This window comes from Coleofasciculus sp. FACHB-1120 (assembly GCF_014698845.1).
In the GTDB taxonomy this organism is placed as follows: Bacteria; Cyanobacteriota; Cyanobacteriia; order Cyanobacteriales; family FACHB-T130; genus FACHB-T130.
The window spans coordinates 1-57,671 of sequence record NZ_JACJTV010000002.1; the positions used below are offsets into that span (position 1 = coordinate 1).

At 46.5% G+C, this 57,671-nt stretch carries 52 protein-coding genes, 1 tRNA gene and 1 pseudogene (1 of these 54 running past the window's edge); 29 read left to right on the forward strand and 25 right to left on the reverse strand.

The window, feature by feature from the left end:
• From H6H02_RS02220 to H6H02_RS02235, 4 genes are all read right to left on the reverse strand, one after another.
• The coding region (locus H6H02_RS02220; RefSeq protein WP_190814256.1) for a transposase at window positions 1-305 on the reverse strand (305 nt) is incomplete at its 3' end.
• 195 nt (window positions 306-500) lie between these two features.
• The gene (locus H6H02_RS02225) at window positions 501-1,280 is read right to left on the reverse strand and encodes a photosystem II S4 domain protein (RefSeq protein ID WP_190814258.1); all 780 of its coding nucleotides are present in this window, start codon (window positions 1,278-1,280) and stop codon (window positions 501-503) included.
• Window positions 1,281-1,423: 143 nt separating this feature from the next.
• On the reverse strand, window positions 1,424-2,437 hold the full coding sequence (locus H6H02_RS02230) for an ion channel (RefSeq protein WP_190814260.1): 1,014 nt from the start codon (window positions 2,435-2,437) through the stop codon (window positions 1,424-1,426).
• Window positions 2,438-2,561: 124 nt separating this feature from the next.
• Window positions 2,562-3,077, reverse strand: coding sequence for a hypothetical protein (locus H6H02_RS02235; RefSeq protein WP_190814262.1), 516 nt, complete (start codon window positions 3,075-3,077; stop codon window positions 2,562-2,564).
• Window positions 3,078-3,342: 265 nt separating this feature from the next.
• Between H6H02_RS02235 and H6H02_RS27500 the strand changes: the two genes are divergently transcribed.
• The 3 genes from H6H02_RS27500 to prmA all read left to right on the forward strand — a co-directional run bounded on the left by H6H02_RS27500 (window position 3,343) and on the right by prmA (window position 6,064).
• Window positions 3,343-3,465 (forward strand): hypothetical protein, encoded by a 123-nt coding sequence (locus H6H02_RS27500; protein ID WP_277922504.1) that lies wholly within the window; start codon window positions 3,343-3,345, stop codon window positions 3,463-3,465.
• Between the two features lie 61 nt (window positions 3,466-3,526).
• Window positions 3,527-5,107 (forward strand): phosphoglycerate dehydrogenase, encoded by a 1,581-nt coding sequence (gene serA / locus H6H02_RS02240; protein ID WP_190814264.1) that lies wholly within the window; start codon window positions 3,527-3,529, stop codon window positions 5,105-5,107.
• A gap of 66 nt (window positions 5,108-5,173) precedes the next feature.
• Window positions 5,174-6,064, forward strand: a complete 891-nt coding sequence (gene prmA, locus H6H02_RS02245) for a 50S ribosomal protein L11 methyltransferase (protein WP_190814266.1) — start codon at window positions 5,174-5,176, stop codon at window positions 6,062-6,064.
• 37 nt (window positions 6,065-6,101) lie between these two features.
• Here the strand turns inward: prmA and cobA are convergent, their stop codons facing one another.
• The 5 genes from cobA to H6H02_RS02270 form a co-directional block, all read right to left on the reverse strand.
• Window positions 6,102-6,914 (reverse strand): uroporphyrinogen-III C-methyltransferase, encoded by an 813-nt coding sequence (gene cobA, locus H6H02_RS02250; RefSeq protein ID WP_190814268.1) that lies wholly within the window; start codon window positions 6,912-6,914, stop codon window positions 6,102-6,104.
• The gene (locus tag H6H02_RS02255) at window positions 6,911-7,777 is read right to left on the reverse strand and encodes a sirohydrochlorin chelatase (RefSeq protein WP_190814818.1); all 867 of its coding nucleotides are present in this window, start codon (window positions 7,775-7,777) and stop codon (window positions 6,911-6,913) included. The genes cobA and H6H02_RS02255 overlap by 4 nt, the downstream gene beginning before the upstream one ends.
• A 245-nt stretch (window positions 7,778-8,022) precedes the next feature.
• Window positions 8,023-8,709, reverse strand: coding sequence for a manganese catalase family protein (locus H6H02_RS02260; RefSeq protein WP_190814271.1), 687 nt, complete (start codon window positions 8,707-8,709; stop codon window positions 8,023-8,025).
• A 291-nt stretch (window positions 8,710-9,000) separates the two neighbouring features.
• Window positions 9,001-10,452, reverse strand: a complete 1,452-nt coding sequence (locus H6H02_RS02265) for a serine/threonine-protein kinase (RefSeq protein WP_347342559.1) — start codon at window positions 10,450-10,452, stop codon at window positions 9,001-9,003.
• 155 nt (window positions 10,453-10,607) lie between these two features.
• Window positions 10,608-10,988 (reverse strand): DUF4359 domain-containing protein, encoded by a 381-nt coding sequence (locus H6H02_RS02270; RefSeq protein WP_190814273.1) that lies wholly within the window; start codon window positions 10,986-10,988, stop codon window positions 10,608-10,610.
• Window positions 10,989-11,109: 121 nt separating this feature from the next.
• On the opposite strand from H6H02_RS02270, the gene H6H02_RS02275 reads away from it, so the two are divergent.
• Window positions 11,110-11,182 (forward strand) — tRNA-His (locus H6H02_RS02275).
• A 157-nt stretch (window positions 11,183-11,339) separates the two neighbouring features.
• Here the strand turns inward: H6H02_RS02275 and H6H02_RS02280 are convergent.
• Window positions 11,340-11,657 (reverse strand): YkvA family protein, encoded by a 318-nt coding sequence (locus tag H6H02_RS02280; RefSeq protein WP_190814275.1) that lies wholly within the window; start codon window positions 11,655-11,657, stop codon window positions 11,340-11,342.
• 214 nt (window positions 11,658-11,871) lie between these two features.
• On the opposite strand from H6H02_RS02280, the gene H6H02_RS02285 reads away from it, so the two are divergent.
• From H6H02_RS02285 to H6H02_RS02295, 3 genes are all read left to right on the forward strand, one after another.
• Window positions 11,872-12,555 carry a MotA/TolQ/ExbB proton channel family protein gene (locus H6H02_RS02285; RefSeq protein ID WP_190814277.1) on the forward strand — a complete coding sequence of 228 codons (684 nt, stop codon included), beginning with the start codon at window positions 11,872-11,874 and terminating at the stop codon, window positions 12,553-12,555.
• A gap of 102 nt (window positions 12,556-12,657) precedes the next feature.
• The gene (locus tag H6H02_RS02290) at window positions 12,658-13,323 is read left to right on the forward strand and encodes a biopolymer transporter ExbD (RefSeq protein ID WP_190814279.1); all 666 of its coding nucleotides are present in this window, start codon (window positions 12,658-12,660) and stop codon (window positions 13,321-13,323) included.
• 106 nt (window positions 13,324-13,429) lie between these two features.
• On the forward strand, window positions 13,430-13,825 hold the full coding sequence (locus H6H02_RS02295; protein WP_190814281.1) for a phage holin family protein: 396 nt from the start codon (window positions 13,430-13,432) through the stop codon (window positions 13,823-13,825).
• Window positions 13,826-13,989: 164 nt separating this feature from the next.
• Here the strand turns inward: H6H02_RS02295 and H6H02_RS02300 are convergent, their stop codons facing one another.
• The gene (locus H6H02_RS02300) at window positions 13,990-15,855 is read right to left on the reverse strand and encodes an aspartate kinase (protein ID WP_190814285.1); all 1,866 of its coding nucleotides are present in this window, start codon (window positions 15,853-15,855) and stop codon (window positions 13,990-13,992) included.
• Window positions 15,856-16,185: 330 nt separating this feature from the next.
• Between H6H02_RS02300 and H6H02_RS27835 the strand changes: the two are divergent.
• From H6H02_RS27835 to H6H02_RS02320, 4 genes and pseudogenes are all read left to right on the forward strand, one after another.
• Window positions 16,186-16,287 (forward strand): annotated as a pseudogene (locus tag H6H02_RS27835) (Uma2 family endonuclease); the annotation flags it as partial.
• Between the two features lie 77 nt (window positions 16,288-16,364).
• Window positions 16,365-17,714 (forward strand): HNH endonuclease, encoded by a 1,350-nt coding sequence (locus tag H6H02_RS02310; RefSeq protein ID WP_190814289.1) that lies wholly within the window; start codon window positions 16,365-16,367, stop codon window positions 17,712-17,714.
• A 350-nt stretch (window positions 17,715-18,064) separates the two neighbouring features.
• The gene (locus H6H02_RS02315; protein ID WP_190814291.1) at window positions 18,065-18,619 is read left to right on the forward strand and encodes a GNAT family protein; all 555 of its coding nucleotides are present in this window, start codon (window positions 18,065-18,067) and stop codon (window positions 18,617-18,619) included.
• A 91-nt stretch (window positions 18,620-18,710) separates the two neighbouring features.
• A complete protein-coding gene (locus H6H02_RS02320; protein WP_190814294.1) occupies window positions 18,711-19,301 on the forward strand; it encodes a TetR/AcrR family transcriptional regulator in 591 nt (196 codons plus the stop codon).
• A 175-nt stretch (window positions 19,302-19,476) separates the two neighbouring features.
• Here H6H02_RS02320 and H6H02_RS02325 read toward each other — a convergent pair whose 3' ends face one another.
• Complete coding sequence (locus H6H02_RS02325; protein ID WP_190814297.1) at window positions 19,477-20,115, reverse strand: Uma2 family endonuclease; 639 nt, start codon at window positions 20,113-20,115, stop codon at window positions 19,477-19,479.
• Window positions 20,116-20,737: 622 nt separating this feature from the next.
• Between H6H02_RS02325 and H6H02_RS02330 the strand changes: the two genes are divergently transcribed.
• Window positions 20,738-22,099 carry an NAD(P)/FAD-dependent oxidoreductase gene (locus H6H02_RS02330; RefSeq protein WP_190814299.1) on the forward strand — a complete coding sequence of 454 codons (1,362 nt, stop codon included), beginning with the start codon at window positions 20,738-20,740 and terminating at the stop codon, window positions 22,097-22,099.
• Between the two features lie 125 nt (window positions 22,100-22,224).
• On the opposite strand, the gene H6H02_RS02335 is transcribed toward H6H02_RS02330, so the two are convergent.
• Window positions 22,225-22,998 (reverse strand): SDR family oxidoreductase, encoded by a 774-nt coding sequence (locus tag H6H02_RS02335; protein ID WP_190814301.1) that lies wholly within the window; start codon window positions 22,996-22,998, stop codon window positions 22,225-22,227.
• A 179-nt stretch (window positions 22,999-23,177) separates the two neighbouring features.
• Complete coding sequence (locus H6H02_RS02340; protein ID WP_190814303.1) at window positions 23,178-24,005, reverse strand: nuclear transport factor 2 family protein; 828 nt, start codon at window positions 24,003-24,005, stop codon at window positions 23,178-23,180.
• A 147-nt stretch (window positions 24,006-24,152) separates the two neighbouring features.
• Here H6H02_RS02340 and murG point away from each other — a divergent pair, with 147 nt between their 5' ends.
• The 13 genes from murG (at window position 24,153) to H6H02_RS02405 (ending at window position 34,976) form a co-directional block, all read left to right on the forward strand.
• Window positions 24,153-25,211 carry an undecaprenyldiphospho-muramoylpentapeptide beta-N-acetylglucosaminyltransferase gene (murG, locus tag H6H02_RS02345; protein ID WP_190814305.1) on the forward strand — a complete coding sequence of 353 codons (1,059 nt, stop codon included), beginning with the start codon at window positions 24,153-24,155 and terminating at the stop codon, window positions 25,209-25,211.
• A 144-nt stretch (window positions 25,212-25,355) separates the two neighbouring features.
• Window positions 25,356-25,706 carry an S-layer protein gene (locus tag H6H02_RS02350; protein WP_190814307.1) on the forward strand — a complete coding sequence of 117 codons (351 nt, stop codon included), beginning with the start codon at window positions 25,356-25,358 and terminating at the stop codon, window positions 25,704-25,706.
• Between the two features lie 138 nt (window positions 25,707-25,844).
• Entirely contained in the window at window positions 25,845-26,360 is a 516-nt protein-coding gene (locus H6H02_RS02355; protein ID WP_190814309.1) for a DUF29 family protein, read from the forward strand.
• 29 nt (window positions 26,361-26,389) lie between these two features.
• Window positions 26,390-27,478, forward strand: a complete 1,089-nt coding sequence (locus tag H6H02_RS02360; RefSeq protein WP_190814311.1) for an RluA family pseudouridine synthase — start codon at window positions 26,390-26,392, stop codon at window positions 27,476-27,478.
• A gap of 556 nt (window positions 27,479-28,034) precedes the next feature.
• Entirely contained in the window at window positions 28,035-28,553 is a 519-nt protein-coding gene (locus H6H02_RS02365) for a phycocyanin subunit beta (protein ID WP_190411798.1), read from the forward strand.
• Between the two features lie 92 nt (window positions 28,554-28,645).
• Window positions 28,646-29,134, forward strand: a complete 489-nt coding sequence (cpcA, locus tag H6H02_RS02370; RefSeq protein ID WP_190814313.1) for a phycocyanin subunit alpha — start codon at window positions 28,646-28,648, stop codon at window positions 29,132-29,134.
• Between the two features lie 134 nt (window positions 29,135-29,268).
• On the forward strand, window positions 29,269-30,144 hold the full coding sequence (locus tag H6H02_RS02375; protein ID WP_190814315.1) for a phycobilisome linker polypeptide: 876 nt from the start codon (window positions 29,269-29,271) through the stop codon (window positions 30,142-30,144).
• Window positions 30,145-30,283: 139 nt separating this feature from the next.
• Complete coding sequence (locus H6H02_RS02380; RefSeq protein WP_190814317.1) at window positions 30,284-30,586, forward strand: phycobilisome linker polypeptide; 303 nt, start codon at window positions 30,284-30,286, stop codon at window positions 30,584-30,586.
• 68 nt (window positions 30,587-30,654) lie between these two features.
• Window positions 30,655-31,527, forward strand: a complete 873-nt coding sequence (locus H6H02_RS02385; protein WP_190814319.1) for a HEAT repeat domain-containing protein — start codon at window positions 30,655-30,657, stop codon at window positions 31,525-31,527.
• A 252-nt stretch (window positions 31,528-31,779) separates the two neighbouring features.
• The gene (locus H6H02_RS02390; RefSeq protein ID WP_190814321.1) at window positions 31,780-32,403 is read left to right on the forward strand and encodes a HEAT repeat domain-containing protein; all 624 of its coding nucleotides are present in this window, start codon (window positions 31,780-31,782) and stop codon (window positions 32,401-32,403) included.
• Window positions 32,404-32,475: 72 nt separating this feature from the next.
• A complete protein-coding gene (locus tag H6H02_RS02395) occupies window positions 32,476-33,309 on the forward strand; it encodes a phycobilisome rod-core linker polypeptide (protein ID WP_190814323.1) in 834 nt (277 codons plus the stop codon).
• Window positions 33,310-33,387: 78 nt separating this feature from the next.
• Window positions 33,388-34,134: a phycobilisome rod-core linker polypeptide gene (locus H6H02_RS02400; RefSeq protein ID WP_190814325.1), complete on the forward strand. Its 747-nt coding sequence runs from the start codon at window positions 33,388-33,390 to the stop codon at window positions 34,132-34,134.
• A gap of 80 nt (window positions 34,135-34,214) precedes the next feature.
• Window positions 34,215-34,976: a phycobilisome rod-core linker polypeptide gene (locus tag H6H02_RS02405; RefSeq protein WP_190814327.1), complete on the forward strand. Its 762-nt coding sequence runs from the start codon at window positions 34,215-34,217 to the stop codon at window positions 34,974-34,976.
• Window positions 34,977-35,233: 257 nt separating this feature from the next.
• Here H6H02_RS02405 and H6H02_RS02410 read toward each other — a convergent pair whose 3' ends face one another.
• From H6H02_RS02410 to H6H02_RS02420, 3 genes are all read right to left on the reverse strand, one after another.
• Entirely contained in the window at window positions 35,234-35,680 is a 447-nt protein-coding gene (locus H6H02_RS02410; RefSeq protein ID WP_190814329.1) for an NADAR family protein, read from the reverse strand.
• A gap of 76 nt (window positions 35,681-35,756) precedes the next feature.
• Entirely contained in the window at window positions 35,757-37,346 is a 1,590-nt protein-coding gene (locus tag H6H02_RS02415; protein WP_190814331.1) for an ADP-ribosylation family protein, read from the reverse strand.
• 484 nt (window positions 37,347-37,830) lie between these two features.
• Window positions 37,831-39,717, reverse strand: a complete 1,887-nt coding sequence (locus tag H6H02_RS02420) for a response regulator (RefSeq protein ID WP_190814333.1) — start codon at window positions 39,715-39,717, stop codon at window positions 37,831-37,833.
• 270 nt (window positions 39,718-39,987) lie between these two features.
• Between H6H02_RS02420 and H6H02_RS02425 the strand changes: the two genes are divergently transcribed.
• Window positions 39,988-44,772 carry a PAS domain S-box protein gene (locus H6H02_RS02425; protein WP_190814335.1) on the forward strand — a complete coding sequence of 1,595 codons (4,785 nt, stop codon included), beginning with the start codon at window positions 39,988-39,990 and terminating at the stop codon, window positions 44,770-44,772.
• A gap of 60 nt (window positions 44,773-44,832) precedes the next feature.
• On the opposite strand, the gene H6H02_RS02430 is transcribed toward H6H02_RS02425, so the two are convergent.
• A complete protein-coding gene (locus H6H02_RS02430; RefSeq protein ID WP_190814337.1) occupies window positions 44,833-46,659 on the reverse strand; it encodes a PAS domain S-box protein in 1,827 nt (608 codons plus the stop codon).
• A gap of 709 nt (window positions 46,660-47,368) precedes the next feature.
• Window positions 47,369-48,070, reverse strand: a complete 702-nt coding sequence (locus tag H6H02_RS02435) for an iron-containing redox enzyme family protein (RefSeq protein WP_190814339.1) — start codon at window positions 48,068-48,070, stop codon at window positions 47,369-47,371.
• 226 nt (window positions 48,071-48,296) lie between these two features.
• Here H6H02_RS02435 and H6H02_RS02440 point away from each other — a divergent pair, with 226 nt between their 5' ends.
• Window positions 48,297-48,515: an Hpt domain-containing protein gene (locus tag H6H02_RS02440; protein ID WP_190814341.1), complete on the forward strand. Its 219-nt coding sequence runs from the start codon at window positions 48,297-48,299 to the stop codon at window positions 48,513-48,515.
• Window positions 48,516-48,523: 8 nt separating this feature from the next.
• On the opposite strand, the gene H6H02_RS02445 is transcribed toward H6H02_RS02440, so the two are convergent.
• The 6 genes from H6H02_RS02445 to H6H02_RS02470 all read right to left on the reverse strand — a co-directional run bounded on the left by H6H02_RS02445 (window position 48,524) and on the right by H6H02_RS02470 (window position 54,959).
• A complete protein-coding gene (locus H6H02_RS02445; protein ID WP_190814343.1) occupies window positions 48,524-49,639 on the reverse strand; it encodes an AI-2E family transporter in 1,116 nt (371 codons plus the stop codon).
• A 369-nt stretch (window positions 49,640-50,008) separates the two neighbouring features.
• Window positions 50,009-51,814 carry an ATP-binding protein gene (locus tag H6H02_RS02450; protein WP_242040529.1) on the reverse strand — a complete coding sequence of 602 codons (1,806 nt, stop codon included), beginning with the start codon at window positions 51,812-51,814 and terminating at the stop codon, window positions 50,009-50,011.
• 172 nt (window positions 51,815-51,986) lie between these two features.
• The gene (locus H6H02_RS02455; protein ID WP_190814347.1) at window positions 51,987-52,877 is read right to left on the reverse strand and encodes a PhnD/SsuA/transferrin family substrate-binding protein; all 891 of its coding nucleotides are present in this window, start codon (window positions 52,875-52,877) and stop codon (window positions 51,987-51,989) included.
• 380 nt (window positions 52,878-53,257) lie between these two features.
• The gene (locus H6H02_RS02460) at window positions 53,258-53,581 is read right to left on the reverse strand and encodes a hypothetical protein (RefSeq protein ID WP_190814349.1); all 324 of its coding nucleotides are present in this window, start codon (window positions 53,579-53,581) and stop codon (window positions 53,258-53,260) included.
• A 228-nt stretch (window positions 53,582-53,809) separates the two neighbouring features.
• Window positions 53,810-54,247 carry a DUF4079 family protein gene (locus H6H02_RS02465; protein WP_190814351.1) on the reverse strand — a complete coding sequence of 146 codons (438 nt, stop codon included), beginning with the start codon at window positions 54,245-54,247 and terminating at the stop codon, window positions 53,810-53,812.
• 316 nt (window positions 54,248-54,563) lie between these two features.
• The gene (locus H6H02_RS02470) at window positions 54,564-54,959 is read right to left on the reverse strand and encodes a DUF1830 domain-containing protein (protein WP_190814353.1); all 396 of its coding nucleotides are present in this window, start codon (window positions 54,957-54,959) and stop codon (window positions 54,564-54,566) included.
• A gap of 669 nt (window positions 54,960-55,628) precedes the next feature.
• Here H6H02_RS02470 and H6H02_RS02475 point away from each other — a divergent pair.
• Both H6H02_RS02475 and H6H02_RS02480 read left to right on the forward strand, forming a co-directional pair.
• On the forward strand, window positions 55,629-57,200 hold the full coding sequence (locus H6H02_RS02475) for a photosystem II high light acclimation radical SAM protein (RefSeq protein ID WP_190814355.1): 1,572 nt from the start codon (window positions 55,629-55,631) through the stop codon (window positions 57,198-57,200).
• Between the two features lie 91 nt (window positions 57,201-57,291).
• Window positions 57,292-57,671 carry the 5' portion of a DICT sensory domain-containing protein gene (locus tag H6H02_RS02480; protein ID WP_190814357.1) on the forward strand. The gene runs 1,033 nt beyond the window's last position, so the window shows 380 of its 1,413 coding nt (coding positions 1-380); it begins with the start codon at window positions 57,292-57,294; its stop codon lies off the right edge, out of view.

Sequence of the window (57,671 nt, forward strand, 5' to 3'; positions counted from 1 at the left end):
ACGATTAACGTGAATCCTCTACTTATTCGGGTTTGGCTGCACTGATTCATCACCAGCAATCGCCGCTCGTTTACCTCTTGCGATGACCAAGGCGCTTCCGTCAAAAAATGATGTAATCGGTGATAAGTCACTCCGACAGCGTTATTCGCAATTTGAGACAGATTTTTTCGTTCACTTTCCCCTAATAATCCCCCAATATAGTTCCTAAACTCCCTTTTTTGGGCTTGATGTGAAAAGAGATCATCAAAGCGTTTACACCATCTATCGAAGCAAGGAGGCATGGCGGCGGGAGTTGTCTCTTTCATCAATCAAGCTTTAATGTGAAATGTCTGATATACCTGAATTATACCTTTATTGCTTGTTGATTTTCGTTTAAGTGCCGTTAGAGAAGTTGGGCATCTGAACCGATAGCATCTCACCAGTAGAACACTCTTCGTTCAACTAATATCTTGCCTATCGCAAATATAATTCTTGTTATTGAAGATTCAAGATTGAAGTTTTTACATAAATCTTGTTAGCTGCACGCGGTAACGTTCTTTTTTAGTAACAGCAATTTCCCCAACCTCTAACCGTCCTTTGCCGCGAATCGCAATTAAGTCTCCAGACTTTAGAAGATGACTTGGCTGAGTGACTTCTTTCCAATTCAATCGCACATCACCGCCGTCAATAAAATCAACCATTTTGCTGCGAGACATCCCAAAGCCAGCGGAAGCGATCGCATCCAGCCTCAATGAAGCTTCCACCGTTGTCAATTCTTTCTTTTTCGGTTCCCGAATTTTTAACTCGCTTAATTCAATTTGCCGAGTTTTTACTGGGACAGAACGCACCTGATTGAGATGCATTCCCAAAAATTCCACCATTTCTGGAACAACAATCGCCTGCGCTCCTTGCTCTCCCAACACAATCACGTCGCCAGTCTTTTCGCGGACGATCCCACACCCCAACATTGCGCCGAGGAAGTCTCGGTGGGTAGCTTGGTCGAACAAGAAATTACCGGCAATATCGATAGCAGCAATCGAAACTTGTGAGGCATCGAGGGGCAATTCTGCACGCGCGATCGCAATCCGCTGTCGTTCAGCTTGCGGATAACCTCCCCAAGCAACCAGTTGGACTTCTGTTAACCGATTAAACGCTTGCTGGATTTCAGCCAGTTCTGGGGGAGACAGAAAATCTGTAAAGACCACTTCCCACGTTTTAATCGCTTGATCCGCTAGATCGATAACACGAGCTACAGTCTCTCGATTTTCAACTCCTTTGAGGAGTTCTTCCCTTGGCAACATACAGCAGACGCTAGATTGAGGTGAACCTTTCTTGATTCTATCGTTGGGAGCGAAACCTGACGGACAGTGCGATAAGTGCGATCGCTTTCGCGTATGCCGCTCCTAGCGGCTCCTCTCGCTTGGCTAAACTGAATCATTCCCATTTACCCAAACCGATTCCCGACCTCTTTCCACGACCACCCATCATTTCTCACTAAGGCGAGGAGCAAACGTCGTCGTTTCGTCAAGTTGCTGACTTCTGATGCAAAGGCTTCATCGCTGACAGTGGGAATCCCATACGCTCGTAACTCATCTAGCACTGCCAGGGGTGGCACGTCTGAGGCTGGCTTAATGTAAGCAGAAGTCAGGGTTTCTAGAAAGACTGACAGGGTTTGTCTCACTGGGTACAGCGCCACCGAATCGGGTCGATGTTCCGGCTTGATGCCAAATTCAAGCAAGGTCAGCGCCTCGTCCAAGACAGCCATGTTAACTTCCGCTGCCGTCTCCCGCCTAGTGCTATGAAAGTAATGAAGTACTGGATAAGCGAAATGACTTTGCCCGTATAAGGCTAGCATGGGTGCGATCGCTACCAAGTGCTGAGACAGCATTCCAAAATCTTTACCGTTCCAAGCTTTGGTGACGATTTCGGTGGGAGTATAGCCAAGAGACGAAATGTAGGTTGCTAGCTGTCGCTTTTGAGTCCCAGCTGATACCACAGAAAGCAGATAGGTAATCGACAAAGTAATTAGGAAAAACCCATTCGCGGCTGCTGTGGCTGTTGCTAATTGCCAGATTTTTCCTTGGGGCTGGTAGTCTCCGAGACCGAGCGTTACTAACGTGTAACCTGTGAAGTAAATTCTCTCCCAGATGTCGGCAGGCTGCTTTGTATCCGCAGAAATCAACGAGCGATCGCTCGTGCTAAAAATTAAGACCCATCCTGCCCAAGTAGCCAAAATCCACAGCAGCGTAGAAATGCCAATGGTGCTATAGCCTGCAACGGAAAGCATCTGATGAGAGGGAGAGGAGCGATGTCGATGGAGGAGCAATTTCCACAAGCAGTTGGACACTCTAGATGTAATCGGCCCACCACCACCGCCGACGGCGATCGTTGTCCAAAGCACATCAACTACGATTGAGACGACGAGCGCAACTCCCAAACAAGTTAGCAATATTTGCATCGATACCAACTCCCAGTGGCTTGCGCTCAGGCTGGTAGTTAAAGTAACAATGTTGTGTTTATTACTTCCTCTGTCCGTGGATGGAAGCCCCAGCCAGATGGAAAGGTTGGACGGGACTTATTTTCTAGACTCCCTCTGAGTCAACGTAGCCTTGGATATTTTCGGGTTCAAACTGACGGAGAATCCGAGTCGCTTGGCGAGTGATTGTTTCGGAAGCTTTCACGACAATCAGATACTTTCCCGCATTAAGGCGATTTCGGTAAGGCAAGGCGTCACCACTTCCCAGCGCCAAGCCTACCCCACCCCCCGCAAACACGCTACCCATTGCACCAGAGGCAGCCCCTAAAAGTCCAGCAATCAGGTAATTGCCAATTGGTCCTGCCCAGGCAAAGGTGTCTAAACCCGTGGTGATGTTGAAAGCGATTCCAGCGAAAAATCCAAAGGGGATGAGCCAATAAGCCATCAGCTTTGATTGCTTTTTCGCTTGCTCATTGGGGTCAATTAAGCCAAATTCATCAGCGCTTTTGTATCCTCTGCCCAGGATACTAACTTTATTCATCGGTAAGCCTTCTTTCTCTAAAGCGGAGTAGGCGGCTTCTGCCTGGATGCGGTCGGGCAGGACGGCAACGAGATAATTCATACGATTCGTTAAATGCTGAGATAGCCTTAGTTAAAGCCTAGCAGTGCAGGGACAGCAAATCTTCTACCGTAATTAGGATGCACGTGTGCGAAGCGCGATGCTGACGCCTCGGCTGTGTTTTGTTTCCTTCCGCCATCGGCAAGAAGCACTTCGCCTACGCGAATGAAAGTTAAAAACTTTCAGCCAACCAGCCGTACAAAGACACCTGATACAGTTAAAATGACCTTCTGCCTGTGTTGTTCGTGGTGGCGAGTGATTAGACGCGATGCCTAAGCCAACTCCCATCAAGCAAGCTTGCTCCCAAGGTTTTACCGGCACGCGATCGCGTAATGCAAGGGAGCTATCCTGGCGAAGTGTATGCAGCGCAACGCGCGACTTGCGGTTTTGACCTTTTAGAAGTCGTGCGTGCGTGTCGTAATGGAATTTTTATTTAGACTCACCTGCCGATCATGTCCAAGGTTCTTGTTTCCGATCCCATAGACCAAGTTGGAATAGACATCCTCTCCCAGGTTGCTCAAGTTGACATTAAAACAGGTCTTTCTCCAGAAGAACTGGTGCGAATTATGCCAGAGTATGACGCTCTGATGATTCGTTCTGGAACCCAAGTCACCAAAGAGATTATTGAAGCTGGAACCCAGCTAAAAATCATTGGTCGTGCTGGAGTTGGCGTCGATAATGTCGATGTTCCAGCCGCCACCCGACAAGGTATTGTCGTCGTCAATTCCCCCGAAGGGAACACCATTGCAGCGGCAGAACACGCTTTGGCAATGATGCTATCGCTCTCCCGTTATATCCCCGAAGCCAATCAGTCGGTGAAAAGCAGTCAGTGGGATCGCAAGAGTTTTATCGGGGCTGAAGTTTACAAGAAAACGCTGGGTGTTGTCGGTTTGGGGAAAATTGGTTCTCATGTCGCCAGCGTTGGGAAAGCGATGGGGATGAAACTGCTGGCTTACGATCCCTTCATCTCGGTAGAACGGGCAGATGAACTGGGTTGTCGTCTGGTTGAACTGGATTTGCTATTTCAGGAATCAGACTACATTACCCTGCACATCCCCAAAACTCCAGAAACGACTCACCTGATTAACGCCGAAGCGATCGCTAAAATGAAACCCACGACTCGAATTATCAATTGTGCCCGTGGCGGCATTATTGATGAGACAGCCTTGGCGGAGGCATTGAAAGCTGGCAAAATTGCTGGGGCGGCGTTGGACGTTTTCGAGACAGAACCACTCGGCGAGTCAGACTTGCGATCGCTGGGGAAAAATCTCATCCTCACTCCCCACTTGGGAGCCTCTACAGCAGAAGCGCAGGTAAATGTCGCAATCGATGTTGCCGAGCAGATTCGGGACGTTCTGCTGGGGCTACCAGCGCGTTCAGCCGTGAATATTCCTGGACTGCGTCCTGACGTATTGGAAAAACTCAGACCTTATCTCCTCTTGGCGGAAACGCTGGGTCATTTGGTTGGGCAACTGGCTGGAGGACGCATTGAGTTGTTGAATATCAGCTTGCAGGGAGAATTGGCAACCAATCAAAGTCAGCCCCTCATCGTAGCAGCACTGAAAGGGCTGCTCTCTCAAGCGCTGAGAGAGCGAGTGAACTACGTGAATGCCAGTATTGAGGCAAAGGAGCGGGGAATTCGCGTGATTGAAACGCGGGATGCCTCGATTCGAGATTATTCGGGTTCGCTGCAACTGGCGGCTCGGGGTTCGTTAGGAGAACACTCGGTTACTGGCGCTCTGTTGGGCGATAACGAAATTCGGATCACCAGCATTGATGATTTTCCCATCAACGTCCCCCCCACCTCTAATATGCTGTTTACCCTGCACCGCGATATGCCCGGAATTATCGGGAATATTGGTTCCCTATTGGGCAGCTTTAATGTCAATATTGCCAGTATGCAGGTGGGTCGTAAAATCGTGCGCGGCGATGCAGTGATGGTGTTGAGCCTAGACGATCCCCTACCTGAGGGAATTTTGGCGGAAATTCTCAAGATTCCCGGCATTCGAGATGCCTATACGGTAACTTTATAAGTGCTGATGACGGAGGAATGAGGATTCAGTCCTCAGCCCTCCGCCCTCAGTCCTCAGTCCTGATGTATGGCAAACACCTGGTGGGAAATTCAAGTTCTCTGCGACCCAGCTTTAGAAGATTTAATCTTCTGGCGACTGGAAAAATTTGGCTGTCGCGGTACATCCATTGAGGTCAAAGGACACTCGTACCTGGTATGTGGTTACTTATCAACACTCCAAGCACAGTTATTGGATTTGGCGGCGCTGTCTCTATGGCTGCGCCAAGATGCGCTGAATGTGGGAATGCCGATGCCGGTGATGGATTGGCATTTAATTGATGAGGAGGATTGGGCGAGTAGCTGGAAGCAATACTGGCAACCTCAAGAAGTTGGCGATCGCTTATTAATCTATCCCGCCTGGTTGCCCCCTCCAGCGCAGTCGGAACGGCTTACCCTCCGCCTCGATCCCGGAGCCGCTTTTGGCACTGGAACCCATCAGACCACTCAGCTGTGTCTGGAAGCATTGGAAATGCGATTGGGTATGGGTACCCCTGATATCGTCGTGGCAGATATTGGCTGTGGTTCTGGAATTCTCTCTATTGCCGCAATGCTGTTAGGTGCCGACAAGGTTTATGCCGCAGATATCGATCCGATGGCGGTGCGAGCGACTCACAGCAACCGAGAACTCAACAAAATTAGCCCCGATCAGTTGATTGTGGAGCAAGGCAGTATCGATCGCTTGATGCAACTATTACATGAGCCGGTCGATGGCATTCTTTGCAATATTCTGGCGGAAGTAATTATCGACTTGATCCCGCAGATGACACAAATGGCTAAACCTAGCACTTGGGGGATTATTAGCGGCGTTCTGCTGGAACAAGCGAAACCCATTGCCGATACTTTAGAGCAACACGATTGGATTGTTGCCACCCTCTGGCGGCGTCAAGAGTGGTGCTGCTTTAATATCCGACGCTCCTAAATTAGGACTGAGGGGTCAGTCCTCAGTCCTACAGTCCTCAGCCCTCAATCTTCAAGCTGAGTGGACGACAGCCTGACAGAATCTGGTGCATATTCACAACTGCGCCAATAATCGCGATCGCGGGTGCCCCAAATTCAGTCGCCTCGACTTGCGCCACAATCGTGTTCAAGGTGCCGATCAGTTCTTCTTGTTCCGGTCGAGTTCCCCAGCGCACCAATGCTACCGGCGTCTCTGGGCTTAAGCCTGCTGTCTGAAGTTGTTCTGTAATGTAGGGTAAGTTGTGAACGCCCATGTAGATGACAATCGTTTCCGAACCGTGGGCGATCGCTTGCCAGTTCACTGCGGGTCGATACTTGCCGACGGATTCGTGTCCAGTAACAAATGTCACCGAGGAGCTATAAGCACGGTGAGTTAAAGGGATTCCGGCATAAGCAGGAGCGGCAATCCCAGATGTTACCCCCGGTACGACTTCCACTGGCACTCCTGCATTCACTAAGTCTTCCATCTCCTCACCGCCCCGACCAAACACAAAGGGATCGCCACCTTTGAGGCGCACCACGATTGCCGCAGTTTGGGCTTTTTCAATTAACAGTTGAGTCGTGTCTTCCTGCAACAGGGAATGACGCCCCATCCGCTTTCCCGCGTCAATTTTTTCGGCTTGGGGATTAATCATTGCCAAAATTTGGGGACTGACCAGAGCGTCGTAAACTACGACATCGGCACACTCCAACAGCCCTTTCCCTTTGAGGGTTAACAAACCAGGATCTCCCGGCCCTGCACCCACTAGATATACTTTACCCAAACACGTTCTCCTGTTTACCTGTGTGTTCTCTGTAAGTGTGAGGTTCATTGACTTCTCAAATCCCAAATTAAATCCGCTAATTCCGCGCTAGCGCCGATTGATTCAGCCATCTGGAGTTTTGCCGATGGAAACTGCTGGGATAATCGCTCAACTGTTTGAGCGATCGCATCCGTAATTCCCCCAGCAAATAGAAAATAAGGCAGGATAGCGATTTTTTCCTTGCCCGCCTCCACCAACGCTTTCACCCTGTCCTCTAGACTGGGTGGCACCGACCAGTAAGCTGGCACCGCGTCCAAAGTCCGTGCAATGGTCTCTACTGACTGATTTCCCCCAGCACGGCGGCTTCCGTGAGCTAAGAGAATCCGAGCGTCTGCGGTTATCGAAGCGAATTGACTGGCTAACAGACGGCTCAAGCCAAGGTGACTGCCTAAGTGAGGACGAATGTCAATTTTTAATTGAGAGCCAAACGCTGCTTGAGCGATCGCGACTTCCTCTGGGATATCCTCCATTACATGAACTCCCGCCAGGAGAAACAGCGGTAATATCTGAAGGCAGGGGTACTCAGATTGGTACTCAGATGCAACAGCACGATTCTGCTGCATAGACGCCACGCGATTCTGCTTCGCAGACGCTACGCGAACGCCAAATTGCCGGATTTGCTCGTGCAACGGTTGGGTTGCCAATTCTAGCACTGCTGTACCCACCAGTGGCTCTTGTAAAGACGTAAAATTTCGCGTCTCTAGCATCGGCGGTGCAGCCAAGCGGCGAACGGGTTGGGATGCCTGCATCCAGGCAATATCTGACCTCCACGCCTTCTCGGAGATCAGGGTTGCCAGCTGTTCTACAGCAGCTTGGGGGCGAGGGTCGCGGCTTCCGTGAGAGACCAGTAGATAGGCAGATGACTTGGGCAAGAGTGTAACTAAAAGCTTTTGAGCAGTTTCTTTATTCAATTTGATATCGTTTCCAGCAACAATTTCTGTATCAATCGTTTCCAATTGACAATTTATCCCGGTAGTTTACCCATTTGGGCACCGCTAATGGTTAAAGGATTTCTAATATTATTAATAACTTATTCATAAGAATAGAGCCACTGGGTTACACCTCCCAGTGACTCTATTGGTTCTAATTGATTTTTATCGCTGACTGTTAGAGCTTACTATTTAACTTCAGCAGCGGGATCGGCGACATACTTGAAATCTGGCTCCGAGTTCCAAGGACCGCGCTCATCTTTACCATTTGTAGACAAGTTAAAGTAAAGATTGACCGTTTCATCCGGCTGGATATTGCCAAAGAAAGGATCGGTCAATTTACCCAGCGAAGAAAGCGCATTCATGAACATCTTCGTATGGGAAATTTCGCGAGTTAGCAAATGTACCAAGGTGTCTTTCGTACCTTGATCGGGAGCCATTTTAATTAACTCCTCGTAGGTTTGACGTGCCCCAGCTTCAGCGGCAATATCTGCCCGCAGATCGCGCACAACATCTCCACCTTCATTGATATAGTTGGCTGTCCAAGCGCTTCCCTGGCTATCTAAAAAGTGTGGACCCATGCCGCGTACAGCAAAGAGCGTACTCCGGTAAGCTTCTGTTTGATCGACATTCTTGGTATGTGATTCAATCAGCTTGCCTACCATTTCTAGGTGGCTGAACTCTTCGATGGCAATATCTTGGAGCATATCCCGAATCCCAGGATTTTCGCAGTGGAATGACTGCACCCAATACTGTAAAGCAGCTGTTAATTCACCCGTTGCTCCTCCAAACTGCTCTAGCAGCAGTTGGGCATAACGTGGGTTAGGCTCTGTGATATTAACAGTATGAATCGTTTCTTTTTTATGGAAAAACACGAATGAATTCCTCCCCTCTATTTGCCGGATCGTTGAGTATTTACCGATTTTCCTTGTAAAGGAACTTTAAAAACCGATTGTTTTACCTTTACAAATCAAGGTATATGTCCATACTTTAGATCGGGTATCACATCTATTCCTGCCTCATCAGGTAGACTTAATTCGGGAATTTCTCTATAACCAGAGGAGGACACAAAAAACAAGATTTAAATTTAAGTTGAGCTAAGCTTTTAGCGAAAACCGTTCTAATGGCTCAACCGAGGATGAAAATAGCTGAGCGGGTAGCAAAAGCTAAGCGATGCTGCACTGTTCTAGTTTCCCAGCCATTGCGCTAGCATGACGCCACCATTCATAACCGCCTACCCACCGCCGCGATGGTAGGTGTCCGATGGGTGCCTTGTCGCTAAATTTCAAACCAGAGTCAGGGATATACGGGTTGTGGGTAGGCCAGCCAACGCGATCGCAAAAACTGCTATATTCTCCCCCAACCTGTTGCAAAATTTGCTTTTGTACACTGAAGCCAAAGCGCCCCTGGCTGTACTTTACCCATAACTGGTCAATTGTCCATAAATCCTCGCAAGGAAACTTTTGAATATCGCTGTTGAAGAGATAGCTATTGCTTGACTTGCCGACTACCGAACACATAAGTGCCCAGGTTTCCCCGTCAGCTTCTTTCCATTTCTTTTTGGCGAGTAAATCTCGCAATTTTTTATAGTCAACTCCGACCTCGGAATTCAAAGTAATACCACCACCCAATCGTTGAAATTGAGTTGAAATCCGGGGTGTAGGACTGGGTTTTAAATTCTGTTGTACTGCTTGCAAGGCAGAGGCACCGTCTGGGTAGCGATCTTTAATGTTATTTTCCAGCAGCTTATCTAAAATTTGACCCAGGCGATCGCTGACCTTTCTGTCCTTGGGCAAAAAATTGCGCCACGCCCACCCGTTATTCACAATGTCATACATATTCAGAGGCGGAACGCCAGTCAGCAAGTAAATACAAGTGACGCCCAGGCTGTAGAGGTCGCTGGAGGGCAGGGCTTTGCCCCGCGTTTGTTCGGGTGCCATATAATCGGGACTACCGATAATCGTGCCAGTGTGTAACAAAGCCGTATCTGTAAATAGCTTGGCAATCCCAAAATCGATCAAGATCAACTGACCTTCCCTTTCTCCTACGGAAGAGGAAGTTGAGGGGGTGCGGCGGATAATATTCGCTGGCTTAATATCTCGGTGAATCACCCGATGTTCGTGGATATATTGCAAAACTGGCAACAAATCCTGTAAAAATCCCCAAATCTCCGTTTCATTATAAATGTCCCCTCGCTGCAATTCCTGCGCTAGAGTGTGTCCGGAAATCAACTCCTGCACTAAATACAGCTGCTGTTGCTGTTCAAAGTGGGCGAATAGGGTGGGGATTTGCGGATGTTTCCCCAGTTCATTGAGGTGTAACGCTTCCTGACGAAATAAGGAAACGACCTTTCTAAAACTGGTTGGATCTTCCTGTGAGAAGCAGAGTTGCTTGACGACACAATTGGGTTTGGAGGGAATATGTTCATCCACCGCCAAAAAAGTTCTTCCCATACCGCCTTTGCCAATGGGTTTGACTGGGCGATAACGGTCTTTAAGCAATAACGCTTGCCCACAACACAGGCAAAATCTTTGGTCAGAAGGATTTTGGGGTCTTTGACATCCAGAGCTAACACAGTAGATCATGGCAGCAGCGATCGCCCTCCCTGTTGATTTCATCTCCAAGATATCCTCAATTGGAGAGATGACCCTAGGGCGTATCTATATATAGTGCTGAATAAACTTGTCAACTGACGGTGTTACCCGTTTCTCAGCACTCTTTCTCAGCACTAAGATGTGCGATCGCGCGACGTAAATATTCGCCGCCAACCAAATTATTGCTTCTGTGCTTGGTAAATATAGACATTGTCGAAGGCTCCCACCGACTCAAAATGATAAGAAGGCAAGAACGAACTAACCGACAAATCAGTGCGGTAAATGCTAAAGAAGATAAAATTTTGCCGCTCTGTCGTTTCAGCAATCAGCTTCTTCACTTGCGGGCTTCCTGTCTCGACTAATAAACTGCATTGACGCTTCAAAAAATTCTCGAAATTCTCTGGGGCTTTTTCACAAACATTGTCTTTGATGTACACCGTTAGTTGCTGTAAGGCAAATTCTTCGTACTCTTCCTGAGTGGGATTTGTCAGCGCCATCGCTACGCCCAGTCCAGCTAAGGCGATTCCGGCAATCGTTGTAATAATCTGTAAACCCTTCATGGGATGTTAAAACCATTCTTGTGTAGCCTTTGACTACGGCGATCGCCGTCTGAGTTCCAGGTTAATTGATGAAAGACTGGATCAACTGGCAAACAGAATGCTATATTAAAAATCTGAAATGGCGAGCGTAGCCAAGTGGTTAAGGCAGTGGATTGTGATTCCACCACTCGGGGGTTCAAGTCCCCTCGTTCGCCCTGGCTCTTGTATAGACGTAAATCATCCGTCTCTCAAAAGTCATGACTTTTGGGTGCGACTACTACAAACAAAAACCCCTCACCAGCAGCAGCCACCGAATCCGGCTGTAACTCTGGGAGGGGTTATTAATATTGTTGTGGATGATTGTGGCGCACACTACTTGAGGGAAACAGCCTTTACATCAACTGTGTCTGAATTGGAAGTTGACCCAACACCTGCAACATCCGCTTCAGAGACCACTTGCTCATCACGAGACTTGAGGCGCTGAGATAGCATTTGGGAAACTTCAGCAACCAGCAGCGTCAAAATCACACCATCGTCAATCCATCCGATGATGGGTATGAAATCCGGGGCAATATCAATCGGGCTGAAAAGATAAAGTAATGACCCTAGAATCACCCACCAACGATACTTGGGATTACGGATCGAGTTGCGATACCAGTTGTAAATTGATTGGATTGAAAAATTATTCATTATTGAATCCTCTAGCTATTTTTAATATTGACAAATCTACCAGCATTATGTAGGTGTGGATATCCACCCGAAGTTTGACTAGAAGATTCGACAATAGCGAGAGAACCTCGTACTTTAGTTCAGTCTGAATGACAATGCTTGTCTAAAATTGGAATGGCTTCAAGTTGTTAAAGAAAATTAAAAGCTTGGGGAGTGTAGGAGGAAACAATCGACCGTGACTTTTCCAGAACTGATTGAGAAGGGTGGGCCTGTAATGTGGCCTCTGCTAGCTTTATCGCTGCTGTCTTTGGGCACTATTTTTGAGCGCTTGTGGTTTTGGGCAAGAATCTTGACCAAAGAAAGAGAAACTGTAAATCGCGTGCTGGAAGCAGCAACTCGCAACTGGGAAGTTGCCACTGAGATTGCTCACCAATCTAGAAAACAGCCGATAGGGCGTTATCTGTATGCTCCCTTACGACTCTCTAATGCCGATCCAGAATTGTTTAGGCTGGCACTGGAGGCAGCCGCAGACGAAGAATTAGCTTCGATGCGCCAAGGCGACAAAATTTTAGAAGCAGTGATTGCCCTCGGTCCTCTACTAGGATTGTTGGGAACCGTGTTGGGATTGATCAGATCCCTGAGTGGGATTCGCCTCGGCGATCTCGGAACGTCTTCAACCGCTGGAGTGACTTTAGGGATTAGCGAATCTCTGATCAGTACGGCGGCTGGGCTGATAGTAGCAATTACCAGCCTTGTCTTCTATCGGCTGTTTCAAGGTTTTTTGTTTAACCAAGTCAAAATTTTCCGTAAAGCGGGAAATGAGCTGGAGTTAATGTACCGGCAGGAATGGCCCAAACTTGGTATCGATCGTCATCCGCTGAAGGCGAAAGTAGAAACTTCAGATACGGCTGAATCCTAGAAGCCATTCGTGATTGGTCATTCGTCATGGGTTATTAGTCAGGAGCGAAGAATTAGGGACTAAGGACTCATGACTTTTTAAATTCCCCTGTTGTTTAAACTTATGAAGATTAACTTGGATACTCCGGGTGATGACGCCCGAATTGAGATTATTCCCCTGATTGATGTCATCTTCTGTATCCTGACGTTCTTTCTGTTGGCAGCTTTGCAACTCACTCGTCAGCAAGCAATCAGTGTGGATTTGCCCAAAGCTAGTAGCGGCACTCCGCAGATGCGAGAGATGTTGATGGTGAGTTTGGATGATTTTGGTCAAATTTACGTGGAGCAACAGCAGATTAATTCAAAAGATCAGCTGACTCAATCTTTGCAGAATTACCGCTCGACAAATCCAAATGGATTGATGGTGCTGTATGCTTCTCGGACTGCAAGTTACAACGATGTCATCCAGGTTTTGGATTTGCTGCGAGATGTGGGAGGCGATCGCGTATCTTTAGCGACTCTACCCGGTTCTGGTGCGGCGGCTGGCTCTAATACGCAGGTTCCTACGGCTCCTACTCCCGGTTTAGCTCCCTATTCCGGCAATGCTCCTATCCAACCATATAATCCTTATGCGCCACCCAGTCCATCAGCCAACCCATACAATTTGGGTCAGCCGCAATTGCCGGTGACTCCAGGACAACCAGAGATTAATCCCACGATTCCCGGTACGATACCCGCAACACCGGCTGTTCCTGCTCCCCAAAGGACTGATTCTGCTCCCAAGAGGTAGAGATGATTCTGCCAATTTACAGAGGTCGAGGCGCGATTGTTCGTTTAATGTGAGATCGTCAAAAGATTTTTTCACGCCTCAACTTCTGGATAGGGGGTTTATAAATATGGATTTAATTGATGTGCTGATTACCTGGTTGGTAACAGCTGCTAGTTTGTTGATTATTAGCAAGTTACCACTCGGAGTTGAAATTGATAACCCAGGAATAGGCTATATTTCGGCAGCCGTTTTTGGTGTTTTAAATGCAGCGATTAGCTTTGTATTTTTTACCTTGCCGAATACATTAACGTTTGGCATCTACGGATTTTTTGCAAAGCTCCTGACTTTGGGTTTATTCTCTTTTACCCTCAATGTCATTGCACTGACATTAGCCGCTAGATTAATTACTGGTTTTCGTTTGGAAAAAGGGATTTGGAGTGCTGTTATCGGTGCGATCGCTCTCGCCGCTGTCAGCAGCTTTATTACCAGTGTCGTGATTGGTCAGCCAACAGCAATTGCGTAAAGAGTCGATCGAGGTGTAGGCATCAATTAGCGTAAAATAACCTTAAAATAACCTTAAAAGCCCGTTTTCTGATAGAAAACGGGCTTTTTGCTTGCTCAGTTTTTCGGCTGGAGATCCCTCATCGCTCCCTTGTTCCAGGGAGCGATGAAAAAGTTGCAAGAACTTTAAGCGGGAACTTGAATTTTTTGGCTACCGGCAAGTCCAAAAGCGGCGTGGATAGCTTGTAAGGCGGTGACGCCCTGATTTTCTGCTACAACGCAGCTGATTTTTATTTCAGAAGTTGTAATCATCTGAATATTGATTTGGTGTTGGGAGAGCGCTTCAAACATTTGGGCGGCGATACCGGGTTGCCCGACCATACCGGAACCGACGATACTTACTTTAGCGATCGCTGTATCCACCAAAACTTCGCCGCAGCCTAAAGATGGTGCGAGTTTTTCGAGTGCTGATTTCGCTTCTGCTGCATCTGCTTGGGCGACGGTGAAGGCAATATCGCGGGTCGCGATCCCATTCACCACGCGACAGCGTTGGGATTGGATAATCATATCCACGCTGACATTTTTCTCAGCTAAGAGTCCAAACACTTGAGCTGCCATCCCTGGACGATCGGGGATATGACGAATGGCGAGACGCGCTTGATTGAAATCGAGGGCAACACCCCGCACTGGGGGAGCGGAGTGCTGAGGATGGAGAACTGAGGACTGAGTAGAAATTCGGCTTTGTTCTGCCAAACTACTTTCGATGATTCTGTTTTGGTGGAGAGGGGAATTGTTCACCTCAAAGGTTTGACACAACAGAGCGATCGCGCGATCGCAATCATCCGCATCAATGACGCAACTAACTTTCACCTCCGAGGTGGAAATCATCTGAATATTGATTCCAGCACTAGAAAGGGTGGCGAACATCTGCGCCGCCACACCCGGACGCCCAATCATTCCCGCACCCGCGATGGAAACTTTGGCAATTTGCCTGTCTACCATCACCTCGGCTTCTCCCTGTTCCGGGTTATTTTGGTTGCGGAGGGCGGGCGCGATCGCTGCGGCTACAGCTTCCGCCCGATTGATGACGTTTTTGCTAACTGTAAATGCAATATCGTTCGTATTGCCTTCGTGAATCGACTGGATAATTAGGTCGATATCTAAGGCTTGATGGGCAATTTCACCAAATAGCCGCGCCGCCACGCCGGGGCGATCGGGTACCCGCAGCAGCGCTATTTTCGCTTGGTCGGTGTCAAATTCTACCCCATCCACAGGACGGGCAATTTCTAAATCTTGGAGCGATCGCGGCTTGGGCATTGGAGAAATGACCCTAGTCCCCGGATCGTCCGTCCAGCTAGAACGCACCACCAACTCTACGCCATAATTCCGGGCAATTTCCACCGCGCGAGGATGCAGCACCTTTGCCCCTAAGCTGGCTAACTCAAGCATCTCATCAGAGGTAATCTCCCCCATCAGCTGGGCTTCTGGCACTAACCGGGGATCGGTCGTAAAAATTCCTGGCACATCGGTGTAGATTTCGCAACAGCTTGCTCGTAAAGCTGCCGCCAGTGCTACCGCCGAAGTATCGGAACCGCCGCGTCCCAAGGTGGTAATTTCCAAATCTTCGGTGCTGGTGATGCCTTGGAAACCCGCCACCACAACCACCTTACCAGCGTCTAAGTGACGTTCCACCCGATGTGTCTGGATATGCAGAATCCGGGCGCGGGTGTGTTCGGCTTCGGTAACAATTCCGACCTGTGCCCCGGTGAGAGACACCGCTGGCTGTCCCAATTCCTGCAATGCCATACTCAGCAAGGCGATTGAGACTTGCTCGCCAGTCGAGAGCAGCATATCCATTTCCCGACGAGAGGGATTTGTAGAGATTTGGTTGGCTAATTTCACCAATCCATCAGTCGTCTTCCCCATTGCCGAAACTACGACAACCAGCGAGTTGCCCATCTGGGCTGTTTTTAAAACCCGCTGAGCGACTGCCTGAATGCGTTCCACCGAACCAACTGAAGTGCCACCGTATTTCTGGACTATTAGTGCCATAATTCTCTCACCAATCCTGCCTAGGGATATACCCACATTGCCTTAGCCTGTGGCTACACAAACCAAGCCTGCCTAAGCTCGTAACCGCACTAAAGGTGCGACAGGCTGACACGGCAAGGCATTTTATCTTCTTTTAACCTAATTAAATTATCAGACTTGCCGGGACAAAACCGGCTGACTTTAGGTTGTGTTGATTGATTATCGTCAAACATCTATCGCAGGTAGTGTGGGGATAGAGCGAAGGGCTTGCGGATTTTCAAGAATGATGCGATCGCTAACTCCTCCCTGACAAAGCTAAGATCCAAACAGCGAATGCCACAGAAAGTCACCATGCTAGACTACAACCCGTTGGATAAACTGCCGTCTAGTGCAGAATTGCCTGACTCTGACGATACCCCTGTGGACAATGAAATACAAACTATCATTCTCAATTAACCAGACACCAGTTACCATTGATTGTAGTGCATATGTAGTACAATATAATTTTGGTGATAATTAAAGTAAATTTAATGTTTACTCGTTTTGAAAAATTGCCCATACGGGTATCAGAGTTGAAAACTTGCTTCTACTGTGGAGATTCGCTACCAGCCACAGAAAAAGAACATATTTTTAATTCATCTTGGGGTGGCTCACACAAAACGGGAGACTTGATATGTAATGAGTGTAATAATAGCTTTTCAAGACAAATAGACTCAGCTTTTTCTGTTTATGTAGAGGCTGTAATGAATGCTTGGTCATTTAAAGGGGAACGTCATAAAGATGTACCAAAAATTATCTTAGGAGGAGATTATTTTTTAGATAAAGGAGCGATACTTAAGCTTCAAAAGGCAATCATTGAAGATGAACTTCAGCCCGATGGAACGATTGAGAAATATTTCGTTTTTAACTCTAAAAGTCAAGCCAAACGTTGGATAGAAGAAGGCGGTATGGCTAGTTGGCTAGGAAGATTACCATCAGTAGAGGAACAGAAATATTTCAAGGAATTAATAAAGCAGGCAACTCCAAATGTCTTAGATGCTAAGCCTCAGAAATTTTCTGCTGGGCTGAATTTTCGGGAACAGTATCGTTCATCTGCTCATACAATTTTCAAGTGCCTAAAATTCTATTTACCAGAGTGGATTTCTAGTGATTTGACTAAACCTGTTCAACAATTTGCACGATATGACCAAGGTGATTGGAGGTTTTTTGCAGTCAATGTTGAGCAAATTATTTCTATAGCTGAACAGGCGGCAAGCATCTTTAAATTAGGTGTTTACCATAACTCAGTAGAGGTTTACTGGTGTTCTCATTTAAAGATGGTCATTGGTGTGCTAACTATCCTTCATCGAGTCAGAAGGACAGTTATCATTGCTCAAAACTATTGTGGGCCAGATGCCATATTATATGTTGCTGAAGATACATATGGTTCTAAAAAACCTCCTCAAGCACTGTTTGCTGAATTTGACTCAAAGAAATTCTCTCTACCATTATTAGGCGTGCAATATTTTGCATCTCTCCCTAAAATGGAGCAGTTCTTTGATAATGAGCTTAGAGTTCTTATGACACGTTATTATCCGATTGACGCTATTACGGCTCGTTTAATTGAAGGAATCAAAGCACTTAACGATAAAACTCCTCGAATCAATGAAACAGCGATTGAAGAGTATGTGAACTTGTTTGTGGAATTTATCTCGAATTTAAGCAAAATTTTAGGAGTGCCTATAGATTCAGATAGGGCACGTACCAAGCTTTTTGAATATGGTTTTTCAAGTTTAGCAAATCAGTATATAGGTAGGGCTTGTACAGATTTGGATGTTACTGATCTGATGGTAAAAGCGCTTGACCATGTTATGAAAGATTGCAACTTAGATACGCCCTAAGAAAGTGCGATCGCTATTTAGAAATAGTTATCCCAATTTTAGAAAATCGAACGATTCTTTTAGCGCCTACTAGCGATCGCGCTTGTTTGGTCGTTGTCATTGTTTCCTCTTGGCTCCACAACAACTGGACAGCAATTAATATCGATACGATTAGACATCGTAATTGCAATAGGGAGTGTCAAGAGGAGCTGCCTTAGGGTGGCAGGACATTTTAGACAGAGCGACAGCTTTTAAAATTCACCAGGCTATTCCCAACTCCCAACTTGTTTTCTTCTTTTGTATGAATCATTACCGCCTTCTGACAGACTTGATATGAATGAATACGTACCTAAAATCGAGGACAATTAGCGATGTTAAAGGGTGAACGAGTAACGCTACGGGGTATACGGCGGGACGATCTGCCGAAACTGTGCGAGTTTAACAATGATTTAGCCGTTGAATTGGCGGGTGGAGGCGATCCGCCGATCCCCCAATCCCTGGAACGGCTACAAGCAGAGTTCGATCAAAATGCCGCTAAAGGTGGACGAGATGGCACCTGGTTTGCGATCGAGGCAGATGGCAAGTTCATTGGACAGTGCGGCTTAGTTGGTTTTGATATATTTCAGGGGGTGGCGCGTGTCTGCGAATTAGGCATTGCAATTGGGGATAAGGAATATTGGGGACGTGGCTACGGTCGTGAAGCGATCGCATTGCTGCTGAATTATGCGTTTCGATACTGGAATCTACATCGAGTTTGGTTAAGGACAAACTCAAGGAATGAACGCGCGATTCGCTGTTATCAATCCTGTGGATTTGTAGAAGAAGGTCGTCTCCGGGGTCACGAGTGGTATGACGGCAGCTACATTGATACGCTGTGCATGGGAATATTGCGCGAGGAGTGGGAGCAGATTAAGAAACAAGACTGATTGCATCTAACGCAACTCCCCATTTGACAATTCTTTGAAAACGCTTGCAGCAAATTGCCCTTGAGAACGTTGCTTGGGCGAAGATAGGTTTATGAGTAAACCTATCAAAAGCCCGCCTGGACGCCCACGTAGCGAAAAATCTCATCAAGCAATTCTACAAGCAACTCTTGAGCTGCTAGCAGAAATGGGATATCAAGCTATGAGCATCGAAGCGATCGCTACACGCGCTAAAGTGGGCAAAACTACCATTTATCGGCGGTACAGTTCTAAAGAAGAATTGGTTGCAGACGCGATTGAAAGCCTCAGAGAGGAAATATTGATACTAGACACAGGCAGCCTCTGGGGAGATATTGATATCCTCATTGAGAATGCAGCGAAAATGGTACTCAGCCCATTAGGTCGTCAAACTGTTGCCCTAATTATTAGTACAGCGTCTAGCAGTCCGACTTTTGCCCAGGTCTACTGGAAAAAATATCTACAACCGCGACGCCAAGCCTTTGGAGCTGTGCTGGAACGTGCTAAGGCTAGAAATGAAATCCACACAGATATAGAACCCGATTTAGTCTTCGACCTGATGAGCGGAGCAATGTTATATGCGATGGTCTTTCAACCCACTGATGAGACATTTGAGGCATATATTCGTCGTGCTTTGGAGCTTTGTCTCAAAGGTAATACTGTCTAAAATCGCATCGAGGCAGGTGTTCTGTATCGGTTAAGCTTTTCTGGAAGTTGCTCGACTTGCCTGGTATCTCTACGACACCAACCATAGATTGACCACAAGAGCCACTGATTTTAATAAATCTGCTCGCTACGATTTCCGATTGCGATCGCATTATAATCTTCTGTATTTTTCGGATTTAATTCTCGCTTGCTAATTTTTGTCGTAACTCCCGAATCGCAACGCTAGTACTGCGCTCGGAGGCAATTCGGAAACACTCGGTGATGAGTGCTAAAACATTCATATTGGGGAAATAGCGGCTGCTGGTTGCAACAGTGTAGCGATCGCTTTCCAAGCTGTAAATCTTAAGCTGGTTCTTTTTATATAACCAAACTTCCGGCACTCGATAGGGGAGGTAGTCGTTTACATCCGTGTAGCTGGTTACATCTATCTCAATGACTAAATCGGGGGATGGCTCTATTTCCCAATTGATGCGGTCTTTGCCTGCAACTGCTGCCCAGTTATCGATATAGAAGCAGTAATCGGGTTCAATGCCGCTAATCTCTGGAAGTTCCATCGTAATCGGGGTAAATGCCTCGTAGTCCCGCCCCAAATGATCCAATAAAACTTTGACCACATCAGCAATCACATTTGCTTCTCGTCCGTGTCGGGGTAGCGGTGACATTAACAGAATCTCTCCGGGTCGATACTTGATGCGCGGTATTGAGCGATCGCCTAGTTGCTGAGTTAGTGCTTGATAGTCTTGCCAACTACCGGGTAGCCGCACCACAGATCCTGGGGGTAGCTGGATTTTTTCGGGTGTGATAATTGCAAACATTAAACTTACACCTCCACCTACACTGTAATCCTTGTCTTGCACCGCATCAGCCTGTTACAGCATCACAAAAAATTTCTGCCCCAAAAAAAGTATGGCGTTCTGATTAAAAGGCTGATTAATCCTTTCCTAAACTCATAAACAGGACTTACGCAGTTGATATCCCCGAACCCCCTTAAAAAGGAGGCTATATAGTTCCCCCCTTTTTAAGGGGATCAAGGTTTCAGGCTTCAAGTGCGTAAGTCCTGATAAAAATTGATGTGGGGAAATTTTTGGAAAACGCTCTGGAAGCAATGAATCGGTAATTTAGGCAATGTGAATATTCGAGTTTAGAGTAACAAGGCAAGTCAAAAGGGCGATCGCGTCTTTTTTCATCCTCAACGCGAACTGACAAGTCAGCGCTTCGCTATCGCGCCATTCCCAAGCATCGGCTTAAACGTGTGCTGAATACCTCTTATGGCTGACTTTCCAGGCACAACAATCTACCTGTAGCCGTCGCTACGCCTGTTTCGATCCTGGCACACTAAGCTAATATGAACATCTGTAACGGAAGCATCGGCAGTTGGTAAAGAAATGTTAGTTCAACCGTAGCCACGGGCAACATAAAACAAAGGATGTCAATTTTATGGTAGAAGCAGTGGAAAATCAGTCTCCTCACCATGTTGTGATTGTCGGTGGCGGCTTTGGCGGACTTTATGCTGCCAAAGCATTGAGCGGCGCACCTGTCCATGTAACCCTGGTTGATAAACGTAACTTTCATTTGTTCCAGCCACTCCTTTACCAAGTCGCCACTGGAACGCTATCCCCAGCAGATATTTCATCACCTCTGCGTGCGGTACTCAGCGAAAGCAAAAATACCAAAGTGCTGATGGGAGAGGTGAAGGATCTCGATCCACAACAGCGAAAAGTTATCCTCGCTGGTGAAGAACTGATCTACGACACATTAATCGTTGCTACAGGTGTGAGCCATTTTTACTTTGGCAATGACCAATGGGAAACTGTAGCACCCGGATTGAAAACCGTTGAAGATGCGCTAGAAATGCGGCGTCGTATTTTTATGGCGTTTGAAGCAGCAGAAAAGGAAACCGATCCCGAAAAACGGCGTGCCTGGTTAACCTTTGTTATCGTTGGCGGAGGGCCGACGGGGGTAGAATTAGCGGGAGCGATCGCAGAACTCGCTTACAGCACCCTCAAGCGAGATTTCCGTAACATTGACACCGCTGAAGCCAAAATTTTGTTGCTGGAAGGGATGGATCGCATCCTACCTCCCTACACACCAGAGTTATCTGCAAAAGCAGAAGCCTCTCTTCAACGCTTAGGCGTCACTGTGCAGACAAAGACGCTGGTGACAAATATTGCAGAGAATATTATCACTACAAAACAAGGCGATAAAATCGAACAAATTCCAGCGAGAACAACCTTATGGGCAGCTGGAATCAAAGCTTCACCAATGGGAAAAGTTCTGGCAGAACGCACTGGCGCTGCAATCGACAGGGTGGGGCGGGTTGTCGTGGAATCTGACCTGAGTATATCAGGTCATCCTAATATCTTTGTGGTAGGTGACTTAGCAAGTTTTTCTCATCAAAATGAGAAACCATTACCGGGTGTTGCACCCGTGGCAATGCAGGAAGGGGAATATGTTGCCAACCTGATCAAACAGCGGATTGCCGGTTACAGTATGGCACCCTTCCAGTATCTTGACCGAGGAAGTATGGCTGTTATCGGGCGGAATGCTGCGGTAGTAGATTTGGGCTATGTGAAGTTTTCCGGTTTGCTCGCTTGGCTTACCTGGGTATTTGTTCACATCTACTTCTTAATTGAGTTTGATAATAAACTTATCGTCATGCTCCAGTGGGGTTGGAACTATTGGACTCGCAAACGTGGGGCAAGATTGATTACCGGCGACGAGGTAATTGGAAAGGTAGGAGTTGATGCTAACGGCGATTATTACGTGCCGCTGAAGAGTAAAGAAACGGTGGAAGTGTAGCTGAAAAAGTTTAAACGCAAAAGAACGCAGAGGAAATCGCAAAGGTTCGCCAAGACGTATCTTTCCTCTGCAAACCTTTGCATAAGTCTTAGTGTATCTTTGCGTTTAAAAAGACGAAATTAACTTTAAATTCGTCGATGAACTTGGGTAGCAGTGGCTTGGTCGGTGGGTACTAAAAGTATTTGACTGATATTAACGTGAGCGGGTCTAGTGACGCAGAAAAATATGACATCCGCAATATCTTCTGGTGTTAAAGGCGTTAAACCTTGGTAAACTTTTTGAGCGCGATCGCTATCCCCATGAAATCGCACTTGACTAAATTCCGTTTCAACTAGCCCTGGATCGACTGAAGTGACTCGCACGGGCGTTCCCAACAGGTCTTGCTTTAAACCTTCAGAAATCGATTTTACGGCGGCTTTAGAAGCACAGTAGACGTTACCACCGGGATAGGTTTGATGACCGGCAATGGAGCCAAGATTCACTACATGACCTTTATCCCGCTTTACCATTCCTGGCACTAGAAACCGGGTGCAATAAAGTAAGCCTTTGATATTAGTATCAAGCATTTCTTCCCAGTCTTGAATATTGCCTTCGTGGAGTTTATTTAACCCACGACTAAGACCGGCATTGTTAATTAAAATATCTACATCCGACCAAGCATCTGGCAGAGAAGAAAAGGCGGATTCAACAGAAGCGCGATCGCGTACATCTAGTGCTAACAGATGCAACTGGCAAGAAAATTCCTTTCTGAGTTCATCTGCGAGTTCCTGCAACCGCTCTTGGCGTCGAGCCACTAAAATCAGTTTGGCACCCGCTTGGGCAAATAGCTTGGCACAAGCAGCGCCAATTCCACTACTTGCGCCAGTAATTACAACAATTTTGTCTTTGATAGAAATCATTCGTTTTAACTAATTTTATAGCAATTCTAAGTAATTCGTAAAACCCTATTCTTTTTTTATTCGCGTTCTTTATGCCCTGTAAAAATCTTCCTTGCAAATCAAACAAGATTTCTAAAAATTCCGAAGATTGAGTTTTGAATTTTCAATTTAGTAAAAAACTCAAAACTCAAAACTCAAAACTATTTGGAAGGGCGACCGCCTTCTACAACCCGCAGGCGCTGAGTAACGGTTGTCATGCCTTGTTCGCGGATTACAACCGTTGATACCCAATAATTCCCTTTTGTTAGGGGGGCACGACCTACCTTAAAAATTCCACCCGATGACAGTAACTCCAGATCCACCGGGGCGGGTTTGGCAAAGCGATCGCCCCGCACGGGTTCTTCCACTGCTGCTCCCAACATTAAATCGTCGCCTAGGGGTTCTTGGACGACCGCATCAAGGCTATAGGATTGACCAATACGAACCTCTTCCGGTAACTGCATGTCCACCGTGGGAGGCTTTACACCTGCGGTCGTCTGAGTGCGTTCTCCCAGAATCTCCTGCTGGACAATTTTTTGACTTTGAAAGCGCTGACGCGATCGCAAAGCGGACTCAAACTTCATATCTTTGCCATCGATTCGCTGGGTGCCAGTAATCTGAGTCACCGTCTCCGCAACCAGAGCATCGCCTTCCTTTTCCCAAGATTTGAGTTCTGTACGATAACTCAGATTTGGGTAGCGCTTCCAGAGTTGAGTTAAAGCCTGTTGCAGACTCTGACGATTTAAGCCATCAGAGTGGGTAAAATTCTGGCTATAGAACTGCATCACCGTATTGACATCCTGACGATTGGCCGCCGCATCAATTTGCGTGAGAGAATTTTTTAGCTCGGCGGGTGCTGTTTCTGGACTCGCTGCCCGAACAGTGTTTGGATGAAGCAGGGACGTAAGAATTATAAAGGCAAAAATTTTCGACTTTTGCTTGATGAGAGACTGGAACAAGCTGATAGACGGAGTTATCTGGTTACGCATCACAGACGTGTTTGAATAATTGGATAAAGGAAACCGTGTCGAGCAACAGACGTGCTAAAGAGTAGAAATCCTGGATGCTCTATTGGCTAATTTATAACTGATTTTTAATCTTATCCGAGCCAGGACAGCCAGTAGGAGATAGAAACTTTGGCAAATGAACCGAAACGATTGTTAATTGCGGCGAGTGGTACTGGGGGACATTTATTTCCCGCGATCGCGCTAGCAGAGAAACTGCCAGACTATGAAATTGAGTGGCTAGGTGTCCCGAATCGCCTGGAAACTAAGTTGGTACCGGCTCAATATCCCCTCAACACCGTTGAGGTGGAAGGATTTCAACAAGGGTTTGGGCTGGGGACATTGGGCATTTTGCTGCGACTGACGGGTTCCATCCGGCAGGTACGCCAGCTACTTAAAGACAAGAATTTTCAGGGTGTATTCAGCACTGGGGGTTACATTGCCGCACCGACGATTATTGCCGCGCGGTCAATTGGAATCCCCGTGATTATGCACGAATCCAACGCCCTCCCCGGCAAAGTGACTCGCTGGTTGAGTCCGTGGTGTAATACCGTGGCGCTGGGGTTTGAATATGGAGCGCATTACCTACCCCGCGCTGGAACCGCCTACACTGGCACTCCAGTTCGCGCTCAGTTTCGCACCTCCCAAAAGCTGGAGTTGCCGATTCCTGAAGATGTCCCCTTGATTGCAGTCGTCGGTGGCTCTCAGGGCGCTGTTGCCGTTAATCAAATCGTCCGCGAGTGCGCCCCAGCCTGGTTGAATGCTGGTGCCTGGATTGTCCATCTGACGGGTGATAATGACCCTGATGCCCAAAGTTTCCAGCATCCTCAGTATTTTTCCATGCCGTTTTATGACAATATGGCGGCACTTTTGCAACGGACGAACCTGGCAATTAGCCGTGCTGGTGCTGGGACATTAACCGAACTTGCGGTTACGCAAACTCCAGCGATTCTCATTCCCTATCCCTTCGCCGCTGAAGATCATCAAGTCTACAATGGGGCAATATTTAACTCAGCGGGTGCTGGTTTGGTATTCCGGCAGTCAGAACTGACGCCTCAGTTACTAGAAAGTAAGGTATTGAATTTATTGCAGTCGCCCGAACAGCTACAACAAATGGCTCAAAAAGCTGCTACGCTAGCAGTTCCTGACAGTGCCGAACGTTTAGCCGATCTCGTGCGCCGAACGCTGTAGCCAAAAGGCTTTCAGTCACAAAGCCTTCGGATGAAAAATGAGGGTTTATCCACAAATTGGAACAGCCAATGTAACGCCAGTAATTGTTAGTTTTGAGGAGGGGCAACTTTAAGAGATTGCCCGTACAGTTGTTCCTCACAAACCATGAAACTCAAAATCGCAACAGCTATACTCCTTGCCACCATTGGCTTTGTGGCTCCGGCTAAAGCGCAAGATCCTGAACCGATCACCCCAACAACACCCTCATCTCCAGCGCAACCAACTTCAGAGCCAGTTTTGGAAGCCTGCGCCCAAGACCAAGCCGATACTTTACCCAATCCTTTCTCCGATGTGCCATCGAATCACTGGGCTTTCAAAGCGGTTCTAAGTATGTATTATTGTGGCGCTTATCGAGGGTCAAGTTCACCTGAGAGGGTTAAACCATTTCTGCAACAACAGATTCCTGAACAAAGTAGCAACCCGCCTGAAACCAGAGTAGACGTTCCTCGGACTTAGGAGGATTTTGTGTAGAAGTAAGGATGCGATCACTCTCAGAAAAGCGCCGAGAGCGATCGCATCCTTCCGATAGTCAATAACCTAGTCTATACCCGCCTGCAACATAATTTTGCGATGTACAAGTGAGGTCAGTTGACAATGACTCAAGAACTCACCGACTTAAGAGCTTCCATTCTGGAAGGAAGATACGAAGATGCTTTGTCCCTCGTGGATGATTTGGAAGGGATGAGTAAAAAAGCTATCTTGCAGAATATCGAGAATTTTCTCAGTAGAATGCTGGTTCACTTGATAAAAAATCAAATTGAGCAGCGTTTAACTAATTCTTGGGCAGCTTCTATTCGAGATTCGCTTCTTAAGATTCAAGCTTTGAATATTAAAGAAAATAAAACTTCTTTCTATATTAATCGGGATGAATGGGAATCTTATCTGGAAACCTCTTTTGAAGATGCTATGTTCGCGGCAAGCGTGGAAGTTTTAAATGGGAGTTATACCCCATTCCAACTGCAAGAAATGGTAGACGGAACAGAGATAATTGTCTCAGCAAATAAACTTCTGGGTTTGACCTATTCCCATTCAGCCAAGGCACTGCGCGACGTTATTAGTGAGGAATTGAGTAAATTACCAGGCGGGGAAGAGTGGAAATTAGGAAGATAAAGTAAGTTTGTTTCGGTTAGGATGCAGTAATGACACTGCTATCTTTAAGAAACAAGTCTTGCCACTGGCGCAAGAATGCGATCGCGCCATCCTCACTAACCTTTTTTCGCTTTCTCCTTCGTCCTCTACAGTTTGTTTCCAAGTTAAACCGTGAATTCGTGAATTCTCCCCATTCAATCTCTCTCGAAGTTCAAGAAACAGGCAGTCGTATTGACCGCTATCTTTCCCAACAACTACCAGATTTATCCCGTTCGCGCGTCCAGAAACTAATTGAAGAAGGAAACGTGCTGCTGAACGGCACCGTCTGCACGTCCAAGAAAGCAACCATGCAAATGGGCGATCGCCTATCTTTAACGATTCCAGAAGTGCGATCGCTAGACCTGCAACCAGAAGAAATCCCTTTAGATGTTCTTTATGAAGATGATTCCCTGATTATCATCAACAAACCGGCGGGTTTAGTCGTTCACCCAGCCGCAGGACACGAAGCAGGCACTCTCGTCAACGCTCTTTTAGCCCACTGTCCTCTCGCGGAAATTGGCGGGGTGCAACGTCCGGGAATTGTCCATCGGCTTGACAAAGATACGACGGGGGCAATGGTTGTTGCTAAAACCGACCAAGCCCATCAACACTTGCAAGCTCAACTAAAAGCTAAAACCGCACGCCGGGAATATCTGGGCGTCGTCTACGGTTCTCCCCGCGCTGACAGCGGCACGATTGACCAGCCTATCGGTCGTCATTTGGGCGATCGCAAAAAAATGGCTGTCGTACCTGTAGAGAAGGGGGGACGAGCGGCAATGACTCACTGGCGGGTGCAGGAACGCCTGGGAAACCACACGTTGATGCTTTTTCAACTCGAAACAGGTCGCACCCACCAAATTCGCGTTCACAGCGCCTACATCGGTTATCCGATTGTGGGAGATCCCGTTTACAGTTCCGGTCACTCTGTCGGCGTCAATCTTCCCGGTCAAGCGCTCCATGCTTGGCGACTCCGGTTGCAGCATCCGGTAACTGGGGAGTTAATAGAAGCGATCGCATCCCCACCCCCGGCATTTGTAACGCTTCTCGATGTGCTGCGACGACGAATTGCTGCCACTAATCCCCAATCGATAGACCGATAAGGCTTTATATATTTACATAAAAATACATAGTTACATTTAGCTCTAAAAAATCCCCAACCCTTGCTTAGAAGCTTTTTAAGCGAATATTAAGAGATTGTAAAGACAAAAATCTAGGCTTCTTTAAGTATAAATACTTGGAGAATTGTAACGAAGTATGTGGGAAATAAAATCCAAGACCTTTGGAAGGGTAAGGATTTGAGCTTTTATTCATGGCTCTTGAGATTGCTTAATAAATCTTAAAAAACAAAGCCGCGAAGGCGTTGTATAAAAATAACCGGAGGGATCAATAACAGACAAAAGTTAAACAAGACACGGATTTATCAAGGTTGCAAATCTCTCATAAAAGCACGGACTTTTCTCATATTTCTGTGAAAACCAGTTTGTTGCAGGTAAAGTAGCAGAAGGGATGGGAGAGCGACTTAAAAAGCGTGTTGGACTAATGTCTGGGCTTGACCAATCCAAGAGCTGATTCAATAGATTGAAGTAGCTCTGCTTGACAAATATCGACGTTTTAAAAAACCACACTCATCCAAATCAGTAGTAGGAGATTGAGTTCATGTTAGATGCATTCGCCAAGGTTGTTTCTCAGGCTGATGCCCGGGGTGAATTCTTGAGCACCGAGCAGCTCGATGCCCTGACCAATGTTGTCAAGGATGGCAGCAAGCGTTTGGATACCGTTAACCGCATCACCAGCAATGCTTCCAGCATCGTTGCCAATGCCGCTCGTGCTTTGTTTGAAGAGCAGCCTCAACTGATTCAACCAGGTGGAAACGCATACACCAACCGTCGCATGGCAGCTTGCCTCCGCGACATGGAAATCATCCTGCGCTACGTTACCTACGCCACAATCGCAGGTGATTCTAGCGTGTTGGATGACCGCTGCTTGAACGGTCTGCGCGAAACCTACCAAGCTCTAGGCGTTCCTGGTGGTTCTGTTGCTGCTGGCGTCCAAAAGATGAAAGAAGCTGCCGTCAAAATCGCTAACGATCCCAATGGCATCACCAAGGGTGACTGTAGCCAACTGATGTCTGAAGTAGCTAGCTACTTCGATCGTGCTTCATCTGCGGTTGCTTAAGAACAACTAGCAAGCTTGCTGTTGGATAGGCGCGAACATGCGCGTTGTTTAGTCGAAAACTTTGCAAACACTTTTAGGGAGATACCTCAACAATGAAGACCCCGATTACTGAAGCCATCGGTGCAGCCGATACCCAAGGTCGTTTCTTAGGCAACACCGAACTGACTGCTGTTAACGGTCGCTTTGAGCGTGCCGCTGCCAGCATGGAAGCTGCCCGCGCATTGACCCAAAAGGCTCAGCAACTGATTGATGGTGCTGCTCAAGCCGTGTACCAAAAGTTCCCATACACCACCCAAATGCAGGGACCTCAGTATGCTGCTGACTCTCGCGGCAAATCCAAGTGTGCCCGTGACATCGGCCACTACCTGCGGATGGTTACTTACTGTCTAGTTGCTGGTGGTACAGGTCCAATGGACGAGTACCTGATTGCCGGTTTGGATGAAATCAACCGTACATTCGAGCTGTCCAACAGCTGGTATGTGGAAGCTCTGAAGAACATCAAGGCCAATCATGGTCTGAGCGGTCAAGCTGCTAACGAAGCCAACACCTACATCGACTACGCCATTAACGCCCTGAGCTAGTATTCAGGTGCGGTGCCCGGAAGAATCAGCGAGTGTTGGCGCGTGCTTGCTAGCAGTTGCTAATTTTTCCGGGCATTGTTTTTCTCAATTTGAGTAAAAAAATCTTAAAAAGTTGTTGCGTTGGGAGAGCAAGAATGGCCGGTTTAGTGGCGTCGAATTTAGCAGCAGCAGGCCGCCTAGGTCTTTCTGCATTTGATGAAACACGGGTGGAACTGCGGCCTGACTGGACAGAGGACGATCTGCAAGCGGTAATCCGCGCGGTTTACCGTCAGGTATTAGGCAACGATTACATCATGAAATCGGAACGCCTGACCTATGCTGAATCGCAGCTTCGGCAAGGAAATATAACGGTAAGAGATTTTGTCCGCGCGATCGCTAAGTCAGATCTATACAAAAACAAGTTTTTCTTTCGCAATTCCAATACCCGCTTGATTGAACTCAATTACAAGCATTTGCTAGGGCGGGCACCTTACAGTGAGGATGAGATAAACTCCCACCTCAATATCTATGAGGAACAGGGGTACGACGCAGAAATCGATTCCTACATCGACAGCGTTGAGTATGAAGCCAACTTCGGGAACAACGTTGTCCCTTATTATCGTGGATTTATGGTAGAGCCGGGAGTGAGAACGACCGGCTTTACTCGTATGTTCCGCCTGTATCGGGGTTATGCGAATAGCGATAGCTCTCAAGTTGGAGGGAAAACTCCCCGACTGATGGGCGAACTGAGCCGAAATGAGGCTTCTACAATTTTCCAACCCTCTGGTAGTTCTTCGTCCTGGAGATCGGCAGCGATTCCTCAAGACGCAGCCCCCAGAAAAGCCCTCGGTGGTACGAAGGAACAAAGCGGACGGGTTTATCGCATTGAAGTGTCTGGAATTCTCAGCCCAGGCTACCCGAAAGTTCGTCGCAGTAGCAACGCCTTCCTAGTGCCCTACGAGCAGCTGTCCCAAAAACTACAGCAAATTACCAAACAGGGCGGCAAAATTGTCAGCGTTTCACCCGCTTAAGGTGAACGAATTCTAAGTGTTATCGCACTTAGTCTTTTTTGAATTAGTCTTTTTTGACAATGGTGATGACATGAAACTTGATGGTTGGTGTCATCACCCCTCAACTGTTTTCAACCCAATTACAGGAGCTATTTCAACGATGTTTGGACAAACTGCACTTGGGAGCGGTACTTTGGGTGACGCTGCCAATCGGGTATTTCGCTACGAAGTCGAAGGTTTACGTCAGACTTACGAATCTGACAAACTCAGCTATCCCATTCGCCGTAGTGGCAGTTTCTATATCACAGTGCCCTACAGCCGCATGAATGAAGAAATGCAGCGGATTAACCGCATGGGTGGCAGAATCGTCAACATTCAGCCCTTAACTCTGGATGGAGACAGCGAAGCGAAAAGCCAAGCGACAACAGCCCATCAAAATCATGACGCTGAAGGCAAGAGCTAAGCCGATTCAGCTCATCCAGAAAGCCCATTCAACCATGCTCGTAAACGCCAAGTCATTGCACTCCTACGATGCGATCGCCTAATCCCGATCGATATTCTGAATCAGACTCACCGTCCGGAAATTCACCGGGTAGCGAACCGCTAACGGTGGAGCAGGCAATTGCCAATCTCCGCCATGAAGATTTAAGTCTCCGCTACTATGCTGCCTGGTGGCTAGGTAAATTCCGCGTGCGCGAGTCTGCTGCTGTGGAAGCTCTGATTACAGCTTTGGAAGATGAATCGGATCGGACAGAGCTAGGCGGATACCCCCTCCGTCGCAATGCCGCACGAGCGCTAGGAAAACTCAGCGATCGCCGAGCCGTGCCAGGGCTGATTCGTTGTTTGGGTTGTGCTGACTTCTATGTTCGAGAAGCCGCAGCTCAATCCTTGGGAATGCTGGGCGATCGCACTTGCATTCCGGAACTGATGCAACTGCTAGAAGGGGGTGTGGCAGCCGCTCTGCCAGTACCAGGGCGGCCCCATCTGACACAACCCTATGAAGCAGTGCTGGAAGCCTTAGGAGCGCTTCAAGCGGCGGAAGCAACTGCTCAGATTCAACCGTTTCTGGAGCATCCTGTCGCGCGGGTGCAATATGCAGCAGCACGGGCAATGTACCAGTTAACGGAAGATTCCGTCTATGGGGAACGTTTGGTTCAAGCGTTGGAAGGCAGCGATCTGCAACTGCGCCGCATCGTATTATCAGACTTGGGTGCGATTGGTTATCTGCCAGCAGCGGAAGCGATCGCTAGTGCTGCCACTGAAAATAGCTTTAAACTGATTGCCCTTAAAGGGCTGCTGGAACACGTGCAGGCGCGAGCGATCGCGTCTTTACAGCCAGATGAACCAAATTCGCTATCCGCTGACGCCATCAGGGTGATGACCCTGATGGATGCTTTGTTATAGTCAATTGTCCTTTCCTAATAGCGAATTGCTAGTAGCAAATGGCAATTCACCACTAGCAAAGCAATCAGTAAGTAGATAGACATAAATTAAACAGCAAGTAGCCTATAGGTAGGGTGGGCACTGCCCACCCATTGCACGGCACTGGTGGCAGTCCCCACCCTACTGCTTCGTTTATTTATGCTCAGCTACTTAAAAAATGGCAATTGACAATTCGCAATTCGCGATTGACCACCGAGCGCCGATGATGGACTAATGACTGATTCGCCCCAAGAACTGATTCGTGCCATTGAACAGGCGGATTCTCCTGGACGCTTGGTGGCGTCAGTTCGAGCCTTAGCTGCCACTCGTCTAGAAGTTGGGATTCCTACCCTGATCGCCGTCTTAGGTTACAACAACCCAGGAGCGGCTGTAGCAGCAGTAGAAGGGCTGATTCAGTTAGGGGAAATTGCCGTACAACCCTTACTGGAAAAACTGGACGCCTATGACTACGGTGCCAGGGCTTATGCGATTCGTGCCTTAGCCGGGATCGCTGACCCCCGTGCCTTAGACATCTTAGTAGAGGCAGCAGCCACCGACTTCGCGCCCAGCGTCCGCCGCGCTGCTGCGAAAGGGCTGGGAAACCTCCACTGGCACTCGTTGCATCCTGACCAGATTCAAAGTGCGATCGCTAGGGCATTGGAAACCCTGTTGCTCATTTCTCAAGACCAAGACTGGGCGATTCGCTACGCTGCTGTTGTCGGCTTGCAAGCACTCTCCACCCAGTTGGAAGTCCGCCCGTCCATCCAAAAGCGATTAGCGGAAATGGCTTTAGATAATGACCCAGCAGTTCGTGCCAGAGTTCAGCTGGCTCACCAGTCATTAGTGATGAGTCCTTAGCAAAGGCTCATTCGTCTTTTATTCATGGACTCATCACTAACAGCTAACAACTAACAACTAACAACAAAAAATATGCCAATTCCACTTCTTGAAATTACACCAACCACGCAGAATCAGCGTGTAGAAGGGTACGAAGTACCTGATGAGGACGACGCACAGATTTATCGATTGACAGATGCGACCTCTGAAACGGCAATTAATGACTTGATCTGGGCTGCCTACCGGCAAATCATCAGCGAACATTTAATTTTAGAAAGCTACCGCCAACCTTTTCTGGAATCTCAACTGCGGAATCGAGCCATATCCGTGCGCGAGTTTATTCGAGGATTGGGCAAGTCCGATGTTTATCGGCAGTTGGTAGCAGACACGAACTCCAACTACCGCTTAGTTGACATCACCTTCAAGCGGTTTCTGGGACGCGCCACCTACGGCAAAGACGAGCAAATTGCTTGGTCAATTGTCATTGCTTCCAAGGGATTGCATGGCTTTATCGATGCCGTTGTTGATAGCGAAGAATACCGCCAGAACTTCGGCGATGAGATTGTCCCTTATCAGCGCCGCCGGTTTAACGAGCGACCCTTTAACTTGGTCAACCCCCGGTACAGTGATTACTGGCGCGGTCGCATGATGGGTCTGGATACTCGGAGTTACTTTCAAGTCGGGGGTCAAAACCCAGTGGGTAAAACATCGGTTCGGGAAGCAATTCCTAGCACCTTCTTGGCAATGGCTCGGAGTATTGCCCCAAGCGAAGTTAACTACCAGCGCACCAGAGATCGGGTACTCTCTCAAGTTAAAAACATGGAGATTCCCGACACGACTAGCAAAGCTGCCAACTTGCAACCTGCTGTAGGTCGCACCGACGTAGCCCTCCCCTACCGCTACCTTTATCCGACGCCAAAAGCCTAAAGGCTCATGGCTTATCGCTAATCGTTCATGGTTCATGGCAATTAGCAATCCCACCAGATAGGAACTAACAATTTACCTATGTCAATCCCTTTGCTTTCATACAAACCCAGTTCGCAGAACCAGAGAGTAGCGGGTTACGAAGTGCCGAACGAAGACACTCCCCGGACTTATCGGATTGAGAACTGCATCGACAATGGCGACCTTGAGGAATTAATCTGGGCAGCCTACCGTCAGGTTTTCAGCGAACACGAAATCCTCAATTCTTTTCGTCAGGCTGACTTGGAATCTCAAGTGAAGAACCGCGCCATTACTGTGCGCGACTTCATCCGAGGTCTGGCGAAGACCGAAGGCTTTTACCGCTTGGTTGTTGAGAAAAACTCCAACTATCGAGTCGTCGAAGTTTGCCTCAAACGAATCTTGGGCAGGGCACCCTACAACAAAGACGAAGAAATTGCCTGGTCGATTAAAATTGCCACTAAGGGGCTGAGCGGCTTCATTGATGCCCTCGTTGATAGTGAGGAGTATCAGTCTAACTTTGGCAACAATACGGTGCCTTATCAGCGTCGTCGCTACAAAGATCGACCCTTTAACTTGGTGACGCCTAGCTACGCCGATTACTGGCGTGATCAGGAAGAAAGTGCGCGCTACAAATGGGGCAATGTGCGTAACTTCTTGGATATGGCACGGGCAATCAACCCGAAAGCCGTCACCAATACTGTTACCGTTAACACGGCTAACATCAAAATTCCCGACATGACACGGGATAATACAGCGCAAGAGACACGAGTCTCGATTAACTCGCAAGCGAGTTTTCCACTCCGGTAGCATGGGGATTCCATCGACCAGAGGATACCCTGATGCTGGAAAATAGGAAGTCTCAACCACTTTATAAGGGAGATTTTTAAATGGCACTGCCATTACTGGAATACAAACCAACCACCCAAAACCAACGAGTTAAGAGCTTTGGAAAGGCGGATCTTGACGAAGATACGCCATACATCTATCGCGTGGAAGATGCCAATTCACCGATAGAAATGGAAGAGCTGATTTGGGCGGCTTATCGCCAAGTCTTCAGCGAGCATGAAATCCTCAAATTCAACCGTCAGATTACTCTGGAATCTCAGCTGAAAAATGCGGCGATTACAGTACGGGAATTTATTGCTGGTCTGGCGAAGTCAGAGGCATTTTACCGTGTGGTTGTCTCGGTCAATAACAACTATCGGCTTGTAAACATTTGTCTCAAGCGCTTTTTAGGTCGGGAGCCTTACAACAAAGCTGAAGAAATCGCTTGGTCAATTAAAATTGCCACTTTGGGATTCAGCGGTTTTGTTGATGCCTTGGTGAACAGCCAAGAATATACTGACAACTTTGGGGACTTCACCGTACCCTACCAGCGTAAGCGGATGGAACAGCGTCCTTTCAACCTAGTGACGCCTCGCTATGGCGAAGACTTCCGCGAAACTGCTGGCACTGTCAAGACCGATTGGCGCTTCACTGTGGAGAAGTTCTACAGCCGCAAGAACCAGGAGCGGCAACTTCCCGAAGGCGATCCCCGCCGGTTCCGCGAGGTAGCGGCATCGCTCAGTACCAAGCGCAACTACCCACAACGGGTCTCTGCGTTTGATATTGATTACCTCAGTCGAGTGCCCGTGCGTGGCAACCGCTAAGAGGTAATGTGCTAGTTTCCTAGACTGCTAGCACTTCTGATAAAACCAAATTGTGGCTCTGGTTCCTGCTCTCAATACAGCTAGATAATGTCCTATCAAGGCATCTAGTCGTTAGAGTGAGCGGTAATCAGAGCCACAAACTTTTTGGGTGCATGCAGTATTAAGCGATCGCCTACTCAAACCTCATCAGGATTAATCCCCATTGAGCGCAATCTTTCTGCTAATTGCTCTGCTCTAGCTTGAACCAATTCTTTCTGTTATTGCTGGTTGCTAAGGCGTAGTATCTCTCGTACTTCTACTAAAATTTGTCCCAACATATTCTTGCCACTGCCATCAGCACCGCAACCCCAATAATAATCACCGGGTGCATTTTCAACAATTAACTCATCGCCGGTAGAAAGTAATTCTTCGCGAATGTCGGCATGAGTTTCAAATTTGCGTAGCACGGCTTTTCGCATAATGTCATCTTTTACCTGTTCCCAATCGGGACGCAGGGGACGCGATCGCTCTCGTCCCATTTTCGCCGCATCCTTCGGTGTCTTTACCTGGCGAATTTGGTCAGCGTGGGGTGTACCAACAAACTTTTGTGCTTGAAAATAATGTTCGCTGGTAGGCCAATAGAACCCATCTAATTCAAAGCCGTGAGGCGAAAAATTGGAGAAACAACCATATTTTTCGCGAGTGCTGTAAAAGTAAATTGTCATTTTAAAAGTAGTTAGTCTAGTGAATCCGCCACACCTCGAACCCTGTCTGCGCTGCTTTGTTAATTAATATTTGTCGCTAATAAATATCGACCGACTGGCGCGATCGCTGTTGATAATGGACAGATGCGATCGCAGCCAAAGCATCTCGACCGAGGGCGCGGTAGGCTGTATTCAGCAGTTTAGCAGCAGCCGCTTCTCGTTCCCGATCGCCACCGGAAAACCAGTGCAAGTCACGACCTAACGCCAACGCCTCAGCCGGTTGACCCTCGGCACAAGCTTTTAGTGCTGCTGCAATCCAGTCTTCGACAATTGGCGCATCCTCTAAAATAGCTGTTCTAATTACTTCAAGATCGCGCTGAGGAAAAGTTTCGGTGCTGAAGCCGGGAATTGCGACCCCCGCGCCATCATCAGTCGCAATCCTGAAATCCAGCGGCGGTTGCTTGTAGGCTTTCTCGTACAGACTTCCCATTTCAGGGCGTTCCGCCGTTTCAAACGCCATTACCGCATCGCGGAGTGCTGAGAGTCTAACTCGTTGATGCCGGGAATCGTTGTCGTAGCGGTCATATTCCAACTGAGAGACCGCTTTTTCGATTTGAAAGCGAACCTGTTGAAGTAATGTTTGACAACCGTCATCACAGACAGGAATGCCGTCATTGTTCCAGTAATATTTCACACTCGTGGGAAGTTCTCTGGGATCATCGTACCAAAGACCAAAATGCAGACCATCGCCGCCCCCGTACAGCAAAGTGAGAAACTCTGGCGGATCGCGGTAATAGCGGTAATGCAAGCGATGGTCAAGTTCTAATATAGGTTTTCGCTGCAAACCTTCATGACTGAATAAATCAAACAAACCGCAAGGCGTTGCAATCCATTGCATTTCTTGCCGTTCAATCGGAGTTAAGCTGAGCCAAAAAGCCCAGAATCCAAAAACATGGTCGGGTAAGGTCAAGCCGTGGGTTTGTTGCACTAGCGATCTCACGGGTTCCACCAACGCTTGCGCTTTTTGTTGGGCATCCAGGCGCATCTGCTCGATCGTGGCGGCATCCGGCAGATTTTCCTGACGCCATGCCATATATTCCGCTTTCCAGGAACGTTCATTTGCCGCTTGCCACAGATGCCGCCAGATATCCGTCCAATGACCTGAATCATCAGGGCATTCTTTAATTTGCTGACGCGCTGCTTTGTAGAATTCTTCGTGCCGATAGGAGTTTGGTGTCCAGCGTTCTGTTTCTGTTTCCCAGCGTTGTTTTGCCCATGAAACGCCATGTTCTGCGATCGCTGTAAAAGATGCTTCAAAAGCATTTAGCAAAGTCTGTCGTTCTCCGGCAACTTTCGCCTCAAATTCTTGACGAAATGCTTGGAAAACAGACCATTCGGCAACTAAATCATCCTCTGGTCGATCCAACTGCTTCAGCCACCAATTATCAAATTCCTCCTGAAGCATCTGTTCAATATCTTTTTCAATCTCATCCCGGAAGCGAGGACGCGGATCTTCCCCCAGTAACTCGAATTGCTCTTGATTTAGGGTGATTTCTGCTTTGCGACCCAATATTTCGACTTCAACAACAAGCTTTTCTCCGGGTTGCAACTTGACTACAACACCCTGAAAATCACTAAAGGGACCTGCGGTAATCGCTCCTACGCTTCCTGGTTTGAAATTTTTCATTTCCTCCCTCCTCACGGCATCGCCAAGCGGATGCGGGGTAAGCGCAGCGGTCTTGCAACTAGCACTCCTCGCTTGTCTAAAGTTCTCTTGTCAGGCTCTTAAACCATCTTTATTTTACTGGGATGACTAGCGGCAAATCTCTACTTTTGGGTATCCTTCCGGTAGGCTCAGAAGCACTACTATTGGCTTCTTAGCTGCTGTACAGCCACTGATAAGCAATCGAGAATCAGAAATAAAATTTCACTATTTTATACTTTTTATGATTTTTATTTTAAGTGATATTTTCAGAAAATGTTGAGGATTAGCTCAAATAAAATATAATAGTTTATTGTTTTTTTTATTAAAATAGTTCCCTTTGTGGTTTCCACTATCCTGAAATGAAAAAGCTCGACTAACATAGAGTAACGGGAAACACTGAAGTACAAGCATGATGGTAACGCTTGGTTCGCATCATTTTTGAAATAATTAGCAACTTCCAACTAATTTAAGCGTGACCTAATTCAACAATATTTTCCCACGCTGAAAACATTCGCAGGCAATTTCTACCTTCATGCTTCGCTCTGTAAAGCGCTCGATCGGCTTGATGTAATAAATCTTGAGAATCAACTAAATTAACTGCGCTAGCGATCGCGCCACCGAGACTAATCGTAATGGGTAGCAGCAGATCGTTAGAAATCTTGAAAGGACGATCGGCGATACAAGAGCGCAAACTTTCACCATACTCCAAGCCATTGTGCAAATTCAGTCCCAGTGTGATGCAGACAAACTCTTCACCGCCATAGCGATACAACAGACTGCTAGGGCGTGCATTGGATTGTAGTCGTCCAGCGATCGCTTGCAGCACACAATCTCCCACTGTGTGACCATACGTATCGTTCACCCCCTTAAAATGATCCACATCAATCAGGAATACGCACAAATAACGGTAGCGAGTATTCGCATCGCGGTTGCCGACTTGTCGCAGCATATGAGGCAACGCCTGATCCATTGCCCGCCGATTTAATAAACCCGTTAACTGATCCGTCAGCGACAAAGATTCTAGCAATTCATTACGGGCAGTCAATTGCTGATTCACTTGTCGCAGTGCCTGATTTGCTTCGCTCAATTCTCGCGTTAACCGCTGCAATCGCAATCCAGCTCCCACCCGCGCCCGTAATTCGCTCATATCAATCGGTTTTGGAAGATACTCATCAGCTCCAGTATCTAAACCCTCCACCCGGTCTTTTACATCCCCACGAATCGTCAGCAAAATAAAAAATGCCAAAGATAATTCGGGATCGGATTTGACCTGGCGGCACACTTCCAGTCCATTAATGACTGGCATCATCCAATCGCAAATAATTAGATGAGGATATAGCTCTTTTGCTTTCGCTAATCCCTCTTCCCCATTCGTTGCAACTATGACTTCATGACCTAGAAGTTGGAGCGAGTTTTTGATCACTAACCGAACGCTAGGATCGTCATCAATAATTAAAATTTTTGACAGAGAACGAACTTGCGTACCTCCAGCCCGATCGGCGGCAAGAAGGACTGGAGTTTCACTCTCCAACTTATCCCAGTCAACGATCTCAAAGAAAAAAGATTGGATTTTTTGGAAATGATGTTCTATTTGAAGCACCAAGTCAGTAACCTCTTTAAAGTTTTTTTGCTGACTCTGAAATTCTAATTGATTGGCTAAAAATTTTAATTCATTGACGCCTACATTTGCACTAGCGCCCCGGATTTGATGGGCTTTATGTTCGATTGAGTCAAAATTCTTAGAGAGAGTTGCTGATTTTATCGATAATAAATTGGCTTTTGTGTCTTCCAAAAAAGCTTGTAAAATTTCTTTTCGTAATCTCATATCCCCTAGGGTTATATCGTCCAAGCGATTTAAATCTACCCAGTTATCAATACTTGATTCATCTATATCGTTACTAGAGTAAACCGGAGGAAATCCCTTTGCTAACTCTATAGAGGCAGAGGCGATTTTCTGCTTATTTTTGGTAATATTTTGGCTCCACTTTTCTAACTTAGCTGCCAATTCTTCCTCACTAACCGGCTTAAGTAAATAATCATCCATACCAGCATTTAGGCAGCGTTCCCAATTTGCTTTCATGCCGTTTGCAGTCATTGCAATCACGATTATCTGCCGCGCATCACCTTCTAATTGACGAATTTTTTTTGCGGTTTCATAACCGTCTAGTATCGGCATCTGACAATCGAGGAGGATTAGGTCATAGTTTACTTGCGATCGCATCCATAATGCTTCTTGACCATTGGCAGCAACATTGGCTTCATAACCTAACTTCTTTAACTGTCTTAATACAACCTTTTGGCTCACAAGACTATCTTCAACTAATAGAATTTTTAGGCATTCTTGCTGGGTCATAAAAATGATGAATGATTTTACTATTGACTAAATCAGCAGGGATTTATCGTCTGTATAATAACTTACATTAGCAGGGGATCTGGAAGGTTCCCTCAGTTTCCTGGAATCAGTATTTTTGTGGATAGTAACAAAAAATTCAGGCGATCGCGCTTGGGAAAGCCATCATGAAGCGCTAGATGTCGCGATCGCCCTCGATTTGAATAACTTTACAAATAATGCATTGCTTTGAATACACCTGTAAAAATTAGAATGGCATCCTTCAAGAATTAGATGAAAGCACCTTTCCCGGATAACGAATCCGAACGGATTCAAGCACTACAGCAGTATGAAATCCTCGACACCAAAGCCGAACAGGCATTTGACGATCTGACGCAATTGGCTGCATACATCTGCGGTACGCCAATTGCCCTCGTTAGCTTAGTTGATACGGATCGACAGTGGTTTAAATCAAAAGTTGGCGTCACGGCTGAGCAAACTCCTCGTGACATTGCTTTTTGCGCCCATGCTCTCCTGCAAACCGATCTATTTATTATCCACGATGCATCCACTGACGAGCGGTTTGCCAATAATCCCCTGGTGACTTCCGATCCGAATATCCGGTTTTACGCGGGTACGACTTTGATGACGCCAGAAGGCTTGGCGCTGGGGACATTGTGTGTCATTGATTCCGTACCGCGAGATTTGAATCCCGAACAGCGCTTGGCACTAGAAGCACTCGGTCGGGAGGTGATGATGCAACTGGAGTTGCGGCGGAATAATCGTGAATTGGCACAGGCGATCAAACAGCGCGACAAAGCACAAGAAGAACAGCTGCAATTCTTCGCCCTATCGCTAGATATGCTGTGTATTGCCGGGATGGATGGCTATTTTAAACGTCTAAATCCATCATGGTCAAAGACTCTTGGCTTCACCAATGAGGAACTGCAAAGCCAGCCTTTTATTGAATTTGTCCACCCAGACGACCGGGAAGCAACGATTGCTCAAGCGCAACAACTTTCTATCGGTATAGATACAATTTCTTTTGAAAATCGCTACCGCTGCAAAGACGGCTCTTACCGATGGCTGTTGTGGAAAGCAACGCCCTTATCGGAACAGCAATTAATTTACGCAGTTGCTCATGACATTACCGAGCGCAAGCGTCATGAAGAAGAAATGCGAAACACCCAAAGATTTCTGAACTCGATTGTCGAAAATATTCCCCATATGATTTTCGTCAAAGATGCTAAAGAACTTAATTTCGTCCGTTTTAATAAAGCGGGTCAAGAATTACTTGGTTTTAATCGCCAAGAGTTGCTGGGAAAGAATGGCTATGCTTTGTTTACTAAAGAAGAAGCAGATTTTTTCAATGCCACCGATCGAGAAGTGCTGGCAACTAGAAAAATTGTAGATATTCCAGAAGAACAGATACAAACAAAACATAAAGGTTTAAGAATATTACATACTAAAAAGTTACCAATTTTAGATGCCCAAGGAAAACCGCAGTATTTATTAGGGATTTCTGAAGATATTACCAGTCGCAAGCAGGCGCAGGAGGAGCTGCGAAAAAGTGAAGAATGCTTCCGCTTAGTCGTAGAAGGGGTAAAAGATTATGCAATCTATATGCTCGACCCCAAGGGATATGTGGTGAGCTGGAATGCGGGAGCAGAAAGGATTAAAGGATATCGAGCAGAGGAAATCATCGGTCAGCATTTTTCTTGTTTTTATGAGCCAGGGGAAGATCAACAAGCGATCGCGCAAAATGAATTAGAAAACGCGATCGCTCAAGGGAATAGCGTTGCCGAAGGCTGGCGCGTCCGGAAGGATGGTTCGCGGTTTTGGGCGCACGCGGTCGTGACCCCCTTATATGATGATGCGGGAAATCTGCGCGGCTTCTCCAAAGTGACGCGGGACATTACCGACCGCAAAAAAGCAGAAGAAGCATTAGCGCTGCAAGCCCGTCTGGCTCACTTTTGCGCCGAGGTGGATTCTGCCCTCACACAAAGCGACACCCTGCAAAGCATTTTGCAGCGCTGCACTGAGGCAATGGTGAAGTATTTGGATGCAGCATTTGGTCGGATCTGGACGCTTAACCGGGAAGAGAGGGTGCTGGAGCTAAAAGCTAGTGCCGGGATGTCCGCGCAGGTTGAGGGCTTATATCGCCGCGTTCCGATCGGCACCCTGAAAATCGCCAAAATCGCCCAAACTCGCCAACCCTACCTGACCAATTCTGTCGTAGACGATCCTCAGATTCTGGACAGAGAATGGGCGGTGCGGGAAGGAATGGTCGCCTTTGCTGGATATCCCCTGATTATTGAAGGCTCTGTGATGGGAGTGATGGCAATATTCGCCCGTCAGCCCCTCAATGAATCCGTTCTCCAGTCCCTGGAATTTGCAGGGGACAGGATTGCCCTATGGATGGAACGCAAACAGGCACAAGAGGAATTAAAGCGGCAGAACTTGCGATCGCAATTATTTGCCGAAATCACCCTAAAAATTCGCCAGTCCTTACACCTCGAAGAAATTCTCCAAACCACCGTTACCGAAGTCAGAAAATCTCTCGCGTGCGATCGCGTAGTGATTTATCGTCTGGCAGCCGATAAAACGGGTACAGTCGTCACCGAAAATGTTGTTTCTGGTCTGCCCCCCTTATTGGGGCAAACTTTCAGTGCGGAAATCTTCCCCGAAACTTACCATGAGAGCTACTGCCACGGAAAAATCAGGATCGTGGCTGACGTAGAAAATGCTGAGATTTCCCCTTGTCACCGGGAATTTTTGCAGCATTTGGCAGTCAGGGCAAAATTAGTCATCCCAATCTTGCAGAAAAACGAACTTTGGGGACTGCTGATTGCCCACCAATGTACCTCGCCCCGACAGTGGTCTAGCTTTGAAGTCGAACTGCTGCAACAACTCGCAGACCAAGTCGGCATTGCCCTGGCTCAATCCCAACTCCTAGAAGAAGAAACCCGCCAGCGCCAGGAATTAGAGATCGCCCGTCACCAAGCTGAGTCAGCTTCTCAAGCCAAAAGCGCCTTCTTGGCAAACATGAGCCACGAAATCCGCACCCCCATGAATGCCGTTTTGGGGATGACTGGGCTGCTTTTAGACACTCCCCTGACTACAGAGCAAAAGGATTTTGTTGAAACGATTCGCATTAGTGGAGATGCCCTTCTGTGCTTGATTAACGAGATTTTGGACTTATCCAAACTAGAGGCTGGAGAGATGGATCTTGAAGTTTTAGACTTTGACTTATCTACTTGTGTAGAAGAAGTTTTAGATTTATTAGCTCCCCAAGCTCATGCCAAGGATCTGGAAATTGCTGCCTTGGTCTATCGCAACGTTCCCACCCACCTCCAAGGCGATGTCGGTCGTCTGCGGCAAATTCTCACCAACCTGATTGGCAATGGCATTAAGTTCACCAACGCCGGTGAAATTGTGGTCAGGGCAGAACTACAATCAGAAACCTCCTCAAATTCTCTTGGGAAGGGCGAATCAGAGGACGTAGTAACGATTCGCTTCTCTGTCAGCGATACTGGCATTGGCATCACCCCAGAAAATATGAGCCAATTGTTTCAACCCTTTTCCCAGGTAGACTCCTCCGCCACGCGCCAGTATAGCGGCACCGGCTTGGGACTGGTCATCTGCAAACAGCTCGTCACCTTAATGGGAGGAGAAATTGGCTTTGAGAGCCAACCAGGGAAGGGAAGCAAGTTTTGGTTTACAGTGCCTTTCAACAAGCAAGCGGAACGGATAACACCCGCCATCCAAACTTCTAGCAGTTTAGCGGGGCGGCGTCTGTTGGTAGTGGATGACAATGCCACGAACCGCAAAGTGGTTCGCTCTCAGTCGGCACGCTGGGGGATGCAAGTCGATGAGGCGGATGGTGCTGCCAGCGCTATGAGAGTTTTGCAAGAAGCGCTGGAGTGGGGAATTCCCTACGATGTGGCGGTGATTGATATGCAAATGCCGAACGTTGATGGCATTACTTTGGGCGAGCAAATCAAAGGAAATCCCATGCTGGCGAATTTACCCTTAATTATGCTGACTTCTGCCGATCAGCGAGGGGAGGCACAACGGGCGACGAAGGCAGGATTTGCGGCTCATTTGATTAAGCCAGTCAAGCCATCTCGCTTACTGGATACCATTATCTCCATCTTGGGCAAGCAAGAGGAACAGAGGGAGAGAGGCAAAGAGGTCGAGGAGAAGATTCTTTCACCCCAGCCTTCCCAACCTTCGCAGCCTTCCCAAGTCCCCATTCCCCCTTCCTCCTTCCCGGCTTCCCAAAGCAAGTTGCGAATTTTGCTAGCTGAGGACAATCTGATTAATCAAAAAGTTGCCCTCAAGCAGCTAAGCACTTTGGGGTATGACGCCGATGTTGCTGCGAACGGGAAGGAAGTCGTAGAGCTATTAGAAAAAGTTCCCTATGACTTAGTTCTGATGGACTGTCAGATGCCGATTCTCGACGGTTATGAAGCAACGCGAGAGATTCGGCGGCGACAAACCGAAAGTTCGAGCCGTACCATCGTCATTGCCCTAACCGCTAATGCGATGAAAGAAGACCGCAAACGCTGTCTTGATGCTGGGATGGATGACTATTTGAGTAAGCCAGTATCCAGAGAACAGTTATCTGCGGTAATTGAGCATTGGACGAAAGTCATTTTTCAGGGTGCAGTTGCCAGTAGTGGAAGTGTTGCCACACCGGAAGATGTAGAGACACCAGATGGCGCGTCTTTACAAGATTTGGTGGATTGGGAACATCTGCATCGACTTTCTGAGGGCAGCGCGGAGTTTGAGCTGGAACTGATGCAAATGTTCTTCACAGAAGTTCAAGAGCATCTGGAATTGGTAAAAAGAGCGATCGCTATCAATGATTTTGATAGTCTGGCAAAAGAAGCCCATCACATCAAAGGTGCCAGTGCCAACGTTGGAGTAGAGGGGATGCGAGATAATGCCCAAAAGCTGGAGGAACTCGCCTCTCACTCCCAACTTGAGGGAGTTGTTGACCTGCTATTCGAGTTAGAAACATTGCTTGAGCGTATTAAAGTCTTTGTGAAGGCAAACGTGAAGTTGAATTATTGATTGTTCGCGGTTGCTAGCTTCATAACCATGAACCTAGCAGCTTAGGCACACACGAACAATTTAACTAGGGTATTGAATTGGAATTTCAATCCAAAACTCAGTTCCTTGTCCGGGTTCTGAAAAACACTTCAACACTCCTCTATGTTTTTCAACCACAATTTGATAGCTGATAGCTAGCCCCAAACCTGTGCCTTGACCCACTGGCTTAGTCGTGAAAAAAGGATCAAAAATACGATTTTTCACATCTGCCGTCATTCCAGATCCGTTGTCTTTAATCTGAATCACTACATAGGAAGGATGAGGGATGTTAGCGTAGCGCTGCTTACCACGGGATGGGGAGTCAATGGAAGAATCTGTTTCATCTTTCATGCTTCCATCTTCATCCTTCAAAAAGGTAGAGATGGTAATTATACCAGAATGTTTTCGATTTTTGTTGTAATTATCAACAGCATCAATAGCATTATTGAGGATATTCATAAATACCTGGTTCATCTGTCCAGCATGACACTCAACGTCGGGCATATTGCCATACTCTTTAATAACTTGAATAGCAGAACGACCCTCTTTTTCTCTCAGCCGATTCTGCAAAATTAATAGAGTGCTATCTAACCCTTGGTGAATGTCAACCGCCTTCATGCCCGCTTCATCCAGGCGCGAAAAATTGCGTAGAGATAACACAATTTGGCGAATTCGATCAGTCCCTATTTTCATTGAAGTTAATATTTTTGGTAAATCTTCAACGAGGTAATCAAGGTCGATAGCTTCAATCTCGTCTTGAATCTCAGGGACAGGATGGGGATAGTACTGCTGGTAAAGACTCAGGAGATTTAGTAAATCTTGAGTATATTGATTAGCGTGAACAAGATTGCCATAGATAAAGTTAACTGGATTGTTAACTTCATGGGCTATACCAGCAACCAATTGACCCAAACCAGACATTTTTTCACTTTGAATTAGTTGGGATTGCGTTTGTTGCAGTTTTTGCAAAGTTTGCTCTAGCTGGATTGTTTTTTCTCTTAACTGAGCCTCGGATTTCCGCAGTGATTCCTCTGCTTTTTTGCGATCTGTGATGTCAGTGGAAATGCCACAGACTGCATAAGGAAACCCAGCTCGATCGTACAGAGGAAACTTGAGCGAAACGTAGGTATGTAAGCCGTCTTCATAAAGGACATTTTCTTCCCAGCAAATCTCGGTTTTGGCTGCTAAGACTTTTTGATCGTTCGCCATAACTATCTCAGCCGCTTCTGGGGAAACTATATACGAGTCAGTCTTCCCTTTTATATCTTCTTTCGTGACATTGAATAAATTTTCAAATCGGCGGTTAATCAGAATGTATTTGCTTTCTTTATCCTTGACATAAATTACTGCTGTAGAGTTATCTATGATATCTTGTAGCTGTTTTTCCCTTTCCTGCTGTGTTTCTTCCGCCTGCTTACGCTTGGTAATATCAGTGTTTAAGCCAGCGATACGATAGGGACTACCGCTAGCATTTCTCACCAAACCTCCGCGAGAGAAAACCCATCGATAGGTGCCATCCTTGTGTAATAAGCGGTGTTCTGATTCGTAATAGGCCGTGCTGCCGTCAAAATGAGCTTGAAGGGTGGCTAATACCTGTTCCAAATCATCAGGATGCACCTTTTTTTTCCATTCATCAAAGTTATTTTGCATCTCATCTTCCGTGAAGCCAAGTATATTTTTCCAGCGTGCTGAAAAAAAGATTTCGTTGGTTTCGAGATTCCAGTCCCAGAGTCCATCGTTAGCTCCTAGAACAGCCAGCTCAAAAAGCTCTTGGCTCTGAAGTAATAACTGTTCGCTTTGTTGTAAAATTGGAACTTCACTTTCTACTTTTTTATTGCCAAGCAATAACTCATTTGTTAGATTGGTCATAAATAACTCCAGTTTAGCCTCAATCGTTAATTGCAAACTTGCATCAAGCAAAATATAACTATGTTACTAATTTTTTATTAAAACTTTATTTAGAATACGTAGGGTTTGCGATAAAATCATAGAAAAAACACTTAAATATCTTTGGAAAAAGTTTGACGTTCACAACTTACAATTTACAAAAAAATTGTTTTTGTGAAGGTAATTATTAAAACAAATGACGGCTCAAAGTTTACATTTAATATCATTAATTTACAGCAGTTAGTGGCGACTAAATCAGTAAATTGCTATACACTATCATCCTAAAGTTTGTAGTTTCTAGATATTAGCCTCACATTTTATAGAAACCATCCCATTTTGGCAATGTCGTTGCTATACTCTACAACCTGAATACAAGAAAATAATAGTTTCATTTACCATTTAATTTTTAAATCTGAGTCTCTATTAATCAATATTCCCAAAACTGCTATAGCAATTACTATTTCACTAAAAATCTTTAACATTATATCTATCTGGAAAATACGTTATGACCCTATATGTAGTATATTGACTCGCTAATTGAGCCTAAAAAGACTCTAGATATAGTCTTATCTGCTAATTTCTGCATAAGCCTATCTCATAAAAAACAAGAGGCTGGGTTCGCAACCCAGCCTCTTGTTGTCTCAGTAGTATTACTTAGGTAATACTGAGGTACCAGCTTGGCTAATTAAATTTAAGAAAAAGAAACACTGTAGATGCCATCTAAGAAAGCTACAATCGCACCGCGCATTTCTTGTGCGCCTCGCCATACAGCCTCTAACTTTGGATCGGATTTTGGTATTAAATGAGCGAGTTCAAAAACTTCACTGACATGATCTACTTCAAGTTCCTCGTGCATGGTAATCCAAGTAAGTTTCTCAGGTGCGATCGCATTTTGCCTGCGGACTTCATTTCCCAAGCATTGGTCGATTTGCAACGCGCTAACTTCACTAGCAATAAATGCTCCAACTCCTTCGTAGGGATCTTGAATGAAGAAAAGCTTCTCACCGCGTTGACCAAATTCGCGTCCAGGTGCCAACAGTTCTTCGGTGTAATTTTCCAAACGCCAAGGTTCAAGACCATCAACCAACTGCTGTAGCATCACGCTGTGAATGCGAGAAAAGTTTCCCTCACCCAGTTCTTCATTCAACTGTTTGGCAACGATACTCCGCATCCGGTTATCATCTATCCGAGCTGCTAAGCTGGCAAGCCAACGCACAAAATTTTTGGATACTCCCCCTTGTACATTCATATTCATGGTGAAGATCCAAATAGCAGTAAGATTAACTGGCTCTTGCCTTAGCCGTTGGAAAAGAGGGTGTTCGGCAAGGGACTGCTGTTCGTAAAGGCGGACAATTTCGTTTGCTGGTGATAAGGAAAGCTCTTGGGTTGGCATTGTTTAACCTAATTAAATCCAGAAATTGGCAACAATCAAACTTCAAGAAGGCTAAATGAAAGTTTTCGCACGGTGCCTTAAACTCGATAGCTTTATATTGACCGTCTCCTTAATAATTGCTTCATTTTAGGTTTATGACATCGGCAAACTCACTATCAGTAGATTTACGGAGCGCTGTTTTCTTCATTGAATTTCTGAGGGCAGTGCCGAGTTTGAGCTGGAATTGGTGAAAAGAGCGATCGCTATCAATGATTTTGATAGCCTTGCAAAAGAAGCCCATCATATTAAAGGTGCCAGTGCCAACGTCGGAGTAGAGGGGATGCAATACAATGCCCAAAAGCTGGAGGAAATGTCCTCCCACCAACAACTTGAGGGAGGGATTGAGATAGTATCCGCATTAGAAACATCCCTCAGCCGGATTCAAGCTTGGCTGAAGGAAATTTAAGGATATTGCTAATTGGTAGTAATTCCCTTCTGCTTCTCTACTTCTATGACGACTTCCTTGGCAAAGGGGTTATGAAAAAACGATCCGGTTTGGGGTGGCAGTATAGGATCGAGAACAATTTCGGCAAGACTTTTTCCCACACCTGTTAAGGGAATTGCCAGAATCACCCCTAACAATCCTCCCAATTTCGCTCCGAGGAGGAGAGAGACGAAGATAATAACTGGCGATAGACCTGTCAAATTGCCCATAATTCGGGGGGCGACCAAATTATCTTTGATCTGCTGAAGTGCGATCGCTACGGCTAAGACTTGCAGCGCCTGAAACCAATTGATAAACGCGACCACAATCACAACTGTGGCGATTCCTAAAGTTGCTCCGATAAAGGGAATGATTTCCATCAACCCAATAAAAACCGCAAATACCAGGAAAAATGGCACGTGTAATGCCCAAAATGCGAGGGAAAGAGTAGCCGCCATAAACACACCCAATAACACCTGACCCGACACAAATCGCTGCAAATTTCGTTGCAGTGATTCTGTCAAACCGTCTTTAATTTTGGGTGAGAAAATACTCGTCAGCCCCCGCCAAACTCGCTCACCATCAATGAGCATATAAAACGAAATGACGAGAATCAGAATTAAGTCAAAAAACCAGTTAAAGGTGCCTAATACTAAGCCAAAACCTCTGGTAGCGATCGCTTGGGCTTGCGCTTGGACTCGTGCCAACAACTCAGAAGCCAAAATTCGCACATCAAACGGCAAATTGTGTTCGGCACTCCAAGCTTGGAAGGCAGCTAATTGCTGTTGTCCAGACTCCAGCAGCGAAGGCAAATTTGTCACCAATTGCCGCCCCTGATTAAACACTGGCGGCACTACAGTCAGGGCAATGAGTACCAGCGTTAAGGCGGCTATCAAATAAACTAAGATTGCTGCCAGACTCCGGGGCAAGAAAGTTTGCAAAACGGCAACCGCATAGTTGAGAAAAAAGGCAATCAGTCCAGCGGTGAGCAAAATGCTAATCAACTCACCCACATATCTCAGAGCCAAAATCGTCACCCAACCGCTTGTCAGAACGAGCAGCCAAGTGATTAGAAACTGTTGGAGGGGTGAAAAGGCACGATTCATCTTTGCTCTATCTCAACGGGGGAGAGTAGGTAATAGGACTCTTGCTAAAATACCCCAGAAAAAACTTATCTTTCAAGACAGCAGCTTATTTTTAGGAGCTAGTAGGGATAGTGTTGGCAAAAAAAACAAATAATTTAATATCTAGTTGCTAGGCAACGATAGATAAGATGGGGTTAGCGAGTGAAATCTTATACCATTTTGTTTTTCTCTGCAACAGATAAACCTTCTGCCTTCTTTTTTGTAGCGTTAGCGAAGCGGTACGCTCTTCACAGCGCCGAGCTAGGGGGATGATTTATGTAGTGCTTTCAAAACTCAAATGCTATTAACTAAGCGGCTTGGCGTCGCAGCTAGCAGTCTTAAGAGCTAATGCTAGTTGTGAGTTTTTATCGGCAACGCGATCGCAAACTCTGTTCCTTGCCCAAACTCCGAAATCACGTCAATTTTTCCCTTGTGCTTTTCAACGATTTGGTAGCAGATAGAGAGTCCTAAGCCAGTGCCTTTACCTACTGGCTTTGTTGTGAAGAAGGGATTAAACAGCTTGTCTTTAATTTCTAAAGGAATTCCAAAACCATTATCTCGAATTCTTACTCGAATATAGTTAGAGTTGAGCCGTTCCGTGTGAATCAGAATCTGCGAGTTTTTGGTGGTTATATTTTGATTTTGAATGAGAAATCCCTTGTTTATCGCTTCCGCTTCTTCCTGCTTCTCATTTTTGCTCTTGGTCTCTTCCAAAGCATCAATTGCATTACTGATAATATTCATAAATACTTGGTTGAGTTGAGCTGGGTAACACTCAACGAGAGGCAAATCTTCATACTCTTTGATTACCTCAATTCCCTGCTTAAGACGGTGATTGAGAATCAACAACGTGTTTTCTATCCCTTCATGGATATCGACTGGTTTCATCTCAGATTCATCCAGCCGGGAGAAGTTTCGCAAAGACAAAACAATTTGCCGGATACGTTCAGTGCCCATCTTCATAGAAGACAAGATTTTGCTAAAATCTTCCGTAAGGAAGTCCAAGTCAATTGCTTCTATCTCGTGTTGAAGAAGAGGGGTAGGGTGAGGGTACTGCTGCCGATAGAGATGTACTAAATTAAGCAGTTCTTGCGTATAAACGTTCGCGTGTTCTAGATTACCGTAGATGAAATTGATGGGGTTATTAATTTCATGAGCGATACCTGCAACTAGCTCTCCCAAACTGGACATTTTTTCAGTTTGAATGAGTTGAGATTGGGTTTGTTGGAGTTCTTGGAGCGCTTGAGTCAGTTCCTCGGTTCGTTGTTCTACTCGCTCCTCTAGTGTCTGACGAGCTAACTCTAGTTCGTGAGTATATTCTCCTACCCACTGTACCAGGCAATTTAGAGAGGTTGCTAATGACCCTACTTCATCCTCAGTGGTAACTGGACTGCGGAGGTCAAAGTTAGATTCTTGAGTGATGGCTCTGGCAACTTGAGTGACTGCTTCGAGGGGACGAGCGATCGCACGAGCCGTAATAATCGCCAACGCCACCGCGATCGCCACTGACAGCATCATACTCCCAACAATAATTTGCAACCTTAGTGTCTCGGCTTGCCTAAGCTTGTTTTTTGCTTCTATCTGTTGAGATTCTGCTGTCTCTTCCAGCCTAGTTAAACTCTCTGCTAATCGGTCAAAACTAACAATGATATTAGTAGCTGTTGTGCTTGTGATAGAATTCAAGAACTTTTGCTGCGCTACCGAAATTTCTTCGGTTTTCAAGTTAGCTGGATCGATTTGCCGCCAGAGCAACTTAATTAGCTGAGTGTATGATTCGATATTGGTTTTATAACCCTTCAATAAAGCCTTTAAATCTGTAGGTTTTGCGGCTAAACTATCGGGGTAGCTGTCTATAAAAGAGTGGAACTCTGATAATATTGTCTCGCTCCGATTAACACTTGTAAAAAACTTAGCAGTTTCGTAGTCAAACCAAATTGGTTCTCCTAGTACAGTAACCAACCGCTGTGGGTGCGCTCGCAGTTCGCCAACAGCATTTTCTAAGTCACTAAGGAGATTTTGCTGCTTCTCGGCAATTATTAACTGCTTTTGAGCCTTCTTTTCGTAATAGTCTCCACTAATTAGACCAATCGTTGTTCCTAAAACCGCGATGCCGATAGCCAAGGAATAACCGTAACCAATTTTTTTGGCTATACTCAAACGTGAAATGAAGCATCCTACCCAGTTTGTAGAAAATTTCAAGGTGTTCCCTTGGTTATCTAAGTTAGGCTTATCTGCAACCCCCATGTCTTTTGAGACTCATTGAGGAAAGTCTAGAGGTTTAAAAAAATAAGAAATATATTCCAACAATAGTCAAATTAAGTGATTAAATCTATTGAACAAAACTACCTTGCCCAATGGCTTTATAGACCTCGCGAATCATATTGTAATCAGCATCATTCGCCGGAACTATCTGAGAGCCTTTGTACTTACCTTCCTCGACGGATAAAAGACTTTGAATCAGTTTATCCTGATTTTTAATTGCGCGATCGCTCATCTCTTTAACGAATTCAGGAGCGAGCTTACTACTGGCAACAAATAAGTCATGGGGGAGAAGTGGCCCTTTCACGATTAGCGGTAACTCACTTTCAGATAAACCTTCATCTTGAAGGAATTTCTCATACTTAACAGTAGACCCTCCCCAAGCATCAACCTCACCTTTCTTCAAGGCAGGTAGTCCCTGACTTCCTAACATGAGGATTTTTAGGTCAGATTTAGGATCTAATCCAGCATCAATCAAAAACTTGGTGGGACCCAGATAACCGCTGGTTGAGCCTAACTGCCACATGGCAATTTTTTTACCTTTTAACTGTGCTACTGACTCGATCTTGCTGTTAGCAGAGACACAGATAGCGGCATGGTAGTTTGGTCGAGTGATGCCGATGACAGGAACTGCATTTGTCCTGGCACGCATGATTACATATTCCGAAGGGCCTGTGAGAACAAGATCCAGCTGATCTGACTGTAAGGCGGCGGCAGCGGCGATGTATGTTTCAACGGGGACAAACTCAAGTTTCGTTTCCAGTACCTCCTCTAGTGCCATCCGCAATCCCCCATAATTACGCTGCAACTCTTCAAGGCTCGGAATATCGGTTACTGTAAATCGGAGCTTTTCAGGGAAATTTCTGGCATTTGAAGGCGAATCTCTATCATTAGGGTTACTTGCTGCGGTACAGCTTGTGATTAATATTAGGGAATACCAAAGAAAATGCCGTCGTCGCATATTTTTTGCCAACAAACAAATAGAAATAATTCTAACTAATTAAAATTAGATTTTAGTTAAGAATAGGTCGTAAGCTATTTAACTCTAATCGTAGAATAAAAAATTAACTTTAAAAGTCTTATAAAAAGGTTTGTCGTTATTAAAGTTGCAGGCATGGGCAGCTTATTTTCCCGCAGAACGCGAGATTAGAGCCGCCCATATTTCTATAAGTATTAACCTTAGCGATAGCGAAGCGCCGACCTGTCTGTTCGCGCTTGTCTTACTGACATAGGCGAACGATACGACCTTATGGCGATAGGAATGCGATCGCTTACACGAACCTCTTGTAGCGACTCCATCGTCACGTTATATTCCTTTCCAATCGAATTTCTAAAAACCGATTACCACAGCGCCTGCACTGGCTCTTCTTCGGGTGGTAGGTCTACCTGCGATGGGGTATTCGGAATGCTGCGGGTTGCAGGTTGTTGTTGCTGTTGCGTTACTGTAGGGGTTGTTGCCGTAGGGGTTACGGTTGGAACTGGGCTAACCGTAGTGGTCGGCGTCGGAGAGGGCGATGGGGTTGTAGTTTGACTACCCGCCGGAACCGCCGGAACCACTTGACCCGCACTCTGATCGCCGAGGGGGAAGCGCACGCCCACTATACCGCCTAAAAAAATAGCAAGAGCTACTACAAAAATCACGCCGGGGATTATTTGATCGCGCATCGCTTAGGGGTGAAGGCTTAGTTTAGTTCATCTTATCCCAGTCAAAAACCTTGAGCTGTTTGCTCAAGGTAATAACTTTGTGTATTTTCACGAATTTTCTATCAATGCAACTCACCCCACCGACGGACTTCTCAGCAAGTTGACCTGAAAAAGTAGAGGCGGGGAAAACTCCCTCTACTCGCAGGTTTCTTTAGGAGAAAAATTTTCATCCAGCTAGGAACGTCAAATCTAAGGTAAATACTTTTGCACCACGCTCCAGCCGGTTAGGGAAACCCAAGCTAATCCCACGAATAGCACCAGATTGGTTGCAATATGAACCGAACGCGCCCAAGCTCGGTTGGGATTAATGAGAATGGCACTTCCCGCTGAGAGCAACACTAATACCACCACCGCCCAACCGGCAATCCAGTGCGCCGAGTGAGCGAGACTGCCATAATGACCTAACGTGCCGACAATCCCAATAGCTAGTAGCAGCAAGACGAGAGCCACCAGAATTGCGCCCGTGGCGTAGTGAAAAGGACGCAACCATCGCGGTTGCGAACTTCTTTGCTGACGAGCCGCAAACATCCAACTGCCGCTGACTCCCAGTAATAGGTAGGCTAACAGCGACAAGCCCATCGACCAAGCAGCAATTTTCCAGAGCCAGAGAAAGGAGGGTAGATTCACTCGTTACTTCTTTACATTCAGCTACAGCAGCATCTACTTTTCATCTTAAGCTGTTCGCTTGGTGCAATAGCAATCCTGTTTTAGTGGTGAGATACCAGCCTTTCAGATTCCCGACTTCGGAAGAGTTGTCGAGAATCTCGCTTTCACGAATTATTTAGGACTGCTAGATCACTGAGAAAAAAAGAATTTGTCTGTCTACGTATACGAGAATTTGCCAGTGAATTTCCCTAAAAACTAATCGCTAATCGCTGAAAATCCTATAAAAAAGAGCTGTCGCTCTTGACAACCCTGAAATTACTGAATTTTTCCAGCAAAACTAGCTAACATAAGCGGTTGTTAAAGTTTCTACGGTTTCTAAATTTCTCTTTTTCTGGATTTCAATCTTCCGGGTGTTATCGTTTATTTCCTTTTTTTCCTCATCGTGTAGGTCGATTGTATTTAACTCGGAATCATTGCCTTCACTGATACACAGGCGATCGCAGGGAATTGTATCTGAGAGAATGGCACTTGCCATCATCCCTGTATGAATTTCCAGATTCGCTTCGGACATTGCTTCAAACACTAAGCGTTGTCCTGGAAAGACAACGCGCTCAAAGTACCAGTTCGGAACATTAGAGATCCGAGCAATTTGAATGTGGCTTGTAGCATTAACGTAGCAGCAAAGAATGCGATCGCTGTTACCAGAAGGGAGAGGATCGAGTATTTGAGCCATAACTGCTGAGGAGCTTTGCGCCACTGCCTAGGATTACCATAACTAAGCTAACATTCAGCGATCCCGGCTTGTTGTAAACACGAATACCAACTGAATATTCTCGTGAGATATCTCCCCAAAGTTAGACGAAAAAATTCCCATTTTAGTGACTTTCGCTACTGACGATTGTAACGGCAATTTTCCGTGCTTAAGCTTCCGACTCGCACCATGCCTCCCGGTCAAAATACCTCCCTCACGTCTCATGCCAGCATTGCCAGATGAAAATGCAAGTGAAGCAAAGATTTCTCCAGGATAAACAATGAATTCGTGCTTAATTTCGACTTGTCGCCGAGAACCGGCTGCCGCTGGAGATCGATTTTTGCAGTGTTGGGCTTTCTTTTTTGGCTTCAGAACCAAAATTAGGGCGAGACTGAGGAGAGTCAATGTTATCGTAAAGTTATATAAAGACCTTTCAGAATCATCTCATTTATAGACACAGAGGTGCTGTTGTCGCCAGTAATGCCTGCGGATCAATGGCGGATTCACATCTAGTCGCTATCTAGTCGCTAAAGATACTTAAATATGGCTCAAATCCTGAGAGCAAGTCTTAGCCAGAATAATTTTTGACAAAGCGATCGCATTTGTCGCTTTCGATCTCAGTGGTAGTAAATTTAGATACAAAAAACCACGATGAATAATCGAATTCTCTATGTCCGCCTCCCCTGCAACCCGATTTTCCCCATCGGAGTGGTTTACTTATCGGATCACGTACACAAGCAATTCCCAGAAGTCGAACAGCGGATATTTGACTTAGGAACCGTGCCGCCCCTAGATTTCACGGGGGCGTTGGATACGTGTGTCGATGAATTCAAACCCACACTCCTGGTATTTTCCTGGCGCGATATTCAGATTTATGCGCCCGTGGGAGGTAGAGGTGGCAACCCACTCCAGCACGCCTTTGAGTTTTACTACGCCAAAAATCCGCTGCTGAAATTGCGTGGGGCACTGGGAGGGCTGCGCGTCACCACGGCATACTACACCGAACTGTGGCGCAACTTGGGGTTAATCAAACGAGGACTCAAACGCGCTCAAAAATATCATCCAGAAGCCAAAGCCGTTGTCGGTGGCGGTGCTGTGAGCGTATTTTACGAACAGCTAGGTAAGAGCCTGCCATCCGGGACAGTGGTTTCCGTGGGTGAAGGCGAAGCGCTGCTAGAGAAAATGCTGCGAGGGCAAGATTTTCGGGATGAACGATGCTATGTGGTGGGGGAGACAACGCCACGCGATCGCATGATCCACGAACCTCCCACGAATATCGAAAAAACCGCTTGCAATTACGACTACATCGAATCTATTTGGCCTGAGTTTCAATATTATCTGCAAGACGAAGATTTCTATGTTGGCGTGCAAACAAAACGGGGTTGTCCCCACAACTGTTGTTACTGCATTTATACAGTGATTGAAGGCAAGCAGGTACGGATTAACCCAGCCGATGAAGTTGTCGCAGAGATGCAACAACTTTATGACCGAGGGATTCGTAACTTCTGGTTTACCGATGCTCAGTTTATCCCAGCTCGGAAATTTATCGATGACGCCATTGAGCTATTGCAGAAAATCCTCGATGCTGGGATGAAAGATATCCACTGGGCAGCTTATATTCGGGCAGACAATTTAACGCCTGAGTTATGCGACTTGATGGCAAAAACTGGCATGAACTACTTTGAAATTGGCATCACCAGTGGTTCTCAAGAACTTGTGCGGAAGATGCGGATGGGCTATAACCTGCGGACAGTCTTAGAAAATTGCCGCGACTTAAAAGCAGCAGGCTTCAACGACTTAGTTTCTGTCAATTACTCATTTAATGTAATAGACGAAACCCATGAAACGATTCGCCAAACGATTGCCTATCACCGGGAACTAGAGCGAATATTTGGTGCAGATAAAGTCGAACCGGCAATCTTCTTTATCGGCTTACAACCCCATACCCATTTAGAAGAATATGCTTTTGATAAAAATATCCTGAAACCTGGATACAATCCCATGAGCATTATGCCGTGGACAGCCAAAAAATTACTTTGGAATCCAGAACCCCTCGGCTCATTCTTTGGGGAAGTTTGCCTGCAAGCATGGCAGCAAAACCCCAACGATTTCGGGCGAGAAGTGATGAAAATTCTAGAGGAAAAACTTGGTTGTGCCGACTTAGAAGAAGCCCTGGCGGCACCGATTCAGCTCAAAGAAAAACACCTAGCTACGGTATCTTAGCTTCATAAATTGCTAAGTAGAGATTGCTTACCCTAGCCTGCATTTCTCTTCTTCCCTTGTTCTTTGCGGTTCATTTAATAAAACCAAAATCATGTTAGAAGGCTCCATTCTGCAACAGCTAGAAGTTGCTCATCGATCGAGTAAAAGACCGATTCGATTTGGGGTGTACTACAAAAACACCCTTGTTGCCCTGTGCCATGCCCTAGAAGACCACATCTTAACTGAGGACAGTTCCCCCTTGACCATTGCCGCTTTTCAAAGAGGCAAATGGTATCTGCAAGAAGCCGATCGCTATGGAGAGATCGCGCAGAAAGCAGGTCAGATCGCGATTATGGCGGCGTCAGATTCGGGGTTTACCGAACACCCAACTAGCCAACGCCCAAACGTGGACTTAGTGGGATTAGATCCCTCCGATCCAGTTGCACAAGAGTGGCACTTAATCATCTTTTCGCCGACATACACAGCGATGGT

What these genes read in the sequence shown, in the direction of transcription:
- H6H02_RS02225 (WP_190814258.1), bottom strand. Translation starts at nt 1,280, where the DNA reads ATGTTGCCAAGGGAAGAACTCCTCAAAGGAGTTGAAAATCGAGAGACT.
- H6H02_RS02230 (WP_190814260.1), bottom strand. Translation starts at nt 2,437, where the DNA reads ATGCAAATATTGCTAACTTGTTTGGGAGTTGCGCTCGTCGTCTCAATC.
- H6H02_RS02235 (WP_190814262.1), bottom strand. Translation starts at nt 3,077, where the DNA reads ATGAATTATCTCGTTGCCGTCCTGCCCGACCGCATCCAGGCAGAAGCC.
- H6H02_RS27500 (WP_277922504.1), top strand. Translation starts at nt 3,343, where the DNA reads ATGCCTAAGCCAACTCCCATCAAGCAAGCTTGCTCCCAAGGTTTTACC.
- serA (WP_190814264.1), top strand. Translation starts at nt 3,527, where the DNA reads ATGTCCAAGGTTCTTGTTTCCGATCCCATAGACCAAGTTGGAATAGAC.
- prmA (WP_190814266.1), top strand. Translation starts at nt 5,174, where the DNA reads ATGGCAAACACCTGGTGGGAAATTCAAGTTCTCTGCGACCCAGCTTTA.
- cobA (WP_190814268.1), bottom strand. Translation starts at nt 6,914, where the DNA reads ATGAACCTCACACTTACAGAGAACACACAGGTAAACAGGAGAACGTGT.
- H6H02_RS02265 (WP_347342559.1), bottom strand. Translation starts at nt 10,452, where the DNA reads ATGAAATCAACAGGGAGGGCGATCGCTGCTGCCATGATCTACTGTGTT.
- H6H02_RS02270 (WP_190814273.1), bottom strand. Translation starts at nt 10,988, where the DNA reads ATGAAGGGTTTACAGATTATTACAACGATTGCCGGAATCGCCTTAGCT.
- H6H02_RS02280 (WP_190814275.1), bottom strand. Translation starts at nt 11,657, where the DNA reads ATGAATAATTTTTCAATCCAATCAATTTACAACTGGTATCGCAACTCG.
- H6H02_RS02290 (WP_190814279.1), top strand. Translation starts at nt 12,658, where the DNA reads ATGAAGATTAACTTGGATACTCCGGGTGATGACGCCCGAATTGAGATT.
- H6H02_RS02295 (WP_190814281.1), top strand. Translation starts at nt 13,430, where the DNA reads ATGGATTTAATTGATGTGCTGATTACCTGGTTGGTAACAGCTGCTAGT.
- H6H02_RS02300 (WP_190814285.1), bottom strand. Translation starts at nt 15,855, where the DNA reads ATGGCACTAATAGTCCAGAAATACGGTGGCACTTCAGTTGGTTCGGTG.
- H6H02_RS02310 (WP_190814289.1), top strand. Translation starts at nt 16,365, where the DNA reads ATGTTTACTCGTTTTGAAAAATTGCCCATACGGGTATCAGAGTTGAAA.
- H6H02_RS02315 (WP_190814291.1), top strand. Translation starts at nt 18,065, where the DNA reads ATGTTAAAGGGTGAACGAGTAACGCTACGGGGTATACGGCGGGACGAT.
- H6H02_RS02320 (WP_190814294.1), top strand. Translation starts at nt 18,711, where the DNA reads ATGAGTAAACCTATCAAAAGCCCGCCTGGACGCCCACGTAGCGAAAAA.
- H6H02_RS02325 (WP_190814297.1), bottom strand. Translation starts at nt 20,115, where the DNA reads ATGTTTGCAATTATCACACCCGAAAAAATCCAGCTACCCCCAGGATCT.
- H6H02_RS02330 (WP_190814299.1), top strand. Translation starts at nt 20,738, where the DNA reads ATGGTAGAAGCAGTGGAAAATCAGTCTCCTCACCATGTTGTGATTGTC.
- H6H02_RS02335 (WP_190814301.1), bottom strand. Translation starts at nt 22,998, where the DNA reads ATGATTTCTATCAAAGACAAAATTGTTGTAATTACTGGCGCAAGTAGT.
- H6H02_RS02340 (WP_190814303.1), bottom strand. Translation starts at nt 24,005, where the DNA reads ATGCGTAACCAGATAACTCCGTCTATCAGCTTGTTCCAGTCTCTCATC.
- H6H02_RS02350 (WP_190814307.1), top strand. Translation starts at nt 25,356, where the DNA reads ATGAAACTCAAAATCGCAACAGCTATACTCCTTGCCACCATTGGCTTT.
- H6H02_RS02355 (WP_190814309.1), top strand. Translation starts at nt 25,845, where the DNA reads ATGACTCAAGAACTCACCGACTTAAGAGCTTCCATTCTGGAAGGAAGA.
- H6H02_RS02360 (WP_190814311.1), top strand. Translation starts at nt 26,390, where the DNA reads ATGACACTGCTATCTTTAAGAAACAAGTCTTGCCACTGGCGCAAGAAT.
- H6H02_RS02365 (WP_190411798.1), top strand. Translation starts at nt 28,035, where the DNA reads ATGTTAGATGCATTCGCCAAGGTTGTTTCTCAGGCTGATGCCCGGGGT.
- cpcA (WP_190814313.1), top strand. Translation starts at nt 28,646, where the DNA reads ATGAAGACCCCGATTACTGAAGCCATCGGTGCAGCCGATACCCAAGGT.
- H6H02_RS02375 (WP_190814315.1), top strand. Translation starts at nt 29,269, where the DNA reads ATGGCCGGTTTAGTGGCGTCGAATTTAGCAGCAGCAGGCCGCCTAGGT.
- H6H02_RS02380 (WP_190814317.1), top strand. Translation starts at nt 30,284, where the DNA reads ATGTTTGGACAAACTGCACTTGGGAGCGGTACTTTGGGTGACGCTGCC.
- H6H02_RS02385 (WP_190814319.1), top strand. Translation starts at nt 30,655, where the DNA reads ATGCGATCGCCTAATCCCGATCGATATTCTGAATCAGACTCACCGTCC.
- H6H02_RS02390 (WP_190814321.1), top strand. Translation starts at nt 31,780, where the DNA reads ATGACTGATTCGCCCCAAGAACTGATTCGTGCCATTGAACAGGCGGAT.
- H6H02_RS02395 (WP_190814323.1), top strand. Translation starts at nt 32,476, where the DNA reads ATGCCAATTCCACTTCTTGAAATTACACCAACCACGCAGAATCAGCGT.
- H6H02_RS02400 (WP_190814325.1), top strand. Translation starts at nt 33,388, where the DNA reads ATGTCAATCCCTTTGCTTTCATACAAACCCAGTTCGCAGAACCAGAGA.
- H6H02_RS02405 (WP_190814327.1), top strand. Translation starts at nt 34,215, where the DNA reads ATGGCACTGCCATTACTGGAATACAAACCAACCACCCAAAACCAACGA.
- H6H02_RS02410 (WP_190814329.1), bottom strand. Translation starts at nt 35,680, where the DNA reads ATGACAATTTACTTTTACAGCACTCGCGAAAAATATGGTTGTTTCTCC.
- H6H02_RS02415 (WP_190814331.1), bottom strand. Translation starts at nt 37,346, where the DNA reads ATGAAAAATTTCAAACCAGGAAGCGTAGGAGCGATTACCGCAGGTCCC.
- H6H02_RS02420 (WP_190814333.1), bottom strand. Translation starts at nt 39,717, where the DNA reads ATGACCCAGCAAGAATGCCTAAAAATTCTATTAGTTGAAGATAGTCTT.
- H6H02_RS02425 (WP_190814335.1), top strand. Translation starts at nt 39,988, where the DNA reads ATGAAAGCACCTTTCCCGGATAACGAATCCGAACGGATTCAAGCACTA.
- H6H02_RS02430 (WP_190814337.1), bottom strand. Translation starts at nt 46,659, where the DNA reads ATGACCAATCTAACAAATGAGTTATTGCTTGGCAATAAAAAAGTAGAA.
- H6H02_RS02435 (WP_190814339.1), bottom strand. Translation starts at nt 48,070, where the DNA reads ATGCCAACCCAAGAGCTTTCCTTATCACCAGCAAACGAAATTGTCCGC.
- H6H02_RS02445 (WP_190814343.1), bottom strand. Translation starts at nt 49,639, where the DNA reads ATGAATCGTGCCTTTTCACCCCTCCAACAGTTTCTAATCACTTGGCTG.
- H6H02_RS02455 (WP_190814347.1), bottom strand. Translation starts at nt 52,877, where the DNA reads ATGCGACGACGGCATTTTCTTTGGTATTCCCTAATATTAATCACAAGC.
- H6H02_RS02460 (WP_190814349.1), bottom strand. Translation starts at nt 53,581, where the DNA reads ATGCGCGATCAAATAATCCCCGGCGTGATTTTTGTAGTAGCTCTTGCT.
- H6H02_RS02470 (WP_190814353.1), bottom strand. Translation starts at nt 54,959, where the DNA reads ATGGCTCAAATACTCGATCCTCTCCCTTCTGGTAACAGCGATCGCATT.
- H6H02_RS02475 (WP_190814355.1), top strand. Translation starts at nt 55,629, where the DNA reads ATGAATAATCGAATTCTCTATGTCCGCCTCCCCTGCAACCCGATTTTC.